This window comes from Myceligenerans salitolerans, from assembly GCF_017349295.1.
GTDB classification, from domain to species: Bacteria; Actinomycetota; Actinomycetes; order Actinomycetales; family Cellulomonadaceae; genus Myceligenerans; species Myceligenerans salitolerans.
Map to the genome: position 1 here is coordinate 327,723 of NZ_JAFMPK010000047.1, position 56,953 is coordinate 384,675.

Consider the following 56,953-nt stretch of genomic DNA (forward strand, 5'->3'; position numbering starts at 1 on the left):
GTCCGTCGTCGGGCGACGCCGTCGGGGACACGGTGTTACCGCCGCCGTAGTGCCTCCCGCTGCCGACGGCGACCTGCAGCAGCTCGTCGAGGTCCAGCGGCTCCTGGTCCCCGGCGGGGAACTCCAGCCGGGCCGCGAACGGCCGGTGGTGCCGGAACGCGCGCAGCGTCGCCACCACGTAGGCCGCCGGCCCGAGGAACCGCTTGAGGCGGGGCGTCAGCCGGCGTGTGACCTCCACCGACAGCCCGAACGAGGCGACGTTCAGGTAGGCGCTCCCGTTCACCCGCCCGACGTCGAGGTCCACGATCTTGCCACCGAGCATCTCGCGAGCAGCCACGACCGGATCCGGCGAGAGCTCCAGCGTCCGCGCGAAATCGTTGGCGGTACCCAACGGAAGCACACCCAGCACCGTCGTCGTCCCCGCGACGCGGGTCGCTGCCGCGCCGACCGTACCGTCGCCGCCGCCCACGACCAGCAGCCGCGGTGGTTCCGTCATGACCCGGTCCAAGGCCTCGGCGAGTCCGCCACCCGAGGTCACCTCGTGGGTCCGCAGGTCACCGACACCACCGGTGAGGAGCACCTCACGAACGGCCGCCAGCGCGTCCGCACCGCTGCGGGCGCCCGCGTTGACCACGAGATCCACGCGCGCGCCCGGCTCCGACAGCAGGCTGATCGTCTCCACGAACGTCGACCGTACCCCCGCATCCTGGCCGCCTACTGGATGCGCTCGGCCCCGCTCCCCCCTTCCCGGGTCCGCGAGACGGTTCAGGAGACGTAGTTCCGGGTTCCCGTGCCGAGCTGCATGTCTTCGAGGAGGCGGTAGCCGGCCTCCACGTCTCGAGGCACGGGCCGGCGCTCCGCCACCACCCAGGGCAGCCCGCGCACCGCCTCGGCGATCCCCAGCGCGGTGATGCGGTCCCTGGGCAGCCGTGCCAGAAGCCGGCCCGTGCGTCGCACCGCGCTGAACAGTGGTCGCCGCAGCCAGGTGAACCACAGCGTGTTGCGGATCCCGTGCCGGCGTCGCAGGTGAGGGTCCCGGAGCGTGGAGGCGCGGTGATGCGCCACGATCTCGGGCACGTAGGCCATCCGCCATCCGGCTCTGGCCAGGTCCGACGCCAGGAGCTCCTCCTCTCCGCCGAGCCAGATCCGGTCGTGGAAGCCGCCGACCTGCTCGAAGGCGGACCGGCGCACCACCGAGACGCCGGCGAGGAAGCTCAGCAGCGGATGACCGGGCAGCCCGGGCGGTCGCGGCAGCGGGCTGCGGGCCATCTCCTCGCAGATGGCATCCAGCCGGCCCTTCGGTTCCACGACGATGCTCGCGGTGACCACGGCCAGGGCCGGATGGGCGTCGAGAAGGTCCGCCGCGGCGGAGAGGGCACCCGGCTCGTACCAGGTGTCGTCGTCGCAGAAGGCGACGTAAGGCGTCTCCGAGACCGCGGTTCCGAGATTGCGGCCGACCGCGCCGAGGTTCCCCTCCGGACGGAGCAGGACGACGTCCGGGTGCCGGGTCCGCACCATCTGCGCGGTTCCGTCCGTGCAGCCGTTGTCGACGACGACGACCGTGGGCCGCTCCGGCAGTGCTCGGAGACGCTGCAGCGCCACGTCGGCCTCCGCGCGGCGCTCGTGAGTGATCATGACGACGGAGACGCGCCCGTCCCGCGTCTCGTTCCGGCCGTGCCAGGACGACCGCGCCCCGGGCCCACCCTGCTCGCTCGCGGTGCTCTGTTCGGCGGTGCTCTGTTCGGCGGTGCCCCGGTCGTTCGGGGTGCCCCGGTCGTTCGGGGTGCCCTGGTCGTTCGGGGTGCCCTGTTCCTGGTGACGACTCCCTTCCTCGCTCTGGTCGTCGAGCAGCCGGCGAGCACGCTCGACGTGCTCGGGCACCGTCTGCCGTCGCGCCAGAGCACGTGGAAGCTCCGGCAGCGCGGCGGCGACGGCTCGGGGGCCGACATCCCGGTCGCGCATGCCGGCGGCCACGGTTCGCGCCACGACCGGCCAGGGGCGACGCATCGACGCGGTCAGGATCCTGTCTCGCTCCTCGCGGACCCGGCTCCTCGACGCGGCGCGCGTCCCCGAGCGTCGACGGTGCGCGACGACACCGTCGACATAGGCCAGACCCCAGCCGGCCGCCGTGAGATCGAGAGCCAGCTTCTCCTCGGCGATGCAGGCCAACCGTTCGTCGAACCCGCCGCACAGCACGTAGGCCGAGCGGCGCACCACGGCCCCGCAGGCGAGGAACCCGAGCACCGACGGACCGGGCAGGTCCGCCTCGGTTCCCAGTGGCGAGGCGGCCATCAGCGCACAGAGGGGATCGGGATCACCGGCCGGTCCGGTCGACACGCGCGCGGCGAGCACCGCCAGTCGTGGGTGGGCGTCGAGCACCCGCGCGGCCTCGTCGAGAGCCCCCGGTTCCCACCACGAGTCATCATCGGCGAAGGCGACGTAAGCGGTCCGCGCCCGCCGCGCGCCGATGTCGCGCGCGACGGCCAGGCCGCGGTCCTCACCCAGTTCCACGACGTCGACGTCCGGACGCCACCGGCGCACCAGGTCGGGCGTACCGTCGGTCGAGCCGTTGTCCACCAGGACCACCGGCCCTCCTCCCTCGGGCAGGGAGCGGCGCACGTCCGGCCGGCGGTTCCGGGTGACGACCACGGTCGTCACCCGTTCCGGCCGCCGGCGCCGCGGTGCGGACGACCGGTCGGCGCCGGTGGCGAGGTCCGTCTCCGACAGCGACCTACCCATCCGCGGACCGCCCGCGAGGAGCCCGGTCACCGTCCCCCGGCTCCCGGGTGGCAGGTGAGCGATGGTCGGATCGCCGCGCCGGCGGCGCCAGGGCGGCGACCACGTCCGTCATCGTCCCGTGCTGGTTGGTGGCCATCTCGACGATGTGCCGCGCGACGTCGCGCACGGCGACGTTCGTGTCGTTGGAGGCGCTGCGCAGACGCTCGAACGCTTCCTCGGGATCGATCCGCAACGAGATGGCGATGATGCCCTTGGCCTGCTCGATCGGAGCACGCGTGGCGGCCGCCGCGCGGATCGACGCGCTCGCCGCCTCGCTCGCCCGGGCCTTCACCGAGGACGTCACGTCGATGAAGTAGCCGACCAGCTCCTGGACCTCACGGGTAGCGACGTCCCGGCGGCCCTGCCCGACGACGGCCAGCGTCCGCTCGCGCCCGTGGGCGTCCATGATGCGGTGAACACTGCTGAACGGATCGCCGGTCGCCGCGGCCTCATCCAGCGCGCGGGACGCACGCTCCCGGTCCTGCGGATGCTTGTGCGCCAGGACGAGCGCCGTGGTCGGCACCACTTCTCCGGGTTCGAAGCCGTGGATGTGGAACGTCTCGTCCGACCACCACCACCGCTGCGTGGCGATCTCGTACCGGTACCGCCCGACGACGTGATGGGTGCCGTGCGCGAGGGCACGTTCGATCTGCATCGGTTCCGCGGTCATACGTACAGCCTCCTCGTCGCTCCATGCGCCGATGAGCCGCGTCTTGACTCCTGTCAACCGTAACCGAGAAGTGGCTCTCAGGCCGTTCCCTTGCGGCGGCCCGCGATTCCTTCCGCCACACCGATCAGCAGGACGGCCGCGATCACCGCCACGATGAAGCCCAGGACGTTCAGCTCGAAGATGTCCCCGGTGCCGAGCAGGTTGGCGACGACGCCACCGATCACCGACCCGGCCAGCCCGAGCAGCAGCGTGGTGAACAGTCCCAGGTTCTGCTTGCCCGGCTTGATGAGCCGCGCCAGGGCGCCGATGACAAGACCCGCGATGATGAACCCGATCATGAGTATCAGTCCTCCATTCGTCAGCCGTGCTGACAGGCACGTTTCCAGAACCAGCCGTCACTCACCACCCGGGCTGCGCCGGGCGTCAGGCAGGGCTCTTCGGCACGATGCTGATGCCGCCGGAGCTCTCCAGGACGGCCCACTTGATCTGGTCCATCCGCTCCAGGCCCTGCGACCCCCGCGCCGCGCTGAGCACGTCGTCGGTCGTGATCTGCTCCTTGGTCATGACGTCCTCGAGCGGCCGGCCGTCCTCCACGATGACCACGGGGAGGCCCTCCGTGATCCGCTTGAACCGCGGCAGGCGCCACGAGGCGTAGTCGAACGCCCGCTCGAGCAGGATGAGGGTGGCGATGACAAGTGCGGCCTGCGTGACGGAGAAGTCCTCGCCGAGGAGCGCCTGCTGGGTCGCCTCGCCGACGATGAGCAGGATGATGAAGTCGAACGTGGTCACCTGGGCCATCGACCTCTTGCCGGTCATGCGGAAGATGACCAGCAGGACGACATAGATCGCCACGGCGCGCAGGACTGCATCCATCGAGGCCTCCTCAGGGCAGGACGAACTGCGAGAACGAGACGGATCGTCCGGCGACGGTGACCTCGCCGCGGAGCGGGCCGTACTCCTGGGCGCGGAAGCCCACGGTCACCTCGACGCGGTCGACACGGTCGACGTCGTCCACGGCGACCACCAGCACGAGCCCGCCCGGCACGGCCCGCTGCTCCACCGGCTGCGGCGAGATGCCCTGGATGTCGACACCACCGGGCCAGGTGCCGGTGAGCTCGACGGTCACGGTGCCGTCCGAGACCGCTTCGGGCCCGAAGGCCAGCGTCATGGTGTCGTCGGCCTCGTGGTGCGTGAGGCGGTCGAACGCGGCCGTCACGACACCGTCGGGACTGTCTCGCTCGGTCCAGCTCAGCGGCCCCGTACCCAGAAGTCCCGCCAGGGCCGCCACGACGACCACCACGAGCAGGATCGTGCCACCGCGCTGCCACTTCCACTCACGACGCTGAAAACGCTCGTCCCGCTCGACGTCCAGACCCACCGGCTCACCTCGGTTCACGTGCCGTCCGTGCTCTCAATGTGGCCCAGACCAGGCCTGTTCGCACGCCGAGGGAGCGGGCTCCGAGTTCGTGCTCCGCGGATCAGCGCCAGCCGGTGAGCTTGTCAGGATTGCGCACGAGCCACACGTCCGACACCCGGTCCGAGCGGACACCGAGCACCATGACGGTGTCGACCACGCCGTCCTCGCTGATGACGAACCCCATCCCGTCCGCGGTGTCGACCGCGTCGACCCGAGCGTCCGGACGCTGTGCGAGAGCGCCCAGGACGAAGCGGGCGACGTTGACGGCGCCCAGAACCGGCCGGCGCGCCGCGCTGACCTTGCCGCCACCGTCCGAGGTCAAGGTCACGGCGGGGTCGAGGATCTCCACGAGGGCGCCGAAGTCGCCGGCGCGGGTGGCCGCGGCGAACGCCGCTGCCACCGCGTCGTGCCTGTCGCGGGGTGCGACGTCGTCCGTACGGGACCGCACCTTGCGACGGGCGGACGACGCCAGCTGCCGAGTCGCCTCCACCGAGCGGCCGACCGTCTCGGCGATCTGGGCGAAGGGCAGCTCGAACACGTCGTGGAGCACGAACGCCACGCGCTCGGCCGGGGTGAGGGTGTGGAGCACCACCTGCAGCGCCATGCTCACCGAGTCGTCGAGGGCGACGCGGTCGAGGGGGTCACCCGCGTGGCCGTGATCCGCGCTCGCGGGCACCGGCTCGGGAAGCCACGGCCCCACATAGGTCTCCCGTCGAGCACGGGCGGACCCGAGCATGTCGAGGCAGATCCGCGACGTCACCCGCATCATCCACGCCCCGGGGTTGTCGATCCCGGCACGCTGCTCGTCGCTGAGCCGCACCCAGCGCACGAACGCGTCCTGCACCGCGTCCTCGGCATCGCTGAGGCTGCCCAGCATGCGGTACGCCAGACCGCGCAGCGCGGGCCGCTCCGCCTCGAGCACCGCGGTCACCCCGTCATCCGGCATCCGGTGTCTCCGTTCTCGTGATGTGCCGGTCAAAGCTTCGCGAACTTCGGCGTCGGGCGCGATGTCGACGGCGGTCTCCTTCTCGCGGTCGTGCGGGACGGCGGACCGCCCAGTGTGAGCCTCACGTTTCCGGCCGCCGCGTCGTCGACCCCTCAGATGCTCGATCGGGCATCCGAACCGAAAGGACGAACATGAGAGTCGCGATCGCAGGAGGCACGGGCCTCGTGGGCAGGGCCGTCGCCGACGAAGCCGTCACGAGGGGTCACGAGACCGTCGTTCTCGCGCGCTCACGTGGCATCGAGCTGACCACGGGGACCGGGCTGGACCACGCGCTGCGCGGATGCACCGCCGTGATCGACGTCACCAACGTGGCCACGATGAAGGCCGGCGCCTCGACCCGCTTCTTCGAGGACGTCACCCGCACTCTGCTCACCGCGGAGCGGCGCGCAGGCGTCGAGCGCCACGTCGCGCTGTCCATCGTCGGTGTCGATCGTGCGCCGTTCGACTACTACGCGGGCAAGCGGGCGCAGGAGCTCGCCGTCGAGGCGGGCCCCGTGCCGTGGACCGTCCTGCGGGCGACCCAGTTCCACGAGTTCGCCGAGCAGATCCACGCGACCGCGAAAGCCGGCCCGCTGCACCTCGCGCCGAAGATGCGCACCCAGCCGATCGCGGTTCGCGAGGTCGCATCGCGCCTCGTCGACCTCGCCGAAGCGTCCGCCGTGGGCGGGTACGTCGAACTCGCCGGCCCCGAGGAGGAGTCGCTCGTCGACATGGTGCGCCGATGGGCCCGCGCCACCGGGCGCCGGGGCTGGATCCCCGCCGTCGCGCTGCCCGGCGGTCTCGGCAGGGCACAGCGCGACGGCACGCTCCTCCCGGGCGCCGGCGCCGAGATCGGCGTCGAGACCTTCACCGCCTGGCTCGAGCGCACCACCGGCCGCCGGAGCAGCGGGCGTCGGGAGCCGCAGGGCACGTAGGAGACCTACCGGGATGCCTCACAGCCAGCCGTGCTCGCGGGCGTAGCGGGCGGCTTCGTGGCGTGTGCGGGTCTGGGTCTTCCGCATGGCGTTGGACAGGTAGTTGCGGACGGTACCGGGGGCGAGGTGGAGGCGGGCGGCGATCTCGGCGACGGAGTAGCCGTCGCCGGTGACGCGCAGCACGTCCGCCTCGCGCTCGGTGAGCGGGTTGTCGTCGACGATCGCGGCCGCGGAGACGTCCTGGTCGATCCATCTGCGGCCCGCGTGGAGCGTGGCGATCACCGTGGCGATGTGGGCCGGTTCGGCGGACTTGCTGGCGAAGCCCTGGACGCCGAGCTTCAGCGCCTTGCGCAGGATGCCGGGCCGGGCGTGCCGGGTGAGCAGGAGCACGACCTGGCCGGGGAGTTCCCGGCGGATCTCGGTGACGGCGTCCAGTCCGTCCATGGTGGGCATCTCGAGGTCGATCACCAGGACGTCGGGCCGGTGGGCCAGGGTGGCGCGCACGGCGCCGGCGCCGTCGACGGCCTCCGCGAGGACCGTGATGTCGCCCTCCAGGGGCAGCAGCGCGGCAAGTGCGGAACGGAGCAGCACCTCGTCGTCGGCCAGTACGACGGTCGTCATGGGCGCGCCTTTCAGGTGGCGGGGAGCCTGGCGGGAGGTGACGCCGCGGGAACGACCGCGGCGGTCAGGAACCGCCCGCCCTCGAGCCGGGTGGTGAGCTCGCCACCGGCGTCCGAGACCCGGTCCGCGAGGGTGGCCAGGCCACGCAGTTTCGGCGGCGCGCCGTCCTCGACCCCGTCGTTGACCACCGAGATGCCGTGCCGGGACAGCTCGATCCGCGCCAGGGTGGCGCGCGAGTGCCGCAGGATGTTCGTCGTCGTCTCCCGCAGCACCTGCGCCAGGAGGTCGATGGCCGGGGTGTCGATCTCGGCCCGGCGTTCGACGCGGACGCGGATGCCGGCCGCCTCGAGAAGATTTCTGGCGTTCTCCAGTTCCGCGGTGAGGTTGAGCTTGCGCTGCCCGTAGGCCAGTTCCTTGGTCTGGGTGATGGTGTCGCCCACGAGGGCGTAGATCTCCCGCAGTTCCTGCTCCACGCGGGCGGTGTCCGTGTGGAGCAGCTTGCGCGCGAGGGCGGTCTTCAGCTTGACCACGTGCAGGGTGTGGCCCTGGATGTCGTGCAGGTCGCCGGCGAAGCGCATCCGCTCGCGCATCACCGCCAGCTCCGCCTCCCGCTCGCGGGTCTCCTCCAGCTCCGCCGCGAGGTCGTAGAAGCCCTTGTTGGGGAACATCAGGCCGATCAGGACCGCGGTGATCCCGGTCGGAAGGATGACGCCGACGATCAGGCCGGTCGCGTTCACCTCGCCGCTCACGACCGGTCCGAGCGTGCCGACCACGGCGACGTAGGCCGTCACCGCGATCGCGGCCGCGGCCCGGTGGCGCGGCAGCTGGGGAACGGTCAGACAGCCCACGACGGCGAGGGCGTAGTACGCACCCTGGGCGTCGCCGTCGGTCAGGAAGACCCCGTAGGGCCAGACGGCGGCCGCGACGGCCAGGCAGGGCGCTGCGACGCGCAGGATCTCGCCGACCGTCCAGCGCTCGAACGCGACGACCACGACCACCACGCCGAGTCCCAGCACGACGACGTCCTGCCAGGTCTGCGCCTGGCGTGCCACGACGATCGCGCCGACCACCACGAACAGCGGCATCACCGCCGAGAGGTTGAGCACGCGGAATCGCCGTCGTGACCGGCGGGCGGCCGCTGTCGACCACGGCGCCGCCGGAAGCGGTCTCGCCTCTCGTGGCACCGGTCCGCTGGTCATGTGTCGTGCTTCCGATCGGGGACGTTGACGGTCTCCAGTATCGTCGCCGCGCTCCGGTTCGGCAGTGACGCCACGTCACCAGTGGCTCGCTCGGATGTCATGGCCAGGAGGTGACGTCGCCGCACTGGGCGGCGCCGAGCCCGCCGGGTCTGATGGAGGCATGAGCACAGCACCTGTCATCGACGTCGACGCACTGCACGTCACCTACGGCGACTTCCACGCCGTGACGGACCTCTCGTTCCAGGTGGAGCGGGGAGAGTTGTACGCGCTCCTGGGCACGAACGGAGCAGGAAAGACCTCGACCCTGGAGGTGGTCGAGGGCCACCGGGCCGCGTCGTCGGGCACCGTTCGCGTCTTCGGGGAGAGCCCGTCGGACCGGCGTACGGTACGACCGCGGATGGGGATCATGCTCCAGGAGAGCGGCTTCTCCCCCGACCTCACGGTCGCGGAGTCGATCCGGCTGATCGGCCGGCTCACCGGACGTACGGACACCGTCGACCGGGTCCTGGGCATCGTGGACCTCACGAGAAAGGCCGAGACCCGCGTGGCTCAGCTCTCCGGCGGTGAGAAGCGGCGCCTCGACTTCGCCACCGCCGTGTACGGGCGGCCCGAGCTGATCTTCCTGGACGAGCCCACCACAGGGCTGGACATCCAGTCCCGCGACGCCCTCTGGGACGCCGTCGAGGAACTGCGCGCGGACGGTTCCACCATCGTGCTGACCACCCACTACCTGGAGGAGGCGCAGCAGCGCGCCGACCGCATCGGCCTGATGCACCACGGCACGTTCCGCCACCAGGGAACCGTGGCCGAGCTGACCCGGACCCTTCCGGCGGCGATCCAGTTCTCCCTTCCCGCCGGCGCGCCGGCCCCGCCGGTGTCCGCCGTCGCGGTCCCGGACGGCTCCTACCAGATCGAGACCTTCGACCTGCAGACCGATCTCAAGCAGCTGCTCGACTGGGCCCACGACCACGCCGTCGACCTGCACGGACTGTCCGCCGCCCCGACCCGGCTCGACGACGTCTTCCGCGCCATCGACACCGCGCCCGCGCTCTCCTGAGCGACCCTCCCCTCGACTCGCAGAACGGAATCCCGACCATGCTTCCCATCGCACGCAGCGAACTGATCCAGATCTTCCGCAACCGGGCGGTGCTGATCACCAGCCTCATCATGCCGCTGGCGGCAGCGGCGTTCTTCATCTACCGCAGGGACGCCTTCGAGACGCTCGGCAGTCTCGGGTACATCGGGGCGATCCTCGTCTTCACCATCGCGGCCTTCACCCTCTACGCGACCACCGTGACCACCCTGGCCGCCCGCCGACAGGACCTCTTCCTCAAACGGCTGCGCTCCACGGCCGCCGGTGACACGGCCATCCTCACCGGCCTCGTGCTCCCGGTCAGTGCGGTCTCCCTGGTCCAGGTCGCGCTGGTGCTCGGCGCCTTCATGGCACTCAGCGGCGCACCGGCCGACCCGCTCCTCCTGGTGGTGGCGATCGTCGCGACGTTCGTCATGATGCTCGCCCTGGCGATCGCCACCGCCGGCATCACCAACTCCCCCGAACACGCCCAGGTCACCTCGCTGCCCCTCAGCCTCGGCGTCGTCGTCCTGGCCAGCTGGATCGGCCTCACCGGAACCGAGGACCTCGCCCTCCTCAAGCGGGTGCTGCCCGGCGGCGCGGCGACCGAGCTCGTCATCAACGCCTGGAACGGCGGCGTCCCGCTCACCGAGTCGCTGCTCCTGCTGGCGCCCACCCTCGGCTGGGTCGTCGTGGCCGTCGCGCTCGCCTCACGGATGTTCCGGTGGGAACCGCGGCGGTGACCGTCACGGCGTCCAATGCACCGTGATCCGTCGCATGACTTCTCCTTCCATCGCGGTGACACGGTTCGTCGTTCGACGACGCACGGACACCCTTCCCCACGGCGGAGCGGCTGTCATCAGCCGCATCGGTGAACTGGTCGACCCGTCTGAGCCGGTCGCCGGCGCGAGGCCGCGGATCAGCGGTTGGTGGAGGTGAAACGGTGGAGGCCGGGTGCGCCGGCCGGCGGGACCCGCTCGGTGAAGCCCTGGCCGACGACGAGCGCGCGCAGGCGATGGGGCATGCGCGAGGTGCCGCGCCCACGGTTCAGGACGCCGATCATGAACGTGAGGCTGCCATGGGGCCGGGAGCTGACGCGGAGGCGGGCGTAGTCGCTGTCGGTGCGGACGGTGAGGCGGTCGATCTGTGCCCACGCCCACTCGAAGGACTCCCGGTCCGAAGCGACGCGCACCCCCCAGGAGGTGATCTCCACGCCATAGGTGGCGACGCCGCGCCGCAGCGCGACGAGGAAGGCGGCCGCGAACGGCGCCCCGACCAGCAGACCGACCAGCACGACCTCTCGACGGCCCACCTCGATCCCCGTCTCCGCCTGGAGCGCGACGAGGGGCACCGCCCCGAGTGCCGCACCGATCGCGACGCCGAGAACGACGAGCCACGTGAGCCCCGCCATCGACAGCCGCTTCGCACGCACCTCGATCCGGTACCCGCCCTGGGCCTCGGTCCATACCGGCGTGTCGCCGGAAGCCGCCAGTTCCCCGGGACCGCCGGCCGGCCGCTCTCCGGGACGGGAGCGGCGCCACCAGAGACCGACCGGGATCGACAGGGCGAGCACGACGGCGCTACCCACCAGGACGCCTGCGACCGGAGCCGGGCGGCCGGACTCCGAGATCAGGCCCCACTGCCGCACGATCTCGCCGTCGTCGTCGAAGCGGGTCTCCAGACCCACGGCGTCCCCAGCGTGCGCGGGCTCACGGGCGAGCAACTCCACCCACACCGGCTCCCGGGGCGGCTCGGGCAGCCCGGGCCCGGTCCCGGCAGACCGTTCCGCGACCTCTCGTTCGGTGATCTCCACGAGCGCCTCGCACCGGTACAGCCACCACAGCTCCGCCACCCCGCGCCCGCACGCACCCGTCTCCACGACATGGCCCGTGTACTGGGGAAGTGTCATCGGCGCGTCCACGTGCCGGAGCAGCACGATGCCGACGTTGAGCGGGAGCGCGAGCCCCAGGACCAGGACCGCGACGAGCATGGGGGTCATCGGAGGGTCCGCGGCCGGGTTCCGCTGCGCACTGCGTGCCCAGCGTCCGACGGTCCTCCGCGAGGGCCAGCGCAGCACCTTCGCGACGAAGACGGCCACCAGCCACATCGCGGGAACACTGACGACGACGACCGCGACCGCGATCCGTACCGACGGCCCGAACACGTCCGACATCGCGCCCCTCCCGGCGTCGTCCCACGTGACGAACCTATCGGTGGACGGCGACATGAAACCGAGGAGGACCCCGCCGGCGTAACCGGCACCGGACATCGAGCGGGTCCCAGCGACGCGGACCGGTCCCGACGCCTCCGGGCTGAAGGAGCCCCCCACCCCCACCGCCCCGGCCTGCTCCGCCGTGCCGGCGAGAGGGTGAAATGGCTTCCCTGCCGCGCCGTGCGGGCTTCGGCGTGCGAATCTCGAAAAGGGCCGGAAACATCGTCCGGCGCCTCGGTGGAAAGAAACTTCACCCAAATCCAGGGGGCAAACCATGACAACGACCGCGCCTTCCTCCTCGGCTTTCTCCACTGCCCAGATATCGCATTACCAGGACGCCCGGCCCGATATCTTCGTGCCTCGTCACGAGATCCCCACGGCCCTTCTCGCCACCGAGGCGGACACCCTCGGATGGGACGCCGTGAACGCGATCCGGCTTCCGCAAGTCAATGAGGCCATGCTCGAGTCGGACGCCTCACCGGCGGCGTTCGACACCACGGTCCAGGAGGGATGGACGCTCGACGGCACGTTCGGACCGTGGCAGCTGACCCGGGGCGGCTCGGGCGCGATCGTCTTCCTCCGGACGCCGATCCCCAGCGCGCACATGACTTTCCCCGACACCCCGGACCTGGACCTCACGGACGGCCGCGCCACCGTCGCGATCAAACTGCAGTACCTCCCTCAGCCGCCCGCCGGCCCCGCCACACCCGCCACGGACGGCGACGAGGGAGGAACGAAGCAGTTCCTCGCGCGGGACGCCAAGGCCCGGAGCGAGGACGACCCGGCCGTCGTCATCCAGAGCATCGACTACGGGAGCAGCACGCCCTCGGAACTCCAGAAGGCACTCTTCCAGGCCGCGCTCGCCAACTGGTTCAACGACAACCTCGCCGCCTTCACGTACGTCTTCTCGGTGGTCAACCTCAACGCGCGAGCCGCCAAGGAGGACTTCCAGTGGCTCAAGCCGACCTACACGAGCTACGCCTACTTCAACGGCGCGTCGGACGAGGAAAGCTACTTCGGGGTTCTCAACCTCACCCAGGGCGACTCGCCGGACGGCCTCACCAACCAGATCCCGCCGTCGGCCATCCCCTCCGGATGCCAGGGATCCATCCTCATCTCCAACAACCTCTTCCTGCGCGAGATGATCCTGCCCGGGCTGACGAAGTCGTTCACCGGCGCGACCGAGAGCGACTTCGACCTGAACAGCACGGGTACGGTGATCGAGAACCGCGACACGATCACGCTGGACGACATCAGAATCGGCGCCGTCGACTACACGCCGGAGTTGCATACCTTCCGGCTGCAGATCGTCGGTGACGAGATCCAGATCGACACCAAGACCAAGGTCCACGTCTCCCCCGGGATCGACGCGTTCGTCACGGCCACCGAGTTCTACAGGATCGTGCTCGTCGACAAGCCCGACGGCAGCCAGACCCTCGACTTCGCCCGGTCACGCGACCCGCTGCGCAACCACTGGATGGAGACGGCGACCTGGGTCACCGTCACGGAGGTCATCGTCGGAATCGTCGGCGCGATCGCCGCCACCGTCGCGGGCAACGTCATCGCGACCGTGGCGCGACGGATCATCGCGGTGATCATCATCATCGTCGTCGCCGGGATCCTCGCCGCGATCCCCGCCATCATCGCGGCGGTGATGGAAGGCAAGGCAGCCGACGCCCTGCCGTCGATCGGCGACCTCGTCATGGAGGCCTCCAGCGACGTCACCTGGCCGGGGTCCAGCGGCTTCACCCTCAAGTCCGCCGAACTCAACGGATCCTTCCAGCTCGGCGGCGACCTGACACCGGTCACGCGGCCGGCCGGATCCTGACGAGGCGTGCGCCGTGCCGACGACACGCCCCGCGACACCGCCGCGGTACCAGGAGACGCTGCCCGAGGTCTTCGTCCCCCGGGCAGCCATCTCCCCGGCGCTCCTCGCCGCCGAGGCCGGGACCCTGGGCTGGGACGTGGTCCACGCCCTGCGGCTCCCGGAGGCCAACGCGACGCTCGCGGCCAGCGAGCGCTGGCCCACCTCGTTCGACCACGAGGTCCAGGAGGGCTGGCGCATCGCCGGAGAGTTCCACGCGTGGCAGCTCGTCCGGGGCGGGTCCAACTCCATCCTGTTCCTGCGCGCCCCGCTGGCGACGGCCTCGATGAGCCTCCCGAACGTCCCCGACCTGTCGTTCACCGGCGGGTGGGTCACGGTGTCGGTGAAGCTCAACTACCTCCCGCAGCCGCCCGCCCCGGCGGAGACGGCCCACCGTGCGCCGCCGGACCGCGACGGAGGTGAACGGCAGTACCTGACGGCGCGGACGACGTCGGCCAACCCGGACGACCCTCCCGCCGTCGTCCAAGCCGTCGACTACGGGAACGGGACACCGACGGACCTGCAGAAGGCGACGTTCCGCGCCGCGATCGGCCGGTGGTTCTGCACGCACCTCGACCTGCTCACGTACGTCTTCTGCGCCCTGGACCTCAACGCACGATCGGCGCAGGGCGACTTCCAGTGGCTCCGCCCGACCTGGACCGGCTACGCCTATGCGAACGGCCCCACCGACGAGACGAGCTGTTTCGGCGTGCTGACGATGACGTCCGGGAACGATCCCGGCGGGCGGATCAACCAGCTCACCCCCGCGGCCGTTCCGCCGGGCTGCACGGCCGCCACCCTCATCTCCCAGGAGACGTTCCTCGAACACCTCATGATCCCGGGACTGACCCGCGCACTGCCGGGGACGGCCGTCCCTGACTTCGTCCTCGACTCCGGCACGGTCCGGGCCACACGACAGCTCGCCCTCGACCCGGTCGAGTCCGGCGGCATCACCTACCATCCCGTGCTGGACGACCTCCGGCTCCAGGTGGTCGGCGACGAGCTGCAGCTGCGAACCCTTGTGCGGACACAGGTGGTCCCGGGCGTGACGGCATTCGTCGAGGCCTGCGACTGGTACCGGATCACGCTCGTCACCCGGCACGACGGCGGCCGGACGCTCAGCTTCACGCGATCCAGGCCACCACGACGTCGCGACTACACGGAGACCGAACGCTGGGTGGAGATCACCAAGGCGATCATCACGGTGGTCGCCGCGATCGCCATGGTCGTCGCGGGCATCGTGATCCCGGGCGCGGGAGCGGCGATCGTCGCGGTCCTCGTCATCGGGCTGGTCGCCGGCATCGCCGCCGCCACGCCGGATCTCATCGCCCTGGTGGCGGGCGGCGCGGCGGCCGACGCCCTGCCGAGCATCGGCGACCTGCTCACCCAGTCCACCGTCGACATCCACTGGCCGGAGTCCTCCGGCCTCCACCTGCTCTCCGCCGAACTCAACGGCTCCCTGCAACTCGGCGGGACCCTCGTACCGATCCGAGAGGCACGACCATGAACCTGCACGGCTGGGACACCGCCTTCGCGGTCGACACCTCGGTGGCCAACGCGGCGCTCGCCCTCCGCGCCGACTCGCTGCTCGTGGACTTCGCCGTCGACGACCCGGACGGGCTCCAGGTTCGTGCCGGGGGCTCGTTCGGCGGCTGGCAGATCGTCGAGGGCGGGTCAGGGCAGTTCCTCACCCTTCGCATGCCGATCGTCGACGGGTGGCTCGTGCTCGCGTCACACGATGACCGGGTGGACCTCACCGGCACGGCGTTCGTGGCCTCCGTCGCGCTCGACCTGATCCCCTCGACCCTTCCTGACATCCAGAACCTCCGGTTCGACGTCAGCAGCGCCGGCAAGGTCGGCCAGCCGCCGGAACCCGGCGCCATCACCCCGATCCGCATGGACGACCCCGACGGGCGGCTCGACGACCTCCAGGAGGCGCTCCTGCTGGCCTCGCTCGCCACATACGTCGCCCAGAACGCCGACCGCATCTCGTTCGTCTTCGCCACGGTGAACCTGGTGCCCCCGCAGACCGACAGCTGGCTCGCGCCCGTCCGGTCGGAGTTCGCCTACGCGGACCGCAGCGACGGCTCCGGCGGAGCCCTGGTCATCCTCAGCGTGACCGACAACCGCCCCGTCGACGACCTGCCCCGCTCGATCGACCCGGCACTGCTCGACGGCGGCCACCAGGCCGCTTTCGCCTTCTCCCGGGCCCTCCTCCTCGAACACGTCATCATGCCGTCGCTACCCGCCGCGTTCGGCCACGGCGCGACACCCGCCAGCTTCGCCTACGACGCACAGACCGGACAGATCGTCAACCTGAAACGCCTCGACATGAACTCGGTACGAGAAGGGGCGATCGACTACCACCCCGAGATCGGCAAGCTACGCCTCGGCATCGACGGCTCCGACCTGCGCGGCCGTTACGAAGGCTGGTGCGATCTCAAGGCCGGCATCTCGATGGACTTCTGGATCCACCCGGAGAACCCGATCGTGTACGACGACCGGACCAAGGCGCTCGCGTTCCTCGCCGACGGCAGTCCCAAGAGCGGTTACGACGCCGACATCCCGTGGTACTGGTGGCTCGGCGGACCACTGGTCCGAGCGATCGTGGAGATCGTCGTGCCCGCCATCGCGAGCGGGATCGCGGACTCCCTCACGTCCTCCGTCGGGTCGATGCTCTCCCCCGCACGCAACCCTCCGACGTCGATCCGCTGGGCGGGCACCGAGGACCTCCAGATCGCGACGGCGTGGGTGGACGACGACTTCGTGATGACGGGCGACTTCACACGGGTGGACCGAGAGGGGAGCTGACGGGCCGGCACGCGGCCACCCGCGCCGGGACCACGGCTGGCGCCGACCACGACGACGGCCTTCTGAGCAGGACGTGCTTCCAGATCGGTGGACGTCGACGCGCTCGATCGCCGAACGAGGCATCCTGTATGCATGCCGAGAAGCTTGCCCACGGGCCCCACGGTGATCCATGACGACAGCGAGGTGCGCTTCGTCGCCGGAAGCGACCAGTTCGCGATCCGCCTCAAGGACGGACACCTCCACGTACGCGCCATCGACACCAACGGCGAGGAGGCCCAGCTCGCCGTGATCCCGACCTCGCGCAGCACCCTCAACCTGCAGATCGAACACCCGACCGCGCCCGGACCGGTGGCGGTGGAAGGACCGACGCTGCGCTGAGCGCCTCAACCCGGCGAGCGATCGACAGCGTCGGCGACAACACGATCAAGCAGGGCGACCGCAGCGCCCGGGTCAGCCAACTCGCCAACCGACACCTGGTGGTCAGCGTTCGCCGTCGCCACGTTCGTCTTTCCAGTGGGTCGCGCTCGCAACCAGTAGATCGATGTGCACTCCCAGGAGACGGCCGTCGGCATCGTGGGTAGTGACGAGCGGGTAGAAGCCGTCGCCCCATCCGGAGTGGGCCAGCGCGAGATTCTCCCCGCCAGCGGCGCCCGGCAAAGGAACGTTGGCGCGGTTGCTCCCGTGGTGGCGCGGGTCATCCTGCAGCTCCATCCACCGGTCGTGCGTCTCCTCGAGAACGTCGTCAGCCCTCCTGGACAGCGCCTCGGCGGCCTGCGCGTCGGCGAACGCGACGGTGCCGGCGTCCACACCGACGCCGTACCAAACGCCTTCCCCCGGCGCCCGCTCGCCCTCGGGAACGCCGAGACGCACAGCCGCCACCGGGGCGTCGTCGTGCAGGACCACGGACAGGTACGACTCACGCGGATGCGATCCGTCCGCTGCCTCGGACACGTCGGCGACGGTCACGAACACCGGGTAGGAGCCTGGCGGGACCGGCACCGTACAACCCGCGCCGAGGGACACGTACGGATCACTCGCCTCCAGACGCCCCGACGGGACATGGAGGACACCGAGCTCATGAAAGGTCTGCGGATACGCACAACCCTCCGGGCGCCCTCCCTGCAGGGCGAAGAACGGGCGAGAATGCAGCGGGGCGGTTGTGGTCGTCACAGGACCAGACAGTAGACCTGGTGACCGACACGGTCGGCGAACCAGGCAGAGGCCTTCGCGACCGTACGCTTGCGACATGCCGGCCATCCGCCTCGAGACGACCGTTCCGACGACCGTTGACGAGTGCTTCCGGCTGTGCCTGTCGGTGGACGCGCACAGCGCATCGATGTCCGCATCAGGAGAACGAGCGATCGCCGGAGTGACGCACGGCGAGATGGACCTCGGCGACACCGTGACCTGGCAGGCACGACATTTCGGCATCCCGTTCCGGATGACCTCCGGGATCACCGAGCTCGATCGGCCGCACCGCTTCGTCGACGAACAGCTGGCCGGCCCGTTCGCCTGGTGGCGGCACGAACACCTCTTCACCCGAGCGGAGGCAGGGACCCGGATGGTCGACGTGATCGACTTCCGAGCCCCTCTGGGCCCGCTCGGGGCCCTCGTCGAACGATTGGCCCTCACGCGATACATGGCCCGCTTGATCCGCCAACGCAACAGCTGGCTCGTCGCAGCCGCGTCCACGTCGTAGCGGACGACAGGGCGCCAGCTCCTGCCACTGCCCCGCGGGCAGTGGCAGCAGGATCGCCTCGGCTGACGATCTGGCCGGCCTGCGCACCACTCCCGACCAACGTGCTGCGAGGCCGAAGCCCTGGATGTCGTGCGGCAATGGCGACTCACCTTCCAGGCGCACGGGCCCGCACACCGGCGAAGCCCTCCGCATCGTGCACGACCGACGACAACCTTAAAGCAACGTTTTGTGGCTATAGTGGGTCGCGTCGGTACAGGAACCACAGGGAGGCACGATGAAGATTCTGGTGAGTGGTGCAGGAGCGGCTGGGCTGTGTGCGGGTATCGACCTCGCGCGAGCCGGGCATGCCGTGGAGATCGTGGAGCGGGCGAACCATCTGCGCGTCAACGGCGCGCCCATCGACGTGCGCGGCGAGGCGCTCGAGACCGCGCGCAGCATGGGCATCCTCGACGCGCTGGAGGAGCACCGGATCACGATGACCGAAGAGACGACGTTCGTCGACCGGTCCGGTGCGACCGTCGCCCGCCTGGCGATGCGGGAGATCAACGACAGCCCTGACGACATCGAGCTCCCGCGCGAGGACCTCATGACCATCCTGCGGCAGGCCCTGCCCGAGCAGGTCGACCTGCGCTTCGAGGAGTCGGTCGCCACGATGGTCGACGACGGGGACCGGGTCGCGGTCACCTTCGCCTCCGGCCGCGAGTCCGCCTACGACATCGTCGTCGGCGCCGACGGAGTGCACTCGGCGGTGCGCCGGCTCGTGTTCGGCCCCGAGCACGAGTTCACGGAGCCCCTGGGGGTGTACGTCGCGCTCGCCGACGCACCCGGCCACGCGACTCCCGGCGACTCCCGCGTGACGGAGATCCTCAACCTGCCGGGACTCCTTGCGGGCGTAGCCCGCTACCGCGACAAGGCACTGGGGATCTTCGAGTTCCGGTCCGACCCGATCGACTACGACTACCACGACCCGGAGGCGCAGAAGCGCATCCTGACCGAAGCGTTCGCCGGGATCGAGGACTGGAAGGTCCCCGAGCTGATCGAGACCGCCCAGCGCGATCCCGAGCTCTACTTCGACGCGATCTCCCTGATCCACGTGCCGACCTGGCACCGGGGACGGGTCGTCCTGATCGGGGACGCCGCGCACTGCGCGACGCCGATGGCCGGGCGCGGCACCTCGCTGGCTCTCCTCGGAGCCTGGACACTCGCCGAGGAGCTCACTCGCCACGGCGAGGACCTCGAGGCCGCCTTCGGCGCCTACGAGCAACGCCAGCGCCCCCACGCGACAGCGGCCCAGGAGTTCGGACGCGGTGGTGCAGACCTCATCGTCCCTGCCACGTGGGAGGACATCGAAGCACGCAACACGCGGTTGCGTGCGGCACAGCCGCGGTAGGCTGCCGTGCGTGGCCGAGGACGGACTCCAGCGGGAACCGGCACGCCGCCCGGGCGGGCGCACCGCCCGTGTGCGGCGCCGGATTCTCGAAGCCGCCGCAGAGCTGATCGCCCGTGACGGGATCGGCGGGCTGCGCTACGACCGGGTCGCCGAGCTCGCCGAGGCCAACAAGACCACCGTCTACCGCAACTGGCCCGACCGCAATGCGCTGGTCGCCGACGCTCTCGCCGCATTCGGTGCCGACGCGGCACCCTTGCACGACTCGGGCGACCTCCACGCCGACCTCGTCGACTTCCTCGAAGCCCTGGCCGCTGCCACGGCCAACCCGCAGGGCCGGGCACTGCTGAACGTGGTGACCTCGGCCCGGGAGGACCCCGAGCTGCGGGCAGTCGTCGACGAGGTGTTCGACCGGCGGCTGGCGACCCTGCGAGACCGCTTGCGGACCGCCGTCGAACGCGGCGAGCTACCCGCGGTCGACCTCTCCCTGCTCGGCGCGATGCTCGCCGGACCCGTACAGCTGTTCGTCAGCCGCGGTTCCCGCACGTTCAGCCGAGCCGACGCGCACCGGGTCAGTGCGATCGTGCTCGCCGGCGTGCGCACCACCGCCGCCCACGGCGACGCCTCGGTCGACGGCGGACTCGTGGAAGCTCGACGCGCCGGACCGCGCTGAGAGATTTCTGCGGTCTCCTCGACACCGGACCCGGGCAGAACCGACGCGGCGACGGTCACGTCAGCACCACGCCCTTGCCGCCGATCGTGCCTGCCTCCATGTCGCGGTGCGCCTGCACGATGTCGTCGAGCCGATAGACGCGCCCGACCGGGACGGTCGCGCGGCCGGCGGCGACCTCGTCAAGGAAGCTCTGCAGGGTGGAGGGAGCGAGATCGGCGCTCTCGCCGGAGTAGGCCGTCAGCCGGACACCGTTGGGCAGCCAGTCCATCGGGTAGAACTCCGACACGGTCCACCGGTCGGAGAGCATCCCGGTGAAACAGACCACGCCACCGGGACGCACCGCACGCAGGGTATCGCGCAACACGTCGGTACCCACCAGTTCGACCGCGCCGTCCACACCATCCGGCACGAGGTCCCGGACGAGCGGGGCGATCTCGCCGTCGTCGATCACCACATGGTCCACGCCGACCGACTCGAGCAGCCCTCGCCGGCTCTCCGAGCGGGTCGTGGACAGGACGGTCATCCCCCGCGCCTTGCCCAGCACCGCGAGAGCGAGGCCCACGGACGAGGTTCCGCCCCGGATCAGGAGCGTCTGTCCGTCACGGGCCTCCAGTCCGACCCGGAGCGAGCCGGCCGCGGTCTGGAGCATCTCCGGCACAGCACCCAGGACCTCCCAGGGCAGGTCGCTCCGGAAAGGGATCACCTGGGTGGCGGGAACGGTGACGAACTCGGCATAACCGCCGTCGAACTCACGACCCATCCCGCCCATCATCGTCGCGGCCCGGGTGCCGGCGGCAAGGCGACCACTCGGGTCCTGGTCGACCACGCCCACCGCCTCGATCCCGGGGACACGGGGGAAGGAGCCCGTGTACGCCAGGCCCTGCCGAAAGTGCAACTCCGAACGGTTCAGGCCGAACGCCGCCACCCTGATACGCACCCAACCGGGCGCGGCCTGCGGGGCCGGGATGCGCCGCACACGCAGCACCTCGGGTCCTCCGGCGGCCTCGACGACGACCGCACGCATTGTCGCGCTCATGCCGCCGCCTCCTGGCGCCTCGCGACGGTGAGCCGCTCGCGCAGGACGGTCAGCCCCTTGGTCAGCGCCGCGACGTCGACCCCCGACGAGTTCAGATGCTCACCGAGCGCTCGGCAGGCGACCTCGTCGGCGAACGCGAGCGCCTCGGCGCCGGCCGGCGTCAGAAGAACCAGCGCCGACCGACGGTCCTGCGGGTTCGGCTCACGCCGTACCAGGCCCGCGAGCTCGATCCGGTCCACGAGCTTGCTCGCCGCCCCCACCGTGATCGACAGGTCCGCCGAGACCTCGTGGACGCGACAGCGACCGGTGTGCCGGTCCACCACCCTCAGCGCTTCGAGTGTCGCGAGTGACACGGTCCCCGCGGTGGAGAGGCGGGCGTCGACCATCGCCCAGAGTTCCGTCTCGTAGCGGACCAGGACGTCGAAGAAGGGCTGCATGTGGGAGCCAACATCATTCCGAGGAACAATATTCCCAGGAATCGAGATCCGTCCTGCCGAGCATGCCGATGCCGTTCTTCGCTCTGGTCGCGTGGCAGTTGGCGGGAGATCTTCAGGCGATGCGCGTGAGGTCGTCGATGACCACGGGATGCCTGGGGGTGCGTCCGTCGGCGATCCGTTTGGCCTCGTCGAGGGCGGCGGCGGCGAGCCGTCGCAGTTCCGTCCCGAGCGATCCTGCGATATGCGGGGTCAGAAGGACGTTCGGGAGCGTGTACAGCCGGTCCCCCGGCGCCGGGATCCAGGGATCGGTCACGTCCAGGACGGCGTAGATCTCTCCCGTGACCAGGCGGTCGGTCAGCGCCCGCTGGTCGACCAGCGATCCTCTGGCGGTGTTGATCAGGGTCGCCCCACGTTTCATCATCCGGATCCGTGCGCCGTCGATGAGGTGATGTGTCTCCGGGAGGGCTGGTGCGTGAAGCGAGACGACGTCGCTGGTGGATATCAGTTCCTCAAGGTCCAGACGCGTGACGCCCAGCAGGGCGGCGTCCCGTGACGACAGGTAGGGATCGGCCACGACGACCTCGAGATCGAAGGGGCCCAGCAGCTCGATGACCCGCCGGCCGATGGCGGAGGCCCCGACAAGGCCGATCCGCTTGCCGAAGTTGCCGATGGTGTGATCTAGGTCGGTCGCGCGGTCGAAGCGTTGCGTTCGGCCCAGGAGGCGGGAGGACGGAATGACTCGCTTGTTGGCCAGCAGGATGGTGGCCAGCGTGTACTCGGCGACGGGCAGCGCATTGGCTGCCGCAGCCGAGGTGACGACGATGCCACGATCCCAGACCGCGGCAGACAGGTGATGCTTCACCGAGCCGCCGGTGTGAACGATCGCCTTCAGGCGGGGCGCCTCGTTGAGCACGGCCGCGCTCACCGGCGGGCACCCCCAGCCGGTGACGAGCAGCTCCGACTGGCGCAGCGTCGCGCGTGCCTCAGCGCTGTCGAAGCCGGTGAGTGGTTCCGAGCGGAGCAGGACCACCTCGGGCTCGAACTCGGCGTGCCGGTTCGCGGGGAACAGATCTGCCGCGACGTCGGCACCCATGGCGAGTGCGGCCTTGACCGGCCGGGTCACTTGACCGCACCTTCGGTCATCCCCGCACGCCAGTATCGCTGGAGCAGGATGAAAGCGATGATGAGTGGAATGATCGAGAGAAGAGAGCCGGTGACGACCAGCGGTGCGAACTCTGGATCGCCGCGGGTGTAGCCCTGCCAGAGCGACATACCGAGCGACACCGGAAACAGGCGCTCCGAGGTGAGCATGACCAGTGGCAGCATGTAGTTGTTCCAGACGGCGACGAACTGGAACAACGCGATCGTGATGAAGCCGGGCGTGATCATCGGCAGCGCGACGGAGAAGAAGGAGCGGACCGCCCCGGCGCCGTCGACGCGCGCGGCCTCAAGTGTCTCGTCGGGAATGTATGCCTGGCTGTAGATCCGCGCGAGGTAGACGCTGAACGGGTTGCACAGGGCTGGGAGAAGAATGGCCCACGCGGTGTTGGTCAACCCCAGCGGCGAGAAGAGCAGGTACAGCGGCAGCACCGTGGCCGTGTTGGGCACGAGGACGCCGACGAGCACGAAGGCGAAGAGTTTGTTCCGTCCACGGAAGCGGAACTTGTCGAACGCGTAGCCCGCGGCGACGGAGATCAGCCCACCGGCCACCGCACCGACGGTCGCGTACAGGATGCTGTTGCCCATCCACACGAAGAAGATGCCGTCGCTCTGATCCGCGATACCCGCGACGTTCTCGAAGAACGCGAAGTCGGTCACGCTGAAGATGCTGGAGCCGTACAACTGCTCGGCCGACTTCGTCGACGCGAACAACAACCAGGTCACCGGCAGAAGCATGTAGAGCGTCGCGAGAAGCAGGACGGCCGTGACGGCGGCCCGGCTGGTGAAGGATGCTCCGGCCCGGCCCCTGCCGGTTCCGGGCCGGACGAGGGCCCGGTCCGGTGTCGAGGGGGAGGACCCGGACGCCTGCTGGTCAGGCTGCGCGGGGGCCAGGGAGGTCATGCGCGCACTCCCTTCGTGTTGATCCGCGTGATGAGGTAGGAGGCCACGCCGGCGACGGCTGCGACGATGATGGACGCCGCGGCCGCTTGATTGAGGTCGAGCCGGTTGAAGGCAGCGTCGTAGGCCCACATGTTCGGGACGTAGGTTGACGTCACCGCGCTGGAAGCCGTGGCGAGGATCGACGGTTCGGTGAAGAGCTGCAGCGAGCCGATGCTGGTGAAGAGCAAGGAGATGCCCAGGGCGGGCGCGATGAGCGGCACCTTGATCGACAGGGCCGTCCGGAACGGCCCGGCACCGTCGACACGCGCCGCTTCCATCACCTCTCGCGGGAGGGCCTGGAGCGCGGTGAAGAGGATGATGACGTTGAATCCCGTCCACTCCCACACGGCGATGTTGACCATCGCCGGAAGGACCAGTTCGGCGGAGAAGAAGTTGACGGACATACCGCCGGACTCCAGCGTTCGCACCAGCGGGCTCACCCCGGGCGTGTACAGATACACCCAGATCAGCGCGGCGATGACGCCGGGCACGGCGTGGGGAAGGAACAGCAGCAGCTGGAATGCGCGCCTGAAGAGCACCGCCGCCGTGTCGAGGAGGAGCGCGAGGATGAGCGCGCTGCCGATCATGGTGGGCAGGTAGAGCAGTGCGTAGATCGCCACCCGGACAAAGCCGGTGAGGAAGCTCTCCGAGGAGAGCACCACGACGAAGTTCTCGATGCCGACGAAACGCACCTCCGGCGTGCTGCCAAAACCCAGGCCCGACTTCTTGGTCGCGAAGAAGCTGAGGCACAGCGAGTAGATGACCGGTGCGATCATCGTGAGCAGGAACAGGGCGAAGAACGGTGTGAGGAAGAGTGCGGCGACCTTGCCGCCTCCGCCGGGATCGCGGTGCGGAGCACGGGATCGCCTCCGCGCGGCAGGCTTGATGAGGGTCATGTCTCTTGCCCTGTTCCTGGTCGGTAGTCGTCTTGCCGGGTGGTGGACGTGCTGCTACTCGATCGACAGACCGGACCGCTCGAGCCCGTCGACCGTGCGTTCCTGAACCGATGAGAGGTCGTCCGTGAGCTCTTCACCCGCACCGACGTCCGTGAGCACTTCCTGCATCGCGGAGGTCGTGATCCCGAAGTTCGGTCCCCACTGCCAGTCGTTGGACGTACCGTCTGCGGCGTCCTCGAACACGGCCCAGATGTCGTTGCCGAAGAAGTCCGAGGTCGTGTAGGCCTCCTGCGCCACCTCGGTCAGTCCGAAGGCCGCGAGATACGCCGAGCCGGAGTCGCCGCGCGCTTCGATCGCGCGCGGGTCGGTCGTGAGGAACTCGATGAACTTCGCCGCCGCCGCAGGGTTGTCGCTCGTCCTGGGCACCGCGTAGGTGGACCCGCCGTACAGCGGCGCGATATCCCCGCCCCAGCTGGGGAGCTCGGCGGCGATCCACTTGCCTTCCTGACCCGCGTCCTTCACCCGGCTGTAGATGGAGTTCGCCGACCAGCTCGCTCCGATGACGCCCGCGGCGCGGCCTTCGACCATGTCGGCGGTCCACTCGTCGGTGAATGAGGGAACTGCCTTGACCGTTCCGGCGTCGAGCATCCGCTGCCACAGCGCCGCGACCTCCTGGCTGGCGTCATCGTCGATGCCGACCGTCCAGCTGTCCTCGCCGGCGTCGAACCACTGCGAGCCGTTCTGCCAGGCCAGGCCGGCAAACCAGCTCGACTCGTTGGCGTTGAAGGATGCCAGGTAGCTGCCCGTCGCGTCGTGCACGGCCTGACCTGCCTTCTCGAACTCCTCCCAGGTCGTGGGCACGTCCACGCCGGCGGCATCGAGGAGGTCCTGCCGGTACCAGACCATCATGGGCGGGGCGTCGTACGGCAGGGCCCAGGTATTGCCCCCGAGCTGGACGAGACTCGTGCTGACCTCGTTGAACTGGTTCAGCGTCTCCTCGGCCACGTAGTCGTCGAGGGGCGTCAGGCGGTCCGACGTGACGAACTCGGGGAGGGCGAAGTACTCGATCGTGGCGACATCCGGCGCGTTGCCGGCGCCGATGGCGGTGGAGAGCTTCGCGTAACCATCCGCGCCGGACGGGACGGTCTCGTGGACGACGTCGATGTCGTCCTGGCTGTCGTTGAAAGCCTGGGCGACGAGATCCATGTTCGACAGGGACGACCAGAACACGACTTCGCCCGTCGCCGCCGTCGGCCGCGGCGAGGAAGCCGCGTCGTCGCCGCTTCCGCAAGCGGCGGTAGGCGCGACGACCACTGCCACTGCTGCGAGGCCAAGGGCCGACCTGATGGACGATCGCATGACAACTCCTCTTCGTCATTGAACCCGGGTCGCTCAGAGCCGGTTGTTCAAGTATCCGCGAGGGTGTCCATATCACCCATGAAATGAACAAACTTGCACACGGGATTTCAGTCGCGCCTGCTGGACTCTCGTTCGCTGAGCACCGGAAAGAGTTCGACTCGCGCAAACGCCTCGTGCGCCGAACCGCGCGCGGACGCCAGTACCTGATCGAGGCACGTGCGGGCCGCGAAGTATCCGACCTGGAACTTCGGAGGAGCTACGGCGGTGAGCGGCACCGAGGCGATCGAGGCCACCTCGTCGTCGTACGCGACGAGCGCGAGGTCCTCCGGTACGGCGATCCCACGATCCTCGGCCACCTCGAGCAACGAGATGGCGACCTCGTCGGGAAGGACGATCAGGGCGTCGACCACACTGTCGCGGCAGGTGTCCAGAAGCTCCTCCAGGTGCCGGCGCAGCGTTGCGACAGGGGCTTCGCGCGGAGGCAGTTCGAACTCGATCGGGACGTGTCCCGAACCGCTCGCCGCCAGTGCGCGCCGGTAGCCCTCCTGGACGAGGGGCGCGGTAGGACTCGGGCGCCGGGCGAGCGCAACCCGCTGTCGCCCTTCGGCCAGCAGGTGCGCCACAGCCAGCTCGGCGCCGTGAGCATGGTTGCTTCGGACGGTGCTGAGAGTGGCGAACGAGGCTGTGGAGTCGAGGGCCCGTTCGACGACCACGACCGGAACCTTCACATCGAGCAGCGCCTCGAAGGTGGAGGGGTCGGCCTCGAAGGACCGGCTGGGAGTCACCAGGATCCCGTCGACCTTGTTGTTCGCGAGCCGCGAGACCTGACTTCGCTCCAGGTCCGGAGAGTACTCGGAGATGCCGAGGACGAGCCGGGCGCCGGCCTCGGCGACTGCCGCCTTCGCGCCTCGGATGATCTCCGGGAAGTAGTAGCCGGCGGACGGTACCACCATGCCGAGCGTCGCGAGGGGAGTGAGCATCCGGGCGGTGGCTGACGCGCCATGGCGGCGCGGTCTGACCGCGCCGCCGTGCACCCGCTCGACCAGCCCCTGCTCCTCCAGGAGGACGAGGTCACGCCGGATCGTCATCCCCGAGACCCCGACGCGCTCGGAGAACTCCGCGACGTTCAGACTTCCCCGGAGCTCGATCTCGTGCAGGATCTGCGAGTGTCGCTGGGGCTGGAGCATGTTCATAATCTTGCAGACTGAACATCCATGTGCAATGCGCCCGCACGGGCCTCACCGCACGGTGACCTCCACGACGTCGCTGCTGGTCGTTCCCGCGTAGTTCTCCCACTCCACCCGGAAGGCGTAGACGCCGGGCGCCAGCCCTTCGACCTCGTGAACGACGCTCTGGGCCTCCGGGGTGGCAGCCTCGATCGCGCCCTCCGCGATGAGCACACCGTCCTGATAGAACCGGTAACCCGTGCCGTTCGTGCCCCACCACAGATTCCCGGTCAGCGTGAACGAGCCGTCCCGGTCGTAGTTGTCATGGCTCAGCACCGGTTTCGCGGGCTTCGCCTGGGTGACCGATACCGTCAGGGGACCGATCGAGGTGGTGCCACGGGAGTTGGTCAGTTCACCGGTATAGGTGTAGGTACCGTTGGTGCGTCCGGTGACAGGAATGGTCACTGCCTGCGCGTGCGGAGTGTTCGGGTCGAGGTCGACGGAGTCGATGAGGGTTCCGTTCTCGAAGAGCCGGAACCTACTGGCGTTCTCACCCCACCACGTGTTCATGGTGATGGTGTAGTCGCCGTCCCGCAGCCCGGTGTCGTGACCATTGTCAGAGGAGAGCACACCGGCGGCAGGCGGAGCGGTCGCACCGTCGTCTGCACGCCGCGGCAACCCGGCGGCCGTGCTGTCGTCGAGCGCGTCGAAGTTCACGACGCGGCCGTCGATGACCAATCGTCCGTCGACGATCTCGGCGTTGAGAGTGGCGCTGTCCGATGTGGCGAGCACCACCCGGAACTCTGCCTCCGTTCCTCTCCGCGTGAGCCGCAAGGTGCCGTCGAGGATCTCCGCGCTCATGCCCGCACGATCAACGACGAAGCCTGACAGCACGGCGCCGTTGGGGCTGGTCAGCGTGAAGTAGGGCTCGTTCTCCGCCGCGTCGTCGACGATCGTGATCGCCACCCCCGCTTCGGGCCTGATCTGCCAGTCCCAGGTATGTGACACGTCATCGGCGAAGGTGTCCCTGATGGCCACGATCGCGTCGGCGTCTCCGCCCGGCGCGAGGTCGACGACCTCTTCCCGCACGGCCGTGTCCACGAGGAAGTTGCCGGACCCGTCCATTCGGACGTATCCGCCGCCCTGATCGGGGAACGCTCGCGCTTCCAGCGTCCGCCCGTCGCCGGTGACGGTCTCGTACTGGTTCCGGTAGGGCTCGAGCTTCCCGTCCACCAACGGCTTGCTCCATGCCAGCGGGTCGTCGCGCCGCTTGCCGCCGAGCGTCGCCCAGGTCGTGTCGTGGCTCATCCACGTCAGTGAGAACGTTTCTGCGCTCGACCAGCCTCGGTGCTGCGCGTTGCGACTGGCCGTACCGACCAGGGTGTCGTCTCGATCGCGGTACTCCGATCGGAAGGCGTAGAAGCCCTGTTCCTCGTCGAGCAGCGCCGTGTGAGCGTCGGCCGCAGCAAGATCCGCCGCGTCGCTGCTGACGTCTTCGGGATAGAAGAGCACCGTCCACAATCCGTGGATGCCGTCCAGGTTCTTGTTGTCCGAGCGGATGCCCTGGACGCGGTCGTAGAGGTGCTTCAGTCCCGGCACCGCAGCATCCGGGGTGATCGGGAACATGAGCGGGAACGAACCGTCCACCTGGCCATTCGGGCCCGAGACGCCGAACTGGAGGGTGTCACCGTGGCTCCGTGAGGAGACGACGTGCAGCGCGAGGTTCCAGAACGCCGGCCGGCTGAACTGCGCGTCCAGTGTCCGCACCCCGCTGTCCTGGGCGGCATAGATCGAGGGGAACATGTAGAGCTCCGTGTAGTGGAGATAGTCCCAGCCCTCCTGGGTCAAGCCGGTGTCCGTATAGGCCTGCTCCAGATGACGATTGGTCTCGTCCAGCAGGAACGTGATCCGGTCGTCGTGGTTGCCGAAGTCGGCGTCACCACGAGCGGCCAGAAGCAACGCGAGCTCGGTCGAGCGCACCACCCCTACCCAGTTGCTGGTCTTCTCCGTGTCGTCGAGCGCCTCGTGGTGGTAGGTCGACAGCAGATCGATCGACCGCGTGATGATGTCTCGCACATGAGAGCGTTGCGCGTCGGTCCACCCGTTGAAAGCCCAGTCGTACGTCGGTGCCAGGAGAAGATTCGCCCGAGCCAGCTCGAGCCCCATGTTGACAGGACGAGGCGCCACGAACTCCTCTGCCGAGACCAGTGCCTCGTACGCCTGATCCGCATAGTCCTGATCACCGGTGATGCCGTACACGAATGCCGCCTCGCGAGCCCGGTACAAACCGCCGCTGCCGTTGCCGGGGTATCCCGAATCCGGCCCTGCGATCCGAGCGATCATCGCTTCCCAGGCCGCGGTAGTGGTCTCATCCCCTTCCCGCAACTGCTCGTTCACACGAGCGACCGTGCCTGTGTCGAGAAGCGCGCGGGGGTGGGTGGTGCCGCCGACCTGCGCCGTCGCGAGAACCACGTCCCCGGAGCGCAGGGTGATCTCGTCGCCCGGCTCTCCGGCCAGGTCGAAGCCCCCGTCATAGCCTTCGACATGCCTGGGCGCCCTGTTCCCGACCTGGATGGTCAGCTCCGTGTGCGGCCGGTCGTGAGCCACCGCCCAGGACGCGTGAATCATTCCGTCACCATCCTCGATACCCGTGAGGACCGTCGTCTCCGTGCGGTCCGCGAAGGTGGTCGGCGTTGCCACCGTTGCTGTGGGAGTGGTGGCAATGATCGTGCCCGTGTCGTCGAGCGCCTGGACCTGATAGGTGTACGTGGCGGCAGGGCCCACGGTGTCATCAGCCGTCGTGGTCGCGACCGCCGACCTCACCAGGCTGGACGAGTCGCCCTTCGGCGGCTGTTCCCCCTCGGCGCGGTGCACCGCGTAACGCGCGGCCTGCTCGACGTCAATGCTCCAACTGAGCTCGACCGTTCCGTTCGGGGTCGGCGAGGCGGTGAGAGATCCGGCCTTCGTGTCCTCCTCGATGCTGATGTCGGTGAACCAGACAGTTCCGCTGGAGCGGTCGAGCATCGGCTCGACGGAGACGCGGGTGGTGCCCTCGGGTAGCACGAGATCGGTCGAGTACTCGCGCCAGTCGAACGACCCCCTCAGGTACGGGCCCCTCGCGACCGGGACGGTGACCCGTCCACTCGCGTCGTAGGCCTGAACGCGAATCATGGTGAAGCCCTCCGACAGTCCTGCGCCCTTGACGAGCCCACGTACCGTGAGCCGGCGCGGCGTGGCATCGCCCACGGCAAGACTCTGCGTCAGCGCGTAGCGCGCCGTGTCGCCCGAGGTCGACGTGATCGACACCGCGGAGACGCCGCCGGGGCCATCAGGACCCACCTCGACCGACGCGGACCCCACAGGATTCCACACGTTCCAGGACGATGGGCGGCCCGAGGCGTCCACCGACGCGAAATCGGGATTCCTGATCTCGGGAAGTTCAGCAGCCCTCGCGGTGCCGGCCGGCACCGCGACCCAGGAGACCGCCGTAGCCGTTGCCAGGAGAAGTGCGAGCGCCTTCGTGAATGGACGGGAAGGAGCTGTGCTTGTCGATTGCATGGAAGACCTCGGATCGTTCAGGTCGGTGCCCGCAACACCGACGGGCGCGTCATTGCGCGTCTCGGGATCGTACGCAGAGGGCGGTCGCAGCAGACGCTAAACGCACAGAACTGAACACGCTCGGAGCCGGACCGCATCCGGAGGGTGGGTTGCGAAGAGCCCACCCTTCGGGGGTGTGACGCCCGCAGAGATTCGGAAAGACTCTTTACACTCTTCTCCCCCTCCCCTACAGTCGGTCACGCGAGATCCGGGCTGGCTGGGCTCGAGGAGGAGCCACCTCGCGGGACCGTTCTCGCGGGCGCCACTGGAACCGGCGACTCGCATCCGAGTCGTGCCCTACAGCACGAACAGGGGTTACGGCAGGTGAATGCACTTCGTACGTCAAAGGAGAGGTGAGACAAGTGCATCGAGAATCACAGCCGCCGCACTCCACTCGACGGTGGACGTCGCGCTTGGTGGCCACGGCCGCGGCCCTGCTTCTGGGACTCGGGGCGGTCCCCTTGATGACGATGCCGGGCGCGGCCGTCGAACCATGCAGCCCAGCGTGGGACAGCACCCTTGCGTACACCGCGGGCGCGAATGTCTCCCACGCCGACAGGAACTACGAGGCCGCGTGGTGGAGCCTCGGTTCCGAGCCCAGCGGCCAGCTGCCCTGGCAGGACCGTGGTGCCTGCAGCCCGGCCCCGACCATTCCGGACGGCTGCTATGCCCCATGGACGGCGCACGTGCAGTACGACGCGGGCACGAGGGTGACCAGCGGTGAACGCAACTACCGGGCTGCCCGGTACAGCGAAGCCGTCGTTCCTGGAACGTCTGGGACACACTGGCAGGACATCGGCGCGTGTGAAGCAGGGAGTGGGGACGGTGACCCGGGCGCTCAACCGTCTCAGGTGATGTTCGACGACTTCTCGTACACGAGCAGGAACGACCCTCGGCTCACGGATGACCGCTGGGTGCTCCGACACGGTGGCGGCGGACCAGGGCTGGACGGAGTGACCTGGAGCCCGAACAACATTTCGTTCCAGGACCGCGATGGTCAGCGTGTGCTCAAGCTGGACGTCACTTCGGCGGGGCAAGCGACCAACACCGTGCAGGCCCAGATCACCACGGCGGACCGGAAGTTCCGTGAAGGGACGTACGCCGCTCGGGTGAAGTTCTCCGACACACCCACGTACGGCCCTGACGGTGACCACGTCGTGCAAGCGTTCTTCTCCATCACACCGCTGCGCTACGACTACGACCCGTTGTACGGAGAGCTGGACTTCGAGTACTTGCCGAACGGAGGCTGGGCCGCACCACAGGCGTTCTACGTCACCAGCTGGGAGACCTACCGCCCGACGCCGTGGGACGCGCGCAAAGAGTACGACATGATGACCGGCAGCTACTCGGGCTGGCACGATCTGGTCGTGACCCTGGACAGCACAGCGGCGGTGTACTACATCGACGGGGTCGAGGTCGGACGCCACCACGCGCCGAACCTCCCGAAGAGCGACCAGACGATCGACTTCAACATCTGGCTGATCAACGACGGCGTACTTCCGACCTCGCAGCCGCGGGGATATGAACAGCTCGTGGACTGGGTCTACTTCGCTGAAGGGGAGACCCTCCTGCCGTCCGAGGTCCAGGCACAGGTGAACGCGTTGCGCTCAAGCGGTGTCGCGCACCGCGACAACGTGCCGGAGTAGCACGGTCGCCTTGCGACCGTGGTCGGGTCCTGCTGTGGTTCCGTCATCACACAGGACCCGACCGGCCCATGGACCGACGACGGCGACCTCGGACAGCGGGATCGATCGCTTCCGGCCGAAGCCGTGGAGAAGTTCGTCGTCACCGTCCGCGCGTGCAGCTCAGAAAGCGGCGTGAAGAGGTCTTCCCAGATTCTGGGCGAAGATCTCGCGACGAGCCTCGCGAACCGCGAGCGAACGCGCGCCCTGCACGGTTCCGGCGCGACCGAGGCTGCTCTGGATCAGAGCAGTCGGCCACGGCACGAGTTCGGCAAGGCGAGCCTCCAGGGCGGCGCGGCCCGGTTCTATCGATGCCCCGATGCCGCCGATGAGGACGATCGTGTCGACGTCGGCAACGGCAACCAGACAGGCGCAGAGCGCGGCGATGCGGCGCGCGGCCTCGTCCACCACGGCCTGGGCGAAGGGATCACCCGACTCGGCGGCGGCGAACACCTGTGGAAGGTTCACGGGACTGGTCACGCGGGTGGTCGACACGAGCGGCCCACGTGCACGCAGCAGTGCGTCCGCATAGGACACCATCGCCTCACTGCTGGGGTCGGCGAGAGTCCGCCCCCGGGGGTCCAGTCCGAACAGCAGGTCGAGTTCGCCGGCGCTGCCTTGTCGGCCACGGTGCACCCGCCCCCCAAGGACCAAGGCTGCCCCGACGCCCGCCCCGACCGAGATCATCGCGAAGTCGTCTAGTTCGACGCAGGCGCCGTATTGCCGCTCGGCAAGGGCGGCAGCGTTCACGTCGTTCTCGACGATCACTCGCGCGCCGAGGAGGCCACTGAGCTCCTCCCCGAGCGCGGTGCCGTTCAGACCATCGAATCCGCCGGCCATCTCGACGCGTCCGGTCCTGGGGTGAACAACGCCGGGGACACCGATACCGATGGCCTGGATGTCCCGGACCTCGATCCCCGCTTCCCGGCAGACTTCAGTGCGGAGGTGGAGGATGGCGACGATGATGCCATCCAGCGTGAGGTCACCGACGGGCGTATCCGCCTCGGCCAAGAGCCGGTCGTCCAGGCCCGCGAGCTGAGCTCGGATGTACCGGGTACCTACGTCCAGCCCGAGCACCGGCAACGAACGGCCGGCAGCCTGAAACAGTTCGGCACCGTACTTCGAGACCGCTGCACCCGACTCCACCGGCTCCACGAGCCCGGCGTCGATGAGCGAGGCGAGCGCGGCCGATACGGTCGGCTTCGTCACGCCGGTTGCCCTGGCGAGCGCCGTTCTGGTTGAGGGAGAGCGGCGATAGAGTTCGTCCAGGACAGCCAACTCGTTGGATCGGCGCATGTCCTTCAGGCCGGCCGGCCCTGCTCTGCTGAGCTCCACGCCTCATTTTGACAGAGGCGCGTCCAACCTTGTGCGCAAGGCTCATGCCGCGGGTGACGGCGACGGAGCGGCGACGTCCGGGGTACGCATTCCCGGCAGGTTCAGCGTTGGAGTGTGCTCCACACCGCCGTCGCACCGGAATGTCCGGCGCGGACGACGAAGAACGCCGCGGCGGCCGAGAGAAGCAGGACGAGGCCGGTCAGCACAGCGGTCATGATCCCGCCCCACGCCTCCCCCACCAGGACCAGAGCCAGCGTGAACACGCTCAGCCCGACAGCTGAGCCGACCGCGGGAACACCCCAGCGTTCGTGCCGGTCGATCCGTGCCTGCTCGGCGTCCGCGGCATACTCGTGGCGTTCGGCCTTCAGGGCGTCGCCGCTGAACTTGGCCGCCACCGCGGCGATCGGGGTGACGGCGGCCAAGGCGATCACCGCCCAGTCGAGTGCGCCGGACCAGGCAGGAACAGCGATACGCGTCAGACTGGCGGCGATGAGCAGCGGCGTCAGGACCACGGAGGCGTGGACGACAAGTGGATGCAGGGGCGGGTTCTTCGAGGACATCTCAGCTCCGTTCCTGGTCGGCGGACGGGTCGTGGTGCCGGTCGGGTAGGACGACCAGAGCCGACGCACAGAGCATCGTCGCCGCCAAGCTCAGTCCCGTACGGAGCCAGTTCCATGCCGACCACGCGGTCAGTTCCTCGGCGACGCCGTCGAGCGGGAACGCCGGGTCGAGCAGGGCGCTGTTGGCGCCGGCGAAGTAGACCGGCAGGAGGACTGCCACGCCCAGCACGGCGAGAAGCGCCGAACCCCACAGAAGCCGCCCTCGAGCTCTCCTGCGGAACGCCGCCACGGCGACGGCGGCGACCAACAGGAGCGAGGCCACCAGAAGCGGGAACTGCACGGCACCCAACGTCACACCTTCGGTGGCGAATCGGTCCAGGAACTCGCCGGGGTCAGCGGCCTGCCAGCTCGGTACGAGGACCAGCTGCGCGACCAGGGATCCGACGGCGAAAGCCGCGGTGACCGTCGTTGCGGCCACCGCGGCCAGCCGGGGAAGTGGACGGGTGGGAGAGTCCGATCTACTCATCGCGCGCCTTCCGGAGGTGTCAGGTTGTCGATCATCACCGAGATCGACGTCAGCAGGGCTTCCACTTCCGCCTCGCTCAGTCCGGTGACGGCGGAGGCGTTGATCCCCCGTCCGATACGGACGAGGTCGTCCTCGATCTCGCGGGCATGGTCGGTGAGCCACGTCCGTGAGCTACGCCCGTCCTCAGGGACCGGCGTCCTGGTGACGAGACCATCTCGTTCCATACGGCGCAGCGTGTGTGCCATCGTCGGCTGCGCGATCTGTACGCGGGAGCACATCTCGGCCTGGGTGAGCCCGTCCTCCTCGAACAGACACAGCAGCGCCGGGAACTGCCCTGGGGCTACCCCGAACGGCGCGATCTGCGTCCGCAGGGCGGCCTCGAAGACCCTGGCCAAGTGGTTGACCTGGTAGCCGAGCGACACCCGGCGAAACGGCAGCTTCTCGCTCATCACCACTCCCATGAACATTGCTTGCTATGTAGTGTAGCGCACCACCGGCGGCCCAGGCCACAGTTCCTGGCACGACGTGGTTCGGTCGAGTGCTGCCAAGCGTCGCATCGATACGATCGCTCATCAGAACGGCAGCCTCGCCGCCGGCCTGGTGCACACAGGTGGGAGCGGCTATCTGCCCGCGGAGTCCGTCTCGCTCGCCTTGCCGGCCCGGGGAAGGAGGCTGATCGCGGTCTCGGCCACGCTTTCCAGCCGGCCGGCGTCCATCCCGGCTTTGCCGAGGGCCTCGATGCCTCGAAGGACGGCCAGGACGAGGGTGGCGAGCTGGTCGGCGTCCGCCCCCCGGTCGAGGTCACCGTGGCGCTGCGCGGCGCGGATGTCCTCGGCCAGTACCGCGGCGATGCGCTCCAGCGCCCGGCGGGATCGGACAGTGACGTCAGGGTCGCGCTCGGACAGCTCCGCTGCGCCCTTCGCGAGGAAGCATCCGTGGTGGCGAGTGTCGGCGGCGATCTCCCCTGCCGCCGCGCGGATATGGGCGCACAACCGAGCGTAGGCGCCGTCGTCCGGTCCGATCAGCCCTTTCGCCACGGCGTCGGTGATGCGCGCGCAGTAGGCATCGAAGATCTGCAGGAACAGCTGGTGCTTGCCGCCGAAGGCGCCGTACAAGCTGCCCTTGCCCAGGCCGGTCGCCCCCGCGATGGCGTCCATGCTCGTCCCCGCGTAGCCCTTGGTCCAGAACTGCTCGCCGGCGATGTCGAGGACCGCTTCCTCGTCGAACTCCCTCGGCCTGGCCACTCCACCAGAGTACCCGTAGTTGACGGTTCGGTCCATAACTCGCTACAGTTATGGACGGAACAGTCCATAATGGAGGTCGTGATGGCCGACGACGTGTCCACACCGGCCATTCGGCAGACCCGCACTCCCCCACGACCGGGTTGCGGACCACTCGAAGAGAGCAGTTCTTTGCTGCCGGGCGGAGCAACTCATCTCCATAGCGGCATCAGGCATCAGGAGGAGCAAAAGTGAAGAGCAATGAAGAGGTCGTTCGCGAGGCATACCGGCTGGCGGAAGGAAATGTCCTCGACGGACACGGTTTCCGGGCCCTGTTCACCGAGGACGGATCGTTCAACGACGTACCGAACTCGCTGACTTTCCGCGGGGATCAGATTCCCCAGGCATTGGCCGGCCTCGCCGGCGCATTTCCCGACATCCACCGTGAGTTGCTCGACGTGCACACGATGGGTGATGTTGTCGCCGTCGAACTGCGGATCCAGGGGACGCATCTTGGCGGCTTCCCGACTCCGGTCGGTGAGATCCCTCCGACCGGCCGCCGCATCGACGTGCCGACGGCGGATCTCTGGTACCTCCGTGAGGGAAAGATCGAAATGTTCAACTGTTACAACGCGGCCAACGTGTGGCTTGCTCAACTCGGGGCCAACCCCGACTTCGAGTCGGCAATCGAGGCCGCGAAGACAACCGCCACAGGGGCGTAGCAGGAGCCCGGGCTGCACGCCCGTGTGGCGACAAGAGCGTGACGCAGTGCCGGTCAGCCCGAGCATCCAGGACGGAAATAGTGGTCGCTGGCCACACGCAGCCGCCGTTGGGCGGCGACATCGTAGGAGACCGGCGGAGTGCGGGTGTCGACGTCGCGCACGAAGTAACGGCCCGGTCACGCCCGCGAGCGCCGGGTCGGTGGCCAGGCGCAGCGCGGCGGAGGCGCCTTCTTCGGGGGTGAGCATGAACCGGCGGATCAGCCTGCCGAAGGGTCTCAGGACGGGCGGCACGAGGACGTCCCCCGGTCCGCCGCCGCGCTCGCCATCGACCCTCTCCACTACCGCAGCACCATCGAGCACGGCGCCGTCGATGCCGACCTTGTCGAGGCTGCCGTCAACGCCGTCGGAACGTGGAGATGACGCCGCGTGCCGCATCGGCGACCAAAATCGGCCGTTCGGTCGCTCATGTACTCCCGTGCGAGTACACGTCACCTCCTGCGGGTGGATTCGGCCGCCGGCCGCCGCCGTCATCGTGGTGGACACCCACCACTCATCGGAGGTGTCGTGTCCCCACATCCGGATTCCGCTGTCGTCGACCAGCACGGGAGCGCGCTGTCATCCGACGCCGATGACGCTGCGGCCATGCTCGTCGGCGCGGTCAAGCGATACGGCGCCGGCGAGTCGGCCGTCGCCGCGCTCGACGACGTCACCATCGCGTTCCCGGCGGGGAAGTTCACGGCGGTGATGGGCCCGTCGGGTTCGGGCAAGTCGACGATGATGCACTGCGCCGCCGGGCTGGATCGGCTGACGTCGGGCCGCGCGTTCGTCGGCAGCACGGATCTGTCGACCCTCGACGACCGCGAACTGACCCTGCTGCGCCGAGAACGGATCGGGTTCGTGTTCCAGACGTTCAATCTCGTGCAGACGCTCACGGCCGAGGAGAACATCTGCCTGCCGTTGACGTTGTCCGGCCGCCGGCCGAGCGGTGACGTGCTCGATCAGGTCGTGTCGCTGCTGCGCCTCGGTGATCGCCTGCGTCATCGGCCGTCAGAGCTCTCGGGCGGCCAGCAACAGCGCGTCGCCGTCGCCCGGGCGCTGGTCGCCCGGCCGCAGGTGGTGTTCGCCGACGAGCCCACCGGGAACCTCGACACCCGGACCGGACAGGAGATCCTCGGATTCCTGCGATCCGCGGTCGATGAGGATCATCAGTCGATCGTGATGGTCACCCACGATCCCAACGCCGCTGCCTGGGCGGACCGCGTCGTGTTCGTCGTCGACGGCCACGTGCACGACGTGATGGATCGCCCGTCGGCCGATGCGGTGCTCGACGTGGTGAAGGGCCTGGGGCGATGAGCCAGATGGTGCGAAGCGCGGCCCGGAGCGTGTTCGCGAGCCGGGGTCGGTTCCTGCTCACGGGCGCGGCGGTGGCACTGTCGGTGGCGTTCCTCGCCGCGACACTGGTGCTGACCGACTCGATGCGCGGCCGAGCGGCCGCCGACATCGCCGAAGCGCTGGCCGGGACGGACGCCGTGGTGCAGGGCGTCGAACTCGGCGAGCCCGGCGGAGGGCCGGGAGACCCGGCCCGGTCGGTTCAACGATCACTGGGTCCCGACATCACCGAGCGCGTGGTCGCGGTCGACGGCGTCGCCGGGGCCGCCCCGCAATGGGTCGGCTTCGCGAAGCTGGTCGTCGACGGATCGTCGGTCGGAACCGGCACGGCGAGCGACGTCGGCCGCAACTGGGTCGACGACCCGGCGCTCAATCCGTTCCGGCTCGCGAGCGGGCAACCACCGACCGAGGTCGGAGAGATCGTGATCGATCGATCGCTCGCCGACAACGCGGGCGTGGCTGCGGGTGACGTCGTACGAGTCCTGACCGCGACGGGGATGCACGACGCGACCGTCACCGGCATCGCGACGTTCGCGTCGGCGAACGCGGCACCACTGCAGCGAACGGTGCTGTTGCCCGACGCAGCGGTCTCCGCCTGGCTCGACACCGAGGCGCCGACCGAGGTGCTCGTCGACGTCGCGGAGGGCGCCGACCGCACCGAGGTGCTCGCCCGGCTGTCGGCGCTGTCCGATGCCGAGGTCGTCGACGGACCCGACCACATCCGGACGATGCAGGACGCCGCGACGTCACCGCTGCAGTTCCTGAACGTGTTCCTCCTGGCCTTCGCCGTGGTCGCGATCCTGATCGGTGTGACGATCATCTTCAACACGTTCACGCTCACCGTCGCCCGCCGCCGGCGGGAGTCGGGACTGCTGCGTGCGATCGGTGCGGAACGACGCCACGTGCTCGGCGGAGTGGTGATCGAGGCGGCATTCGTCGGAACGATCGCCACGCTCGTCGGTCTCGTCTGCGGGGTCGCGGGAGTGGACGCGCTGCGCTGGGTCGTCGGACTCACCGGCATCAGCCTGCTCACCGGGCCGCCGATCGTGAGCCCGACCTCGATCGCGATCGCCGCGGCCGTCGGTATCGGCGCGACGATCCTCTCGGCATGGATCCCCGCTCGCCGCGCGGCGGCGACACCACCGATCGAGGCGCTGCGCGAGAGCGCGGCGGAACCCCGGGCCGTGAGCCGAGCGCGGACCGCGAGCGGACTCGTGCTCGCCGCGGCCGCGATCGCTGGAGGAGCCATGGCCGTGGTGAACTCGAACCCGGTGTGGCTCACGCTCGCCGTTGCCATCGTCCCGGCGCTCGTGCTGTGCGGCCCGGCGATCGTGACAGCTACAGCACGTTGGAGCTCTCCGGCGGCCCGCCGCACCGCCGGTGTGTCCGGCTCGATCGCAGCGGGCAACCTGGCTGCGAGCCCACGTCGATCGGCATCGACGGCGCTCGCGCTCATGCTCGGCACCGCGATGGTGACGATGTTCGCGATCTTCGCGAGCTCTCTGACGAGCGGGGTCGGAACCGACGTCCGCGAGGGACTGGAAGCCGACCTGGTGGTCACGTCGGCGACCCCCGACGTCTCGACGATCGACCCCGCCCTGGCAGACCGGATCGCGGCGCTGCCCGACGTCGAGGCGGTCACCGCGCTGTCGAGCGCCGAAGGGATCGTGGCGGGGAAGGCCGAGGCGATCGGCGGCATCGACCCGACGGCTCTGCCCACCATGTTCGACCTCGACCCGATCGCCGGCGACCTCGCCGATCTGAGCTCGGGAGGCGTGGCCGTGGTCGGTGACGACCCGGCGCGGCTCGGCGGAACCCTGGAGATCGAGTTCGAACGGTCGACCGTCGAAGCGCCGATCGTTGCCGTGGTCTCCAGGAGCATCGGCGGTTTCGAAGCCCCTTTGTACTTCGTCGACGCGGCGACACTCGACGCCTCGGTCGGCCGTCAGCTCGATGCGCAGGTGTTCGTCGACCTCGCCGACGGAGCGGCGGCGGACGCCGAGGAGGACGTGAGCGCCCTGGTGCGGGATACGCCCGGCTCGTTCCTGGCGACCCAGGAAGAACACGTCGCCAGCCGCGGAAGCGAGATCGCCGCGTTCGGGAACTTCATCGACGGGATGCTCGTCCTGGCGAGCCTCATCGCCCTTCTTGGCGTCGCCAACACCACGGCGCTCGCGATCAATGAACGCTCCGGAGAGCTCGGGCTGCTGCGAGCGGTCGGTGCGACTCGGCGAGCGCTGCGCCGCATCGTGCGGCTCGAGGCGGCACTCCTGTCGTTCGCGGCAGCATCGATCGGTATCGCCGTCGCAACCGGATTCGGCTGGGCGATGATCGATGTCACCGGAGGCACGGAGATCCCGTCCGTCGTCGTACCCTGGCTCCGCCTGGCAGTGACGCTCGTCATCGCGGTCGCAGCGGGCGTGGTCGCTGCGGCATGGCCCGCGTTCCGGGTCTCCCGGATGCCCGTGCTCGACCTGGTGAGCGGGGACCGCTGATGCGAAGGTCTCTGCACCTGGGCCGGGGCGGCCAGCGACCGGTCCCCGTGCCGGGACCTCCCGTCGGAGTACGCGGCACCATCGGTCTCGACGATGATGGTCCCGTGACGCCCACCGGTCCCCGCATCTCTCGCGCCGATCTCGTCGCGATCATCGCGGCACTGGTGGTCTCGATCGGCATGCTCCTCACCGATCCGGACGTCGTGCCCGGACGGCAGCTCCCGGGCATCGCGATCGCGGCCGTCGCCGCGGTGCTGCTCGTCGTCGCCGGTCGGTTCGGTCGGGCCTCCGTCGTGGCGATCGGGGTGCTCGACATCGTCACCCTGGCATGGACCTCCAGCCCGCTCGCGCTGCGGCCGCTGCTCGCCGTGGCGCTGTTCCGTCTCGTCCGCCGCAGCGAGGACCGCTCGGTGATCTGGTTCGGGTCGTTCATCGCGATCGTCGTCGCCGGCCTCGGGGCGCAGGTCGTTGGTGAGCAGTTCTGGTTCGAATGGGCCACCGACGCCGCCGTTCTCCTGCTCCCGATCGCCGCCGCGGACGCCCGTCGCTCCAACCTGCGGCGTCGAGCCGACGCAGTGGAACGCCAGATCTCCGAGCGGCTCCAGGCGGAACGCCTTCGCATCGCGTACGACCTGCACGACATCGTCGCCCATTCGCTCTCGGCGATCACCGTCCAGTCCGGCATCGCCGCCCACGGGTTCGAGCGCGATCCCGCCGGCGCTCACACCGCGCTCGTCGAGATCAACGACGCGGGCAGACGATCGCTCGACGAGCTGAGATCCCTCCTCGGGCTCCTCCGGTCCGACGAGTCCGTCCCGCTTCGCCCGGTACCGGCGGCCACCACCACCCTCAGCGACGTCGTCGCCGCCGCCGGGCACTCGAGGGAGGTCGAGGTGGTCGAGGACGGTCACTATCCCGCGGGCGTGGCGGAGAGCACCGTGGTGACGGTGCACCGCATCGTGCACGAGTGCCTGGTCAACGTCATCCGCCACGCCGGCCACGTCCCCGCCGTCGTCTGGCTTCGGCACGCCGACGGCGGCGTGCACGTCACGGTGTCGAACGACGCCCCGGCCACAGCACGCGTCGCGGCACCGGGCACGGGCATCGGTCTCGTTGCGATCCGTGAGCGAGCAGAGCTCCTCGGTGGTACCGTCCACGCCGGGCCCACCGACGACGGCGGATTCAGGGTGCGGGCGTTCGTGCCGTACCACATACCCGGCGGGTGGGAGGCATGATCCCTCGGCCCGACGCGCCTGCCGCGGCGAGGCGCGACACTCGTGTGCTGCTCGTCGACGACCAGGAGCTGGTGCGTCGCGGATTCGCAGCACTGCTCGCCAACGAACCCGGCATCGAGGTCGTCGGTGAGGCCGGCGACGGCGCACAGGCCATCGTCGAGACCCGGCGGACACGCCCCGACGTCGTGCTGATGGACATCCGCATGCCTCGCATGGACGGGCTCGACGCGACGCGGGCGATCTGCGGCGACGAACGGCTCAGCGACACCAAGGTCCTCGTGCTCACCACCTTCGCGCTCGACGAGTACGTCTACGAGGCACTCAGAGTCGGTGCATCCGGATTCCTCCTCAAGGACACCCCGCCGCGGCTCCTGCTCGAGGCGATCGCCGCCGCCGCCGACGGTGACGTCCTCATCTCACCGGCGATGACCAAGCGGTTGGTCACCGATCTCGTTCGCCGACCGATCAGTCGCCCAGGGAACTCGGGTCCCCTCGATGTCCTGAGCGAGCGGGAGCGCGAAGTGCTCGCCGAGGTCGCCCGCGGCAAGACCAACTCCGAGATCGGTGAGTCGCTCCACATGTCGCCGCTCACGGCGAAGACACACGTCAGCCGCATCCTCGGCAAGCTGAACGCACGCGACCGCGCCCAGCTCGTGATCATCGGATACGAGACCGGACTCGTCAGTCCCGGCGAGTGAGCATCGCGAGCGTCGTGGTGGTCGGCTCTGTCGATGTCGGCGCCGGGATCGGCCCCCACCCTGACGGCTCCACCCACAGCAGAAGGAGTACCCATGCCTCAGGCACCCGCCGCCGTCCGCGGCGCGTTCGGTTTCCTCGGCCGTACCGCACCCGGTCCTGCCGCTGCCCTCGCCGCGCGTGCGTTCCTGCGCGTCGGCCGACCCACGCCGGTCCGCCGAGTCGACCAACCGATGCACGAGGAGGCACGTCGCGGCCACCTGTCGCACGGAGGCGTCGACGTCGCCACCTATGGCTGGGGCGATCCGGACGCCCCGGCGGTCTTGCTCGTGCACGGCTGGCAGAGCCGCGCGTCCGCCTTCGGGAGCCTCGTGTCCGCTCTCACCGGCGCCGGCCTCCGCGCCGTCGCCTACGACGCGCCCGCTCACGGCGACTCCGGTGGGCGCACCCGCGCGGCGCTCGACGACGTCGCCATCGTCCGCCGTCTGACCGATGTCGAGGCCGAGCCGTGGGCCGGCGTCGTCGGCCATTCCCTCGGAAGCCTCGCGGCCGGCGTTGCCGTCCGCGAGGGTGTCCCTACCCGACGGCTGGCCGGGATCGCGAGCATCGCGTCGTTCCGTTTCACCGAGGACGTGTTCGTCCGGGCGATCGGGCTGCCGTGGTCGCTGCGTGACCGGTTCTCTCGGGCATGGGCGCACCGACTCCGGGACAACCCGGAGGTCACGCCCGATGTCGCCGACCGGTTCGACCTCGTGACGCATCCGCTCCCAAAGCGCGTCAGGGCGCTCTGGCTGCACGACGACGGCGACCAGCAGATCCCGTCGGCCCAGAGCGAGCTGCTGCTCGGGGCGCACCCGCACAGCGGTGAGCTCGTCACCACCACCGGTCTGGGGCACAACCGGATCCTGGGCGACACCGCAGTCCTCACCCATGTGGTCGGCCACCTCACGTCCGGGCCGGAAACGGCACGCCGGCTCGAGGTCACGCGCCATGAATCGGAGGAGGCCGGCCGGCGTGCGGATCATGGTCGCGGATGACGAGTCGGCCATCCGTGAGTCGCTGGAGCGGGTGCTCCAGGTCGAGGGGTACGACATCAGCACCGTCGTCAACGGGCTCGCCGTGCTCGACGCGGTCGGTGGCGTCGCGCCGGATCTGCTGATCCTCGACGTGATGATGCCCCGCCTCGGCGGGTTGGAGACCTGTCGGCGGCTGCGGGCGGCGGGTCGGGATCTGCCGGTGCTGATGCTGACCGCCCGGGATCAGGTCTTCGACCGGGTCGCGGGGCTTGACGCGGGCGCCGACGACTATCTGCCCAAGCCGTTCGCCACCGAGGAGCTGCTGGCCCGGGTGCGGGCACTGCTGCGCCGCCGTGCACCGGGCGACGACGAGTCCCGGATCCTCGTCTTCGCCGACCTCCGGGTCGATCCCGACAGGTTCGAGGCGTGGCGAGGCGCGCGGCCACTCCGTCTGACCCGGACCGAGTTCTCCCTGCTGCAGGTCCTCGTGCGCAACGCGACCAGGGTGTTGACCCGCGACGCGCTGTTCGAGGCGATCTGGGGCTACGACATGGGCGTCACCGCCAACAACCTCCAGGTGTACGTGAGCTACCTGCGCCGCAAGATGGAGGCCGAGGGTGAGCCGCGACTGATCTACACGCTGCGCGGCCTGGGATACACGTTGCGGGAGACTCCTCCGTGAGCAGGCCCGCCGGTCAGGGCTCGCGCCGGCTGACCCGCTGGTGGCGCCGGCGGTCCCTGCGCACCAGGCTGACGGTGATCGCGGCGACGGCCATCGCGGTCAGCGTGTTCGTGACCTTCCAGGTGGCCGGCGAGCTCCTGGAATGGGAGCTGCAGGAAGCCGCGGAGGATCAGCTGCGCGCCGACTCCCGCGTCCTGGCGACGAACGCGGAGCGCGCCGGCCTGGCACAGGTCCCGCTGCCGCCGTATCCCGGATCCGGTCTGCTGGCGCGAGTCATCCTGCCCGACGGCTCGATCCGGACGCCGGCCGGCCAACCCGAGCTGCCCCCGGTCAGCGAGCACGCCGGCCGCGTGGCGCAGGGCACGTCGGCCGACCTGATGGAGTCGGGCGACGGCTACGACGACGGCCACCTCGTCTACACGCTGCGGGCGGGCGACGGCGCGGTCCAGGTGGCTCGCGTCGTCGACGACAGCCCGATCGACCAGTTCGGATTGAGCATGCTGCTGATCGGGCTGCTCTGCGTGGTCGGCGGCGCCCTTGTCGGGCGGACCGTGGCCCGGACCGGGCTGGCACCGATCGACCGGCTGACCGCCGCCGCGGTCCGTGTCGCGCACACCCGGGATCTCGACGCGCACATCCCGGATGAGGGCGGTGGGGAGATCCGGCGGTTGATCCAGGCGATCAACGACATGCTCGCCGCGCTCCGGGACTCCCGTCGGGCCCAGCGGCTCCTCGTCGAGGACGCCGACCACGAGCTCAGGACCCCGCTCACCAGCCTGCGCCTCAACGTCGAGCTGCTGATCCGGCTCGATCGGCGCGGCACCCTGGACAGCGCACTGCCGGCGGAGAGCCGGACCCGGCTGCTCGACGACCTCGGCGCCCAGGTGGCCGAGTTGAGCACCCTCGCCGCCGAGTTGACCGACCTGGCGCGCGGCGACGTCAGCGACGAGAGCACCGAGGTGCTCGACCTCGCCGACGTGGTGGTGACCGCCGCGACCCGGGCGCGTTCCCGTGTGCCCGACATCGAGGTCGCGCTCGACGTGACGTCCGTACGGGTGAGCGGGCGTCCCGCCGGACTCCACCGGGCGGTGCTCAACCTCATCGACAATGCCGGCAAGTGGTCTCCCGCGGACCAGCCGGTCCAGGTCCGGCTCCGTGCCGAGGGCACGTCGGCCGTGCTCGAGGTCGACGACGCCGGGCCGGGCATCGACGCCGACGACGTGCCGCGGGTGTTCGACCGGTTCTACCGTGCCGACAGCGCCCGAGCGTTGCCGGGATCCGGTCTCGGGCTGTCGATCGTGCAGCGGGTCGTCGACGCCCACGGCGGCCGGGTCGCCGTCGCCCGGTCCGCGCGCGGTGGCGCGCTGCTTCGGGTCGACCTTCCGGCTGCGGCAAGGGACGGCTCCGGAGAGAAGTACCGTGGTACCACTTCCCTCCCCCGAAAATGACGACCGTAGTACGACGAATCAGGACAGAATCGGGCCTAGCGTTCAGGCCATGACGAAACCCCAGAGTCCACTGCGGAAGTTCGGGGCGGCCGCCATGGCGCTGGCAGCGGTGTTCGCTGTCGCCGCCTGCGGGTCGGCCGCCGACAACGGTGCGGCGCCCACCGCGGCCGGACCGCACAGCGCGCACGCGGGCGCGTCCTCGGCTCCACCGCAGCCGCTGCGCGACGGCGAGCGGTTCCTCGAGCTGAAGATACCCGAGGGCTACACGCCCGAGCCTCCGGAGGGCGCCGTGGACGAGTACCGGTGCCAGGTGCTCGATCCGGGCCTGACCGAGGAGGCGTTCCTGACCGGGACCCAGGTCATGCCGGATAACGTCGCCATCGCGCACCACGGCATCGTGTACGCGGTGCCGCCGGGCGCCGCTGCCGCGGTGCGCGAGCAGGACGCGAAGACTCCCGGCCCCGGCTGGCAGTGTTTCGGCGGGACCGGCGTGGAGGGCGCCGACTTCGTGGACGACGATGACGAGGGCGGCGGCCCGGGCGCGGTATGGGCGGCCACCTGGGCGCCGGGCGCCACGGAGACTCTGCTCGACCAGGACGTCGGCTTCAAGCTGGAGCCGGGCAGCCTGATCATCTTCCAGATGCACTACAACCTGCTCGCGACCGACGGCGAGCCGGCCGGGTCGGACCGCTCGGCGGTGCGGCTGCGGCTGACGGACGGCACGCCGCAGACCCGGGAGCTCGAGACGTGGACAGTCAACGCGCCGACCGACCTGCCCTGCGCCGCCGACGAGTCGGGTCCGCTCTGTGACCGGGCGGCCTCGATCGCCGATGTGAAGAAGCGGTTCGGGTCGGAGGCCGGCGGATTCGCGGACGAGCTGGTGGAGGAGTGCAACGAGGGCGGCGTGCCGAAGCCCGGTGACACCCAGTCCTGCGACCACGAGGTGGAGGTGCCGGTGACGGTGTTCGCCAATTTCGGTCACATGCACATGCTCGGGAAGTCCATGAAGGTCGAGCTCAACCCAGGCACGCCTCAGGCCAAGGTCCTGCTGGACGTGCCGCAGTTCGACTTCGACAACCAGCGGATGGTGAAGCTGCCGTCGCCGATGGAGATCGGTCCGGGGGACACGCTGCGGGTGACGTGTACGCACGACGCGGGGCTGCGCAAACAGTTGCCGCAGCTGAGCAGTCTGCCGCCGCGCTACGTGGTGTGGGGCGACGGCACCGGCGACGAGATGTGCGTTGACTTCATGACGATCTCCCCCCGCAAGTCCTGACGAAGCAGCGGACGTGTGTGAGCTCACTGAGGTCAACAAGCCGAAAGACAGCTCTGAGCTCACACACGTCCGCACTGAACTCTGCCGCAGCTGAGAACTCCCGCCGCGATACGTCGTGTGGGGCGACGGCACCGGCGACGAGATGTGCACCGAGATTCTCATCGACACACCTGCGACATGAAAGGCGCCTTCTCTTGTCCCCCACATCTTCCCCCGGCGAGACAACGCCACAGGCCGATGCGCCACTACGGACACCGATCTGGGCGTTCCTCCCGCTACGCGTCTTCCTCGGCGGCACATTCCTCTACGCGGGCCTCTCCAAGATCCTCGACCCTCACTACCTGGATCACACCTCACCTCTCGGCGTCCACGCTCAGATGCTGCACGCCGCGACAACCTCGCCGATCGGCCCGCTGGTGTCGTTCACGGCCGAGAACCCGACCGTCACCGGCCTGGCCATCGCCTTCGGCGAGGTCGCTGTCGGGCTGGGTACTCTGCTCGGGCTGTTCACCCGTATCGCCGCACTCGGCGGTTTTCTCCTCGCGCTGAGCTTCTTCCTCACCGTCAGCTGGACGACCCGCCCCTACTACTTCGGCGCCGACATCGTCTTCGCCGCCGCCTGGACCCCGCTGCTGATCGCGGGCGACGCAGGCCTGTTCTCCACGACGACCCGCCTGCGCGCCGCGATACGTCGTCGTCGCCAGCCGAACCCCGACCCAGAGCAGGGGAACGGTGCCGAACAACGTACCCTGCTGCTCCGGGGCGGCCTGATCGCCGCGATGACCGCTGCCCTGGGCGGCGCTGTCGTCGCTCTGACCCGGCGCACCACCACCGACCCGGAACCAAGCCAGCCGGGAGACCCGGGAACGAACGTCCCGACTGTGATCGCTGCGGTCGCCGACGTCGCCGTCGGTTCGTCGACAAGGTTCACCACACCGAACGGTTCCGCCGCATACCTGTTGCGTCCTTCGACCGACACCTTCCTGGCATTCCTCGCCGCCTGCACGCACCAGGGCTGCCCCATCGCGCCCGCAGACTCCGGCTTCCGCTGCCCATGCCACGGCTCCACCTTCGACGGCAACGGCCAGGTCACCGGCGGGCCGGCGACGAAATCCCTGACCAACGTGCCAGTACAAGTCGTCGACGGGCAGGTCACCATCGAGTAACCGGACAAGCCCGGTGTCAAACGGAGCGGTCGATCACGCGGAGCGGATCGGCCCGGAGCTGCCGGGAACGACGATCACGCCCCGACGAACGCGCGAGACCAGGCCCCAGATCGGCCGGCCGGGTGAGCCTCAGGTCGTAGGCGAGTATGACGGCCTGGACCCGGTCTCGTGCGCCGACCTTGGCGAGGACCCGCCCGACATGCGTCTTCACCGTCGATTCCGACAGCGTGAAACGTTGCGCGATCTCGCCGTTGGTGAGGCCGTGGCCGATGGCGACGAGGATCTCGCGCTCACGGCCGGTCAGGAAGGCCAGCCGGGGATCCTCCCGCACAGGCCCGCAGATGTCATCACCGAGCCGATCGGCGAACTCGTCGAGCAGCCGCCGAGTCAGCCCCGGAGCGATCACCGCGCCCCCGGCGGCGACGGCCCGGATCCCGGCGAGCAACTCCTCCGGGCGGGTGTTCTTCAGCAGGAAGCCGCTCGCCCCGGCCCGCAGCGCGGCGAGCGCGTACCGGTCCACGTCGAACGTCGTCAGCACCAGGATCCGCGAACGCCTACCGGCGGCGACAATGCGCCGGGTGGCCTCGATTCCGTCGACGCCCGGCGTGCGGATGTCCATCAGCACCACGTCGGGATGCAGCTCGGTGGTCCACCGAACGGCCTCGGCGCTACTGTCGGCCTCGCCGACGACCTCGGTGTCGGGGGTGCTCTCCAGCAGCATCCGAAGCCCGAAGCGCTGCAGCGCCTGGGCGGCCACGACCAGCACAGAGATCATGAATGGCTGCCTTTCAGGGTCGTGTGGACGGTCCAGCCGCCGTCCGGTGCGGGGCCGGCGCTGGCTGACCGCACCGCCGTAGAGCGGGCGCGTTCGGCCACGTCGGCGAGGCCGAGACCCGCGTCGCCGGCGCGATACCTAGTTCATACCGAGCGAACCTGAGACGAGTGTTAGAACCGCGCTCATCCCACTGGTGTCTCCCAGGACCGAGCGCCGACAGTGACCTCGCGACCTCGGAGCTCGGACCGATCACCGTCGACTGCGACATCCTCGCCATCGAGCACGCCGACCTGCACATCGTCCTGAACTGGGCTGTGCCGGGCACCCGCGACGCGGAAAAGCTCGACGCTTTGGACGAACGGTGACCACCGCAGCACGCTGAGTACCGCGCGCTTGAGCGCCGAGCGGGCATCCGCGCACTCGTACCGACCGTACCGAGTGTGGCCGACGGTCTCGACGTGGCCCCGACACCACAATCCGCTGTGCATCGGCGTGCTTGCCGCTAACCCACCATCGCCCTCACCCACGACCACCAGCCACGCGGCACCAACCCCCGCACATGACAATGGACGAGAATGACCGGGGAGTCGATGATCGGTGCTGGCGTCCCGAGCACCAGTTATGACCGAAGCCAGCCGGAGCCCCTGCCCGAACGGGAGGAGTGTGGATCTCGACCCACGGAGCGCCGGGGCGTCAGAAGCCCTGCACGCTTTCGCTCCCGGGACCAGGCGCCTGACACACTATTAACTAGCGATCAAGCCCTCTGCCGCCGTCACGAAGCCCGCGCCGGAGTGCTTCACGTTCCAGTCCCGGGCGATCCGGGTGGCGTAGTCCTCGTTCAGCACCGGATAGAAGATCGGCTGGTCCGGTAGCCGGGGCGGCCACGCCCGCCACCCGGACGCCTCCACCAGCGCCAGCTCCTTCGGCCCGGTCGGCCGCCACAACGTCACCGTCTCCATGCGCGCATCCTGACAGTGCGCGCCACGGTTCGTCACGACGAATCCGAGCGACCGCTACCCGCGCACGTGTTTCGCACGCGGAGAGCAACCGATCCGGTGTGGCAGGATCGCGGGCGTGTACGAGGGCGCGCTGGAGATCCATCTGACCGTTGATGCCTGGGTCGCGGACCGTCTGGATGTGTTCGCAGGTGAGCGCGGGATCAAGGTGAGCAGGATCGAGCTGGATCACGGCGAGGTCCGTTCCCAGCCGATGCTGACGGTCGAACTGACCGGGTCACTGGGCGACGCCGAGCAGCGGGTTGCGCAGTTGCGTCGTGAGCTGGCCGCTGCGGGGTTGCGGGTCGTGCGTGTCAAGGTGGAGACCGCGCCCTGGAACCGCGACGTGCCGGTAGCCGACGAGCAAGCGCACAAGGACCTGTACTTCGAGCACCACGTCAAGGTCTGCCTCCCAGCCGGAGACGTCGCACGTCGCCTGGAGATCACGGCGCTGGCTCGAGAGCACGATGCACGCGTCTCTCGCAACGCTCGACGCGTGTTGGACGACGGGTCCGAGGAACGGTTCGTGACCCAGCGCTGCTTCGGCGTCGGGCGCCAGGCGTCCCGCCCGAGGCTGGACGCGCTGGTGTCAGCGCTCGACGATGGCGGGTTCGAGGTGCTGGAGGTCGAGGAGGAGTACGTCGTGGTCGACGACAACCTCGGCTTGGACGCCGGCTGGATGGGCCGACCCGCGAAGCACGCCGGCCCGAGCTACAGCGACCTGATCGACGCGCGCGTCGCACGGGAGCTGTCCGACGAGCGCGACGACTTCCCGGACACGTTCGTGCCACTGGTGCCCTCGGCCGACGTGAAGCAGCACGCTGTGTTCGAACCGGCGCTGAAGCAGTTCACCAACGCGTTCAAGACGGGACAGCCCGCCTTCGCCGACCCGCTCCGCGCCGAGCAGTGGGCCCAGGCCCGCGCCGCCGTACGGAACCATGTGCTCGACGTCATCGCCCGCTCGCCGTGGGCCTCGAACCTGGTCCTGCGGGGCAGCGCGACGCTCCACGCCTGGCTGGGAGACACGGCGCGCGAGCCCGGTGACCTCGACTTCGTGGTCACGCCGCACACGACCGGCGCGAACAGCCGGGAATCGATAGAGATGCTGGCCGGCCTGCGGACAGCCCTGACTGCCGCCCCGGGCCCAGGGCTGCGCGCCGACGACGCCACCGGTGAGGACATCTGGACCTACGAGCGCGCAGAGGGACGCCGCCTGGTGATCCCCTACGACATGATGGCCGAGGGCGAATGGCCGGCCGCGACCATCCAGCTGGACTTCGTGTTCCAGGAGCCCCTCCTCGCTGACCCGGTGTCGGTGTCGCTGACGCCGTCCGGACCCCCAATGCTGGCCGCGTCCCCCGAACTCCAGCTCGCCTGGAAGATCCAGTGGCTGGTCACCGATATGTACCCGCAGGGCAAGGATCTGTACGACGCCGTCCGGCTCACCGACGTCGCTCACCTGCGCTGGTCACTGCTCCGCCAGGTCCTGGACGCTGCCGACGACGCTTGGGCTGCCGACTTCGACGCCGCGCGGGCCCTGGAACTGGACGTGGACTGGGACAACTTCCTGGCCGACCACCCGTGGGTGACCGGAGACCAAAGGGAGTGGGTCGAACGACTCGCCACCTACCTCGCCCGAATCCAGGGTGAAGAGCGATAGCAACCAGTGAAGGCACAGACCACAACAGGTAGCCGCTCGCGGTCGATACCAATGACGACAACGCTGCCCAATGGTGCATGACGACGAGAAGGACTGCGAATGACGACAACGAGCGGCTGGGCATGCGTCACATGCGGCACGGCCCACACCGGACTCGCGATGGCGTTCGGGCCTCCTGCCCCCGACCCGTGGATGTCGGCCACCGACGCCGAGCGCGCCGCCGGAGAGCTCAATGCCGACACGTGCATCCTGCACACCGCCGACGGCACGACGCATCACTTCGTGCGCGGTCACATCGAGATCCCCGTCCACGACTCACCCGACGGACCGTTCTGCTGGTCGGTGTGGGTCTCACTGAGCGAAGAGAACATGCTCAAACAAGCCGAACACTGGGACAGCCCAGCACGCGCCGACCTGGAGCCCATGTTCGCCTGGCTCAGCACCCGTCTTCCTTACGAACCCGCGACCGCGCCTCTGCCTACACGACTCCACACTCGCGAGCCCGGCGTTACCCCGTGGATCGAACTCGACCCTGGCCTCGACCACCCCCTCGCCCGCGAGTATCGCCACGGCATCACCATGCACCGCGTCGCCGAACTCAACCAGCAACTCCTCCGTGGCTGACTCCCCACCGGCCGATTCCGCGACGGGCGGCCAGCCGGAACTCGGAGCGCAGGCCACCGTGTTCCGGCAGCGGCCGAGGCGTACTGCACGGCCATCGAGAACATCGCCACCACCGACCCGCGCGAGACGCTGGCGCGGCTGCGGTCCCTCCTTGCCGCGCTGATCGCCGCGGCCTACGTGCTACTCAAGCCAGAACCCGCAACGGACGCGGCCCCACCAGGCATCGGCCACGACGCATGGTCGGCGCGATTCGCCGCAATCGATACCGCACTCGACTCCGCAGCCACCTACTGGACGACGAGCCCCACGCCCCAGGACATCGCCCCGGAGGTAGATCTGCTGCCGCTGGCCGATGACCTGGCTGACATCTGGCGCGACCTACGCCCCCCACCCTCGACCAGCTCGCCTCAGGCGCCGAACCCGCCGACGTCGTGTGGCAATGGCGATTCACCTTCGACGCACACGGGGGCTTGCACGCCGTCGAAGCACTCCGCGTTGAGCGTCGGCGGCAAGTCGAGAGGTGCCACGTCGAGCCGCTCGGCCGATGCCGGCCCCGCGATCCGCACCCATACGACGACTGCGCCGTCCACGACGTGGCTCAGATCCATCTGGTCCGCTTCCGAGCGGTGAGCGGCCATCTCAGGCCGCCCGAGGCCTGCGCAGGGACGACCATCTCGCCGAGCAGCCGGGTGCCGTCGTCCGAGCCCAAGGACGTCGAGGCGCGCTTCCCCGCCGTCGCATCCTCCGGAGGAGTCGTTCCCCGCATCGCGGCTCCGCCCGGTCCGGCCGGCTGTCGACCGCGGCCGAGCCGCGGCAGGCCGTATGCCGTGCGTGGCCGGCCGGGGGGCCGGCCACGCACCGGGTCATGGCCCCGCGGTGAGGTACGTGACCGGGTGTGAGGAGTTCGCCGCATCCCCGGTGCTGTTGATGACGTGCGCGATGGTCCCGTTGCCGCCCAGGGAGACGGTCACCATGTCGTGGAACCGCACTCCGCTACGGTTCGGGACCTCGAACGCGCGGTCGTTGACGATCGACGGGTCGACGTTGAAGAAGGCGTAGCTGCCCAGCCCCCAGGCCTCGTGCGTGGTGACGTGGTCGCCCACCTTGTACGCCGCCCAGCCTCGCGTGGCGCCGTTCATGTACGCGGCCTGGTTCGGCGGGTCGTACGGCATCTCGTTCTGGTAGAAGTACGTTCGCCCGCGATCGCCGTTCCAGATGGTCTGGTACTGCTGGTAATGCTCGACGAACAGGCCGTAGAAGGTGACGTCGTCGCCGTTGACGACCAGCCCGTTGCGGGCGGTGTTGATGTTCCAGCCCACCGTGCCACCGTTGCCGTGGTCGGCCCGCCAGATCCAGGCGTGGTCGCCGATGACGTCGTCGCTGTTGACCACGATGCTCTTCGTCGCCTTGCCCGCGATCGCGCCGCCGACCCGCACGAACACGTCGGACAGGACGGTCGGGTCCGAGGCGTGGTCCGCCGACGCGCCCTCGGGACCGACCCGCAGGATCGTGTCGGTGTTCGTGGTGCCGGCGTCGAACAGGATGCCGGCCAGCCGGACGCCGTCGACATCGGCCACGTGCATCGCGTCGATGCCGCCGTCGGGTACCAACGTCGCCAGCCCCAGGCCGAGGACGACGGTGCCCGCACGGTTCACTTGCAGGGTCTGGTCCAGGTGGTAGACGCCGGGCGTGACCAGCAGGTTCTTGCCCGCGGCGAGTGCCGCGTTCATCGTGGCGGCCGTGTCGCCGGGGCGGATCACCTGGAAGTCGGAGATGGGCAGCGAGGTGCCGGCCGGGTCGCCGCCGGCCCAGGTCGTCCCGGAGGTGTTCGACCGCACCGCGGGAACGAACACCCGATACATGCCGTCGGCGGCGACGTAGAGGTAGGGCTTCTCGGCGACCTTCGGCGCCTGGGCGACGGTCGTGTACGGCGGCGAGGGGAAGCTGTTCGACGGCGCGCCGTCGACTCCCACGAACACCTGGTTCCAGTTCGAGCCGGTCCACGACCCGATGGTCGAGCTGCGGGTCAGCCACTGTTGCTGGGTGCCGGAGTCGACCTGCCCGTCGACCACCGTGTCAGCCATGAACCCGCCCGACGACCAGCCGCCGTCGGACAGCGCGAGGTCACCACGCAGGTGCATGCGCCGGTACGGCGCGGCCTGGGAGACGGACCAGCGGTCGGCGCCGTCGGGCGGCGTGACCGACAGCCCCTCGGCGGACCGCCAGAAGTTGTGCGTGGCGTTCTGCGAGCCGTCGTGCCACCAGTCGGCCTCGACGTGCACGTGCCCGTTGATGTTCGTGGCGTCAGGTGTCAGGCCGAGCCCCGCGATCTGGGTGAAGAAGCCGATGTTGGCGTCGACGTCGTAGCCGCCGGGGGCGAACAGGAAGGCCTTGCGGGCGTCGCCGAACTGGGCTTCCTCCTGAGCGTCGAACACCGTGTCCAGGCGCGCCTGGATGGCCGAGTCCGACATCGACGTGTCGAAGACCTCGACGTTCGGGCCCAGGTCAGGATTGGCGGGGTGCGGCAGGATCGGGTCGGGGTCCGGCGCCGGTGGCGTCGTCGTACCGGTGAACCGCCACTTCTGGTGGCTCGCGCCCGTGCAGGTCCACACCTGGAGCTTCGCGCCGTCGGCCATGTTGCCGTCCTTGATGTCGAGGCACTTGTCCGCCGCGAGATTCACCAGGTCACCGGCGCCCGTCAGCGCCCAGCGCTGGGTCGCCACCGAGCCGTAGCAGTCCCACACGTGGACCACGGCGCCGTCGGACGTGTTGTTCTCCGCCAGGTCGAGGCACTTGCCCTTCAGGCGGACGCTGCCGTCATCGGCGAACGTGACGGTCTGGTTCGCCGACCCGGCATAGCAGGTCCACATCTGCGGCTGGGTACCGTTGGCCGTGCTGCCGTCGGTGAGATCCAGGCACTTCCCGCCTGCCTGGCTCACGACCGCGCCGCTCGACGCGGCTGCCGCCATGGTGGGGACGACGATGGCGAGCACCCCGGCGATGATGACGGCCACCGCGGCGGCGATGAGCCCGCGGACTCGTGACATGGTTCCTCCTCGAACACATCTCGCGACTTTCTGACTTGTCAGTATGTGACTGTAGGCGACGTCAGCCCTAGTCACGTCAGGGAGGTCCCGTACATCGGCGGAAAGCTGGGCAATACGTAGTTACTCAGATGTCAGTAACCTCTCTTCAGCGCTACGGTCCTCACTGGTCACGGCCCCGCATCAGACCTCGACGACGAGGAGCCTCACATGAAGCGATCCCTCAGAAACGGTCGCCGCACCCCCGGCGGACTTGCCGCACTCACCGCCGCCCTGGCCGCCGGACTCGTCGCCGGCCCCGTCCTCGCGGGTCCCGCCGCGGTTTCAGCGACCCAGCCGACGGCCGCCGTCCTCGACGAACAGGACGCCACCCCGGTGGCTGCGCCGACGTCGTTCACACATCCGGGTGTCCTCGTGAGCCGGCCGCAGCTGGACCACGTACGGGCCATGGTGCAGGCCGGGGAGCAGCCCTGGCAGAGCGCCTGGGACCAGATGACGTCGAGCAGGTACGGGTCGCTGTCGTACACGCCGCACCCGCGCGCCGTGGTCGAGTGCGGGTCGTACTCCAACCCGAACCACGGCTGCACCGACGAGCGGCAGGACGCGATCGCGGCGTACACGCATGCCCTCGCCTGGTACGTGACACGCGACGACCGGCACGCCGACAAGGCGATCGAGATCATGAACGCCTGGTCGGCGGTGATCCGCGACCACACGAACTCGAACGCGCCCCTGCAGACGGCGTGGGCGGGCTCCGTCTGGCCGCGGGCCGCGGAGATCGTCCGCTACACCTCCGCGAGGTGGTCCGCGTCGGACATCGACCGCTTCGAGGGAATGCTGCGCGACGTCTACCTCCCGGAGATCATCAACGGGTCGCTCAGCAACGGGAACTGGGAACTCTCGATGACCGAGGCGACCCAGGGCATCGGCGTCTTCCTGGACGACACCTCCGTGTACGCGAGCGCCCGGCAACGGTTCCTCGACCGCGTCCCTGCGTTCATCTACCTCACGTCCGACGGCTCTGTGCCCCGCACGGTGCCCGGCGACTGGCGCGACACGCCCGAGGAGATCTTCGGCTACTGGCACGGCCAGCGCACGCTCGTGAACGGGATCGCCCAGGAGACCTGCCGGGACTTCACGCACACCGGCTACGGTCTGTCGGCCATCTCGCACGTCGCCGAGACCGCCGCGATCCAGGGCGATGACCTGTACCCGCAGGTGGGCGACCGGCTGCGGCACGCCCTCGGACTCCACTCGACGTACCAGCGGGGCGAATCCGCGCCGTCGTGGCTCTGCGGCGGCTCGCCACACCTGGGCCTCGGTCCGGTGACCGAGGTCGGGTTCAACGCACTCGGATACCGGCAGGGGCACGCGATGACGAACACGCAGGCCCTGACCGAACAGATGCGGCCGCAGGGCACCAACCACCTGTTCGTCGCGTGGGAGACACTGACGCACGCGGAAAACCCGAACGTCATCCCGCAGGGCGAGCC

The 56,953-nt window shown here is 69.4% G+C and carries 52 protein-coding genes and 1 pseudogene (2 of these 53 only partly in view); 25 read left to right on the forward strand and 28 right to left on the reverse strand.

Annotation, left to right across the window (positions count from 1 at the left end; all coding sequences use genetic code 11):
* The 7 genes from J0911_RS14975 to sigJ form a co-directional block, all read right to left on the reverse strand.
* Positions 1-682 carry the 5' portion of a YegS/Rv2252/BmrU family lipid kinase gene (locus tag J0911_RS14975; RefSeq protein ID WP_307865103.1) on the reverse strand. 269 nt of this gene lie to the left of the window's left edge, so 682 of the gene's 951 nt are visible here — the first part of the coding sequence; its start codon is at positions 680-682; its stop codon lies beyond the left edge, outside the window.
* An 83-nt stretch (positions 683-765) separates the two neighbouring features.
* Entirely contained in the window at positions 766-2,739 is a 1,974-nt protein-coding gene (locus J0911_RS14980; RefSeq protein ID WP_207276280.1) for a glycosyltransferase family 2 protein, read from the reverse strand.
* The gene (locus tag J0911_RS14985) at positions 2,732-3,448 is read right to left on the reverse strand and encodes a PAS and ANTAR domain-containing protein (protein ID WP_207276281.1); all 717 of its coding nucleotides are present in this window, start codon (positions 3,446-3,448) and stop codon (positions 2,732-2,734) included. The genes J0911_RS14980 and J0911_RS14985 overlap by 8 nt, the downstream gene beginning before the upstream one ends.
* Positions 3,449-3,525: 77 nt before the next feature.
* Positions 3,526-3,786, reverse strand: a complete 261-nt coding sequence (locus J0911_RS14990; protein ID WP_207276282.1) for a GlsB/YeaQ/YmgE family stress response membrane protein — start codon at positions 3,784-3,786, stop codon at positions 3,526-3,528.
* An 85-nt stretch (positions 3,787-3,871) separates the two neighbouring features.
* The gene (locus tag J0911_RS14995; protein WP_207276283.1) at positions 3,872-4,321 is read right to left on the reverse strand and encodes a DUF421 domain-containing protein; all 450 of its coding nucleotides are present in this window, start codon (positions 4,319-4,321) and stop codon (positions 3,872-3,874) included.
* 10 nt (positions 4,322-4,331) lie between these two features.
* The gene (locus J0911_RS15000) at positions 4,332-4,826 is read right to left on the reverse strand and encodes a hypothetical protein (RefSeq protein ID WP_207276284.1); all 495 of its coding nucleotides are present in this window, start codon (positions 4,824-4,826) and stop codon (positions 4,332-4,334) included.
* Positions 4,827-4,926: 100 nt separating this feature from the next.
* Complete coding sequence (gene sigJ / locus J0911_RS15005) at positions 4,927-5,811, reverse strand: RNA polymerase sigma factor SigJ (RefSeq protein WP_207276285.1); 885 nt, start codon at positions 5,809-5,811, stop codon at positions 4,927-4,929.
* Between the two features lie 191 nt (positions 5,812-6,002).
* Here sigJ and J0911_RS15010 point away from each other — a divergent pair, with 191 nt between their 5' ends.
* Positions 6,003-6,785 (forward strand): SDR family oxidoreductase, encoded by a 783-nt coding sequence (locus J0911_RS15010; protein ID WP_207276286.1) that lies wholly within the window; start codon positions 6,003-6,005, stop codon positions 6,783-6,785.
* 18 nt (positions 6,786-6,803) lie between these two features.
* Here J0911_RS15010 and J0911_RS15015 read toward each other — a convergent pair whose 3' ends face one another.
* Positions 6,804-7,406, reverse strand: coding sequence for a response regulator transcription factor (locus J0911_RS15015; protein WP_207276287.1), 603 nt, complete (start codon positions 7,404-7,406; stop codon positions 6,804-6,806).
* Positions 7,407-7,417: 11 nt separating this feature from the next.
* Positions 7,418-8,512, reverse strand: a complete 1,095-nt coding sequence (locus J0911_RS15020) for a sensor histidine kinase (RefSeq protein WP_307865104.1) — start codon at positions 8,510-8,512, stop codon at positions 7,418-7,420.
* A 253-nt stretch (positions 8,513-8,765) separates the two neighbouring features.
* Between J0911_RS15020 and J0911_RS15025 the strand changes: the two genes are divergently transcribed.
* Positions 8,766-9,662 (forward strand): ABC transporter ATP-binding protein, encoded by an 897-nt coding sequence (locus tag J0911_RS15025; RefSeq protein WP_207276289.1) that lies wholly within the window; start codon positions 8,766-8,768, stop codon positions 9,660-9,662.
* Between the two features lie 38 nt (positions 9,663-9,700).
* Positions 9,701-10,420, forward strand: a complete 720-nt coding sequence (locus tag J0911_RS15030) for an ABC transporter permease (protein WP_207276290.1) — start codon at positions 9,701-9,703, stop codon at positions 10,418-10,420.
* 176 nt (positions 10,421-10,596) lie between these two features.
* Here J0911_RS15030 and J0911_RS15035 read toward each other — a convergent pair whose 3' ends face one another.
* Entirely contained in the window at positions 10,597-11,946 is a 1,350-nt protein-coding gene (locus J0911_RS15035; RefSeq protein WP_207276291.1) for a hypothetical protein, read from the reverse strand.
* Between the two features lie 298 nt (positions 11,947-12,244).
* Between J0911_RS15035 and J0911_RS15040 the strand changes: the two genes are divergently transcribed.
* The 4 genes from J0911_RS15040 to J0911_RS15055 all read left to right on the forward strand — a co-directional run bounded on the left by J0911_RS15040 (position 12,245) and on the right by J0911_RS15055 (position 16,942).
* A complete protein-coding gene (locus tag J0911_RS15040; protein WP_207276292.1) occupies positions 12,245-13,717 on the forward strand; it encodes a TULIP family P47-like protein in 1,473 nt (490 codons plus the stop codon).
* A gap of 13 nt (positions 13,718-13,730) precedes the next feature.
* The gene (locus J0911_RS15045) at positions 13,731-15,260 is read left to right on the forward strand and encodes a TULIP family P47-like protein (RefSeq protein WP_207276293.1); all 1,530 of its coding nucleotides are present in this window, start codon (positions 13,731-13,733) and stop codon (positions 15,258-15,260) included.
* Entirely contained in the window at positions 15,257-16,564 is a 1,308-nt protein-coding gene (locus J0911_RS15050) for a TULIP family P47-like protein (protein ID WP_207276294.1), read from the forward strand. Before J0911_RS15045 ends, J0911_RS15050 begins: the two co-directional genes overlap by 4 nt.
* 132 nt (positions 16,565-16,696) lie before the next feature.
* On the forward strand, positions 16,697-16,942 hold the full coding sequence (locus J0911_RS15055; RefSeq protein ID WP_207276295.1) for a hypothetical protein: 246 nt from the start codon (positions 16,697-16,699) through the stop codon (positions 16,940-16,942).
* Between the two features lie 102 nt (positions 16,943-17,044).
* Here the strand turns inward: J0911_RS15055 and J0911_RS15060 are convergent, their stop codons facing one another.
* Positions 17,045-17,821, reverse strand: a complete 777-nt coding sequence (locus J0911_RS15060; protein WP_307865105.1) for a DUF4241 domain-containing protein — start codon at positions 17,819-17,821, stop codon at positions 17,045-17,047.
* Between J0911_RS15060 and J0911_RS15065 the strand changes: the two genes are divergently transcribed.
* The 3 genes from J0911_RS15065 to J0911_RS15075 all read left to right on the forward strand — a co-directional run bounded on the left by J0911_RS15065 (position 17,811) and on the right by J0911_RS15075 (position 20,323).
* Complete coding sequence (locus J0911_RS15065; RefSeq protein WP_207276297.1) at positions 17,811-18,263, forward strand: SRPBCC family protein; 453 nt, start codon at positions 17,811-17,813, stop codon at positions 18,261-18,263. The two genes, J0911_RS15060 and J0911_RS15065, sit on opposite strands and share 11 nt — an antisense overlap.
* Positions 18,264-18,537: 274 nt before the next feature.
* The gene (locus J0911_RS15070) at positions 18,538-19,653 is read left to right on the forward strand and encodes an FAD-dependent monooxygenase (RefSeq protein WP_207276298.1); all 1,116 of its coding nucleotides are present in this window, start codon (positions 18,538-18,540) and stop codon (positions 19,651-19,653) included.
* A gap of 10 nt (positions 19,654-19,663) precedes the next feature.
* Positions 19,664-20,323: a TetR/AcrR family transcriptional regulator gene (locus tag J0911_RS15075; RefSeq protein WP_307865106.1), complete on the forward strand. Its 660-nt coding sequence runs from the start codon at positions 19,664-19,666 to the stop codon at positions 20,321-20,323.
* A 55-nt stretch (positions 20,324-20,378) separates the two neighbouring features.
* Here J0911_RS15075 and J0911_RS15080 read toward each other — a convergent pair whose 3' ends face one another.
* The 8 genes from J0911_RS15080 to J0911_RS15115 all read right to left on the reverse strand — a co-directional run bounded on the left by J0911_RS15080 (position 20,379) and on the right by J0911_RS15115 (position 30,623).
* On the reverse strand, positions 20,379-21,359 hold the full coding sequence (locus tag J0911_RS15080; protein ID WP_207276299.1) for a zinc-binding dehydrogenase: 981 nt from the start codon (positions 21,357-21,359) through the stop codon (positions 20,379-20,381).
* A complete protein-coding gene (locus J0911_RS15085; protein ID WP_207276300.1) occupies positions 21,356-21,796 on the reverse strand; it encodes a MarR family winged helix-turn-helix transcriptional regulator in 441 nt (146 codons plus the stop codon). The genes J0911_RS15080 and J0911_RS15085 overlap by 4 nt, the downstream gene beginning before the upstream one ends.
* A gap of 112 nt (positions 21,797-21,908) precedes the next feature.
* Positions 21,909-22,919, reverse strand: coding sequence for a hydroxyacid dehydrogenase (locus J0911_RS15090; protein WP_307865107.1), 1,011 nt, complete (start codon positions 22,917-22,919; stop codon positions 21,909-21,911).
* Positions 22,916-23,857 (reverse strand): carbohydrate ABC transporter permease, encoded by a 942-nt coding sequence (locus tag J0911_RS15095; protein ID WP_207276301.1) that lies wholly within the window; start codon positions 23,855-23,857, stop codon positions 22,916-22,918. Before J0911_RS15095 ends, J0911_RS15090 begins: the two co-directional genes overlap by 4 nt.
* On the reverse strand, positions 23,854-24,792 hold the full coding sequence (locus tag J0911_RS15100) for a carbohydrate ABC transporter permease (protein ID WP_207276302.1): 939 nt from the start codon (positions 24,790-24,792) through the stop codon (positions 23,854-23,856). Before J0911_RS15100 ends, J0911_RS15095 begins: the two co-directional genes overlap by 4 nt.
* A 54-nt stretch (positions 24,793-24,846) precedes the next feature.
* Entirely contained in the window at positions 24,847-25,998 is a 1,152-nt protein-coding gene (locus J0911_RS15105; RefSeq protein ID WP_242636756.1) for an ABC transporter substrate-binding protein, read from the reverse strand.
* Between the two features lie 260 nt (positions 25,999-26,258).
* Positions 26,259-27,338 carry a substrate-binding domain-containing protein gene (locus J0911_RS15110; protein ID WP_242636757.1) on the reverse strand — a complete coding sequence of 360 codons (1,080 nt, stop codon included), beginning with the start codon at positions 27,336-27,338 and terminating at the stop codon, positions 26,259-26,261.
* 51 nt (positions 27,339-27,389) lie between these two features.
* A complete protein-coding gene (locus J0911_RS15115; protein ID WP_207276305.1) occupies positions 27,390-30,623 on the reverse strand; it encodes an early set domain-containing protein in 3,234 nt (1,077 codons plus the stop codon).
* Between the two features lie 1,145 nt (positions 30,624-31,768).
* On the opposite strand from J0911_RS15115, the gene J0911_RS15120 reads away from it, so the two are divergent.
* Positions 31,769-32,560 (forward strand): glycoside hydrolase family 16 protein, encoded by a 792-nt coding sequence (locus J0911_RS15120; protein WP_207276306.1) that lies wholly within the window; start codon positions 31,769-31,771, stop codon positions 32,558-32,560.
* 159 nt (positions 32,561-32,719) lie between these two features.
* Here J0911_RS15120 and J0911_RS15125 read toward each other — a convergent pair whose 3' ends face one another.
* From J0911_RS15125 to J0911_RS15145, 5 genes are all read right to left on the reverse strand, one after another.
* Positions 32,720-33,931, reverse strand: coding sequence for an ROK family transcriptional regulator (locus J0911_RS15125; RefSeq protein WP_207276307.1), 1,212 nt, complete (start codon positions 33,929-33,931; stop codon positions 32,720-32,722).
* A gap of 101 nt (positions 33,932-34,032) precedes the next feature.
* Positions 34,033-34,491, reverse strand: a complete 459-nt coding sequence (locus J0911_RS15130; protein ID WP_207276308.1) for a DUF2231 domain-containing protein — start codon at positions 34,489-34,491, stop codon at positions 34,033-34,035.
* Between the two features lies 1 nt (position 34,492).
* Positions 34,493-35,017 carry a DUF1772 domain-containing protein gene (locus J0911_RS15135; protein WP_207276309.1) on the reverse strand — a complete coding sequence of 175 codons (525 nt, stop codon included), beginning with the start codon at positions 35,015-35,017 and terminating at the stop codon, positions 34,493-34,495.
* A complete protein-coding gene (locus tag J0911_RS15140; RefSeq protein WP_207276310.1) occupies positions 35,014-35,466 on the reverse strand; it encodes a MarR family winged helix-turn-helix transcriptional regulator in 453 nt (150 codons plus the stop codon). Before J0911_RS15140 ends, J0911_RS15135 begins: the two co-directional genes overlap by 4 nt.
* Before the next feature lie 171 nt (positions 35,467-35,637).
* Positions 35,638-36,261: a TetR/AcrR family transcriptional regulator gene (locus tag J0911_RS15145; RefSeq protein WP_207276311.1), complete on the reverse strand. Its 624-nt coding sequence runs from the start codon at positions 36,259-36,261 to the stop codon at positions 35,638-35,640.
* A 227-nt stretch (positions 36,262-36,488) separates the two neighbouring features.
* Between J0911_RS15145 and J0911_RS15150 the strand changes: the two genes are divergently transcribed.
* The 10 genes from J0911_RS15150 (at position 36,489) to J0911_RS15195 (ending at position 48,362) form a co-directional block, all read left to right on the forward strand.
* A complete protein-coding gene (locus tag J0911_RS15150) occupies positions 36,489-36,959 on the forward strand; it encodes an ester cyclase (protein ID WP_207276312.1) in 471 nt (156 codons plus the stop codon).
* A gap of 642 nt (positions 36,960-37,601) precedes the next feature.
* Positions 37,602-38,312 carry an ABC transporter ATP-binding protein gene (locus J0911_RS15155; RefSeq protein WP_207276313.1) on the forward strand — a complete coding sequence of 237 codons (711 nt, stop codon included), beginning with the start codon at positions 37,602-37,604 and terminating at the stop codon, positions 38,310-38,312.
* Positions 38,309-40,843: an FtsX-like permease family protein gene (locus J0911_RS15160; protein ID WP_207276314.1), complete on the forward strand. Its 2,535-nt coding sequence runs from the start codon at positions 38,309-38,311 to the stop codon at positions 40,841-40,843. The genes J0911_RS15155 and J0911_RS15160 overlap by 4 nt, the downstream gene beginning before the upstream one ends.
* 104 nt (positions 40,844-40,947) lie before the next feature.
* Entirely contained in the window at positions 40,948-42,078 is a 1,131-nt protein-coding gene (locus J0911_RS15165; RefSeq protein WP_207276315.1) for a sensor histidine kinase, read from the forward strand.
* Positions 42,075-42,776, forward strand: coding sequence for a response regulator transcription factor (locus J0911_RS15170; protein ID WP_207276316.1), 702 nt, complete (start codon positions 42,075-42,077; stop codon positions 42,774-42,776). The genes J0911_RS15165 and J0911_RS15170 overlap by 4 nt, the downstream gene beginning before the upstream one ends.
* Positions 42,777-42,869: 93 nt before the next feature.
* Positions 42,870-43,811: an alpha/beta hydrolase gene (locus tag J0911_RS15175; RefSeq protein ID WP_207276317.1), complete on the forward strand. Its 942-nt coding sequence runs from the start codon at positions 42,870-42,872 to the stop codon at positions 43,809-43,811.
* On the forward strand, positions 43,798-44,472 hold the full coding sequence (locus J0911_RS15180) for a response regulator transcription factor (RefSeq protein WP_278186841.1): 675 nt from the start codon (positions 43,798-43,800) through the stop codon (positions 44,470-44,472). The genes J0911_RS15175 and J0911_RS15180 overlap by 14 nt, the downstream gene beginning before the upstream one ends.
* Positions 44,469-45,920 (forward strand): HAMP domain-containing sensor histidine kinase, encoded by a 1,452-nt coding sequence (locus J0911_RS15185; protein WP_207276319.1) that lies wholly within the window; start codon positions 44,469-44,471, stop codon positions 45,918-45,920. The genes J0911_RS15180 and J0911_RS15185 overlap by 4 nt, the downstream gene beginning before the upstream one ends.
* Positions 45,921-45,969: 49 nt before the next feature.
* On the forward strand, positions 45,970-47,196 hold the full coding sequence (locus J0911_RS15190) for a monooxygenase (RefSeq protein WP_207276320.1): 1,227 nt from the start codon (positions 45,970-45,972) through the stop codon (positions 47,194-47,196).
* A gap of 17 nt (positions 47,197-47,213) precedes the next feature.
* On the forward strand, positions 47,214-48,362 hold the full coding sequence (locus tag J0911_RS15195) for a TQO small subunit DoxD (protein ID WP_307865108.1): 1,149 nt from the start codon (positions 47,214-47,216) through the stop codon (positions 48,360-48,362).
* A gap of 16 nt (positions 48,363-48,378) precedes the next feature.
* Here the strand turns inward: J0911_RS15195 and J0911_RS15200 are convergent, their stop codons facing one another.
* Positions 48,379-49,137, reverse strand: a complete 759-nt coding sequence (locus J0911_RS15200; RefSeq protein WP_207276322.1) for a response regulator — start codon at positions 49,135-49,137, stop codon at positions 48,379-48,381.
* 743 nt (positions 49,138-49,880) lie between these two features.
* Positions 49,881-50,096 (reverse strand): hypothetical protein, encoded by a 216-nt coding sequence (locus tag J0911_RS15205; protein ID WP_242636758.1) that lies wholly within the window; start codon positions 50,094-50,096, stop codon positions 49,881-49,883.
* 115 nt (positions 50,097-50,211) lie between these two features.
* Between J0911_RS15205 and J0911_RS21180 the strand changes: the two genes are divergently transcribed.
* The 3 genes and pseudogenes from J0911_RS21180 to J0911_RS21320 form a co-directional block, all read left to right on the forward strand.
* Positions 50,212-51,792 (forward strand): nucleotidyl transferase AbiEii/AbiGii toxin family protein, encoded by a 1,581-nt coding sequence (locus J0911_RS21180; protein WP_207276323.1) that lies wholly within the window; start codon positions 50,212-50,214, stop codon positions 51,790-51,792.
* Between the two features lie 99 nt (positions 51,793-51,891).
* On the forward strand, positions 51,892-52,416 hold the full coding sequence (locus J0911_RS15215; protein ID WP_207276324.1) for a DUF2199 domain-containing protein: 525 nt from the start codon (positions 51,892-51,894) through the stop codon (positions 52,414-52,416).
* A 66-nt stretch (positions 52,417-52,482) separates the two neighbouring features.
* Positions 52,483-52,788 (forward strand): annotated as a pseudogene (locus J0911_RS21320) (hypothetical protein); the annotation flags it as partial.
* Between the two features lie 35 nt (positions 52,789-52,823).
* On the opposite strand, the gene J0911_RS20540 reads toward J0911_RS21320, so the two are convergent.
* Both J0911_RS20540 and J0911_RS15225 read right to left on the reverse strand, forming a co-directional pair.
* Positions 52,824-53,024 carry a hypothetical protein gene (locus tag J0911_RS20540; RefSeq protein ID WP_242636759.1) on the reverse strand — a complete coding sequence of 67 codons (201 nt, stop codon included), beginning with the start codon at positions 53,022-53,024 and terminating at the stop codon, positions 52,824-52,826.
* Between the two features lie 255 nt (positions 53,025-53,279).
* Positions 53,280-55,463, reverse strand: a complete 2,184-nt coding sequence (locus J0911_RS15225) for an RICIN domain-containing protein (protein ID WP_207276325.1) — start codon at positions 55,461-55,463, stop codon at positions 53,280-53,282.
* A gap of 207 nt (positions 55,464-55,670) precedes the next feature.
* On the opposite strand from J0911_RS15225, the gene J0911_RS15230 reads away from it, so the two are divergent.
* On the forward strand, positions 55,671-56,953 hold the 5' portion of the coding sequence (locus J0911_RS15230; RefSeq protein ID WP_242636760.1) for a ricin-type beta-trefoil lectin domain protein. It continues 385 nt past the right edge of the window; 1,283 of the gene's 1,668 nt are visible here — the first part of the coding sequence; the start codon lies at positions 55,671-55,673; its stop codon lies beyond the right edge, outside the window.

What these genes read in the sequence shown, in the direction of transcription:
- J0911_RS14980 (WP_207276280.1), bottom strand. Translation starts at nt 2,739, where the DNA reads ATGGGTAGGTCGCTGTCGGAGACGGACCTCGCCACCGGCGCCGACCGG.
- J0911_RS14985 (WP_207276281.1), bottom strand. Translation starts at nt 3,448, where the DNA reads ATGACCGCGGAACCGATGCAGATCGAACGTGCCCTCGCGCACGGCACC.
- J0911_RS14990 (WP_207276282.1), bottom strand. Translation starts at nt 3,786, where the DNA reads ATGATCGGGTTCATCATCGCGGGTCTTGTCATCGGCGCCCTGGCGCGG.
- J0911_RS14995 (WP_207276283.1), bottom strand. Translation starts at nt 4,321, where the DNA reads ATGGATGCAGTCCTGCGCGCCGTGGCGATCTATGTCGTCCTGCTGGTC.
- sigJ (WP_207276285.1), bottom strand. Translation starts at nt 5,811, where the DNA reads ATGCCGGATGACGGGGTGACCGCGGTGCTCGAGGCGGAGCGGCCCGCG.
- J0911_RS15010 (WP_207276286.1), top strand. Translation starts at nt 6,003, where the DNA reads ATGAGAGTCGCGATCGCAGGAGGCACGGGCCTCGTGGGCAGGGCCGTC.
- J0911_RS15015 (WP_207276287.1), bottom strand. Translation starts at nt 7,406, where the DNA reads ATGACGACCGTCGTACTGGCCGACGACGAGGTGCTGCTCCGTTCCGCA.
- J0911_RS15025 (WP_207276289.1), top strand. Translation starts at nt 8,766, where the DNA reads ATGAGCACAGCACCTGTCATCGACGTCGACGCACTGCACGTCACCTAC.
- J0911_RS15030 (WP_207276290.1), top strand. Translation starts at nt 9,701, where the DNA reads ATGCTTCCCATCGCACGCAGCGAACTGATCCAGATCTTCCGCAACCGG.
- J0911_RS15035 (WP_207276291.1), bottom strand. Translation starts at nt 11,946, where the DNA reads ATGTCCGGTGCCGGTTACGCCGGCGGGGTCCTCCTCGGTTTCATGTCG.
- J0911_RS15050 (WP_207276294.1), top strand. Translation starts at nt 15,257, where the DNA reads ATGAACCTGCACGGCTGGGACACCGCCTTCGCGGTCGACACCTCGGTG.
- J0911_RS15055 (WP_207276295.1), top strand. Translation starts at nt 16,697, where the DNA reads ATGCCGAGAAGCTTGCCCACGGGCCCCACGGTGATCCATGACGACAGC.
- J0911_RS15065 (WP_207276297.1), top strand. Translation starts at nt 17,811, where the DNA reads ATGCCGGCCATCCGCCTCGAGACGACCGTTCCGACGACCGTTGACGAG.
- J0911_RS15060 (WP_307865105.1), bottom strand. Translation starts at nt 17,821, where the DNA reads ATGGCCGGCATGTCGCAAGCGTACGGTCGCGAAGGCCTCTGCCTGGTT.
- J0911_RS15070 (WP_207276298.1), top strand. Translation starts at nt 18,538, where the DNA reads ATGAAGATTCTGGTGAGTGGTGCAGGAGCGGCTGGGCTGTGTGCGGGT.
- J0911_RS15080 (WP_207276299.1), bottom strand. Translation starts at nt 21,359, where the DNA reads ATGAGCGCGACAATGCGTGCGGTCGTCGTCGAGGCCGCCGGAGGACCC.
- J0911_RS15085 (WP_207276300.1), bottom strand. Translation starts at nt 21,796, where the DNA reads ATGCAGCCCTTCTTCGACGTCCTGGTCCGCTACGAGACGGAACTCTGG.
- J0911_RS15095 (WP_207276301.1), bottom strand. Translation starts at nt 23,857, where the DNA reads ATGACCTCCCTGGCCCCCGCGCAGCCTGACCAGCAGGCGTCCGGGTCC.
- J0911_RS15100 (WP_207276302.1), bottom strand. Translation starts at nt 24,792, where the DNA reads ATGACCCTCATCAAGCCTGCCGCGCGGAGGCGATCCCGTGCTCCGCAC.
- J0911_RS15105 (WP_242636756.1), bottom strand. Translation starts at nt 25,998, where the DNA reads ATGGATCTCGTCGCCCAGGCTTTCAACGACAGCCAGGACGACATCGAC.
- J0911_RS15110 (WP_242636757.1), bottom strand. Translation starts at nt 27,338, where the DNA reads ATGCTCCAGCCCCAGCGACACTCGCAGATCCTGCACGAGATCGAGCTC.
- J0911_RS15120 (WP_207276306.1), top strand. Translation starts at nt 31,769, where the DNA reads ATGTTCGACGACTTCTCGTACACGAGCAGGAACGACCCTCGGCTCACG.
- J0911_RS15130 (WP_207276308.1), bottom strand. Translation starts at nt 34,491, where the DNA reads ATGTCCTCGAAGAACCCGCCCCTGCATCCACTTGTCGTCCACGCCTCC.
- J0911_RS15135 (WP_207276309.1), bottom strand. Translation starts at nt 35,017, where the DNA reads ATGAGTAGATCGGACTCTCCCACCCGTCCACTTCCCCGGCTGGCCGCG.
- J0911_RS15140 (WP_207276310.1), bottom strand. Translation starts at nt 35,466, where the DNA reads ATGAGCGAGAAGCTGCCGTTTCGCCGGGTGTCGCTCGGCTACCAGGTC.
- J0911_RS15155 (WP_207276313.1), top strand. Translation starts at nt 37,602, where the DNA reads ATGCTCGTCGGCGCGGTCAAGCGATACGGCGCCGGCGAGTCGGCCGTC.
- J0911_RS15160 (WP_207276314.1), top strand. Translation starts at nt 38,309, where the DNA reads ATGAGCCAGATGGTGCGAAGCGCGGCCCGGAGCGTGTTCGCGAGCCGG.
- J0911_RS15170 (WP_207276316.1), top strand. Translation starts at nt 42,075, where the DNA reads ATGATCCCTCGGCCCGACGCGCCTGCCGCGGCGAGGCGCGACACTCGT.
- J0911_RS15175 (WP_207276317.1), top strand. Translation starts at nt 42,870, where the DNA reads ATGCCTCAGGCACCCGCCGCCGTCCGCGGCGCGTTCGGTTTCCTCGGC.
- J0911_RS15180 (WP_278186841.1), top strand. Translation starts at nt 43,798, where the DNA reads ATGGTCGCGGATGACGAGTCGGCCATCCGTGAGTCGCTGGAGCGGGTG.
- J0911_RS15190 (WP_207276320.1), top strand. Translation starts at nt 45,970, where the DNA reads ATGACGAAACCCCAGAGTCCACTGCGGAAGTTCGGGGCGGCCGCCATG.
- J0911_RS15200 (WP_207276322.1), bottom strand. Translation starts at nt 49,137, where the DNA reads ATGATCTCTGTGCTGGTCGTGGCCGCCCAGGCGCTGCAGCGCTTCGGG.
- J0911_RS15205 (WP_242636758.1), bottom strand. Translation starts at nt 50,096, where the DNA reads ATGGAGACGGTGACGTTGTGGCGGCCGACCGGGCCGAAGGAGCTGGCG.
- J0911_RS15215 (WP_207276324.1), top strand. Translation starts at nt 51,892, where the DNA reads ATGACGACAACGAGCGGCTGGGCATGCGTCACATGCGGCACGGCCCAC.
- J0911_RS20540 (WP_242636759.1), bottom strand. Translation starts at nt 53,024, where the DNA reads ATGGATCTGAGCCACGTCGTGGACGGCGCAGTCGTCGTATGGGTGCGG.
- J0911_RS15225 (WP_207276325.1), bottom strand. Translation starts at nt 55,463, where the DNA reads ATGTCACGAGTCCGCGGGCTCATCGCCGCCGCGGTGGCCGTCATCATC.